Raw genomic sequence first — 57,671 nt, 5'->3', positions numbered from 1 at the left:
CGTCACCGGCACGGTCGACGAGCACCGAGTGGACTGCGCCCACCTGGAGATGACCCGCCCGGAGCCGCTCGCCCACATCGGCGCCGTCGTCGCCCGGGCGCTCGCCGCGACGACGGGCGAGGGGCAGCACACGAAGACAGGCGGCACGACGGGCGAGGGGCAGCACACGACGACGGGCGCGACGGCCTCCGCGCGCCGAGGGAGCACCGGATGAACCCGCACGCCGAACACCGCAGGGGCCGCCTCGTCATCCTCGGGGTGGCCGCCAGCGACGCCCACGCCGTCGCCAACCATCTGATCGCCATGCGTCTGCGCCAGGACGGATTCGTCGTCGTCAACCTCGGAGTCTGCACCCCGCTGGAGGAGTTCGCGGACGCCGTGGACGCCAACCCCGGCGCCGAGGCGGTCATCGTCGGCAGCCTCAACGGTCATGCCTACGAAGACCTGCGAGGCCTGCCCCGACTGCGGGCGGCGGGCCGGATGAACGTCCCCGTGGTGCTCGGCGGCAACCTCTGCGTCGGCGGCGACGACACGGCCGCCGACCGCCAGGCCCTCCTCGATCTGGGCGTCGACCACATCCTCGGCGACCCCGACGCCCTCACCCCGCTCCTGGACGCGCTGCGCCCGGCGCGGCCCGCCCCTGTCGTCGGACCCTTCCATGCTTGACCAGGACACCCTCGGCCTCGACCCCGAGACCGTCGCCGCGCTGCCCGACCGGCAGGAGACCCTGCGCTATCTGACCGGGCTGCCCAAGCGGAGCGCGCTCGACGTGCTGCGCGCGGCGGAGCTCAGCGGGACGCCGGTGATCCAGCCGCGGTGCGGGGTCGGCGGACACGCGCGGATGCTCGCCCTGCTGGGCGAGCTCGAACAGGGCGCCGCACCCGGGATCCTCAGCGTCACCATCGACTCCCACACCCGGCTGTGCCACTTCGACGAGGCGGCCGCCACCCTGCGCGAGCACCCCCACCACCTCAACGGCTATCCGCTGGTCGCCCACGGCTGGCAGCGCGGACGGGAGCTGAACGAGAGCGTCGCCGCCCCGCTCGAGGTACGGCACGGCTCGCCGGACGCCCGTGTGCTGTTCGCCGTGTCGGTGGCGTCGGGGATGACCTCGTTCGAGGGCGGCGGCATCTCGTACAACCTGCCGTACTCCAAGGACGTGCCGCTGGAGCGGTCGCTGCGGGCATGGCGCCAGGTGGACCGGGCGTGCGGGGAGCTGGCCCGGTCCGGGGTCGTGGTGGACCGCGAGCTGTTCGGCACGCTGACGGCCGTCCTCGTGCCCCCGTCGATCAGCCTCGCGATCACCCTCGTCGAGGCGATGGCCGCGGCCGCCGAAGGCGTGCGCTGTCTGTCGATCGCCTATCCGCAGGGCGGGGAGGTCCACCAGGACGTCGCCGCGCTGCGGTCGGTCAGGGAGCTGGCCGCGCGCTATCTGCCGCCGGAGGTCGAGGTCTTCCCCGTGCTCCACGAGTTCATGGGCGTCTTCCCCGAGGAGGCCGACCGGGCGGAGGAGCTGATCTTCTACGGCGCGCTGACCGGCCGCCTCGGCGGCGCCACGAAGATCGTCAGCAAGACCTGCCGGGAGGCGCACGGCATCCCCGACGCCGCGGCGAACGTCCACGGCATGAAGACCTCGGCGCTCGCCCTGTCCGGGCTGCTCGACTTCGTGACGCTGGACGAGAGCCGCGTCGAGGAGGAGGCGTACTGGATCCAGCGCGAGGTGAGCGAGATCGTCGACCCGCTGCTGGGCGGCGGCGATCTGCACCGCGCCGTCGACGCGGCCTTCCGCGCCGGCCGGCTCGACATCCCCTTCAGCGCCAGCGTCCACGCCCGCTCCCAGATCGTCCCCAAACGCGACGCGAGCGGCGCGCTCCGCTACTTCAGCCCCGGCCTGCTCCCCTTCTCCCACGCCTGCGCGGAGCGCAACCGCAGGCTGCTGGGCCGGGACGACGGCGGGACCGGGACGCGGCTGATCGAGGAGATCACCCGCGACATCGACTACTTCGCCGCTCGTGACCACGGTCGTGTACGGCGCCACCTCGGACGGGAGCGGAAATGGACCACCTGACCTACTGGCGAGAGAGCCTCGCGGGACTGCCGGCGCTGCTCGAACTGCCCGTCGACCGCCAGCGGCCGGCCGAGCCCAGCGGCCTGCGCACCCGCCTGTCGCTCGCCGTCGGGGCCCATGGGCGCCGCGCCGTCGACGCGCTCGCCGAGCAGGAGGGCGCCGGCGCCGTCACCGTGGTCCAGGCCGCGCTCGCAGGCCTGCTGACGCGGCTCGGCGCGGGCGACGACATCGCGGTGGGCACGACGGGCCACGGCCACGACGCCTTCCTGCTGCTCCGGATCGACACCTCGGCCGAGCCCAGCCTGCGCGAGCTGACGCGCCGCGTACGGGACGCCGACCGCGCGGCCCGCGCGCACGCCGCCCCCCTCCCGCTGGTCGCAGGCGCCCTGGGGGCGACAGCGGCGCACCCCCGCCACACCGCGTTCCAAGTCCGCTGCGGCGGGCCGCAGGAGCCGGCGGGGACGCCCCTGCCGGCGGCCGAGCTGGACGTCCGCGTGCGCGCCGGCGGGGAATCGGCGGACGGCGGCTTGGAGCTCGCCCTGGACGCGGACGCCGACCTGTTCGGACCCGAGAGCGCGGAGCTCCTCGGCGGCCGGCTCGTCCGGCTGCTGACCGAGGGCGCCTCGGCGCCCGACCGTCCCCTCGGCGCGGTCGAGGTGCTCGCCCCCGCCGAGTACGACCGGCTGCTCAAGGACTTCAACGACACCGCCCGCCCGGTCCCCGTGAGCACCGCGGTCGCGGTGCTTGAGACACAGGCTCGCCGCACTCCGCACGCGCCGGCCGTCACCTCCTGGGACGGCGACCTGACGTACGCCGAACTCCACGCCGCCGCCAACCGTCTGGCCCGCTACCTGGTCGCCCAGGGCGCCGGCCCCGACGAGACCGTCGCCGTGGCGCTGCCCCGCTCGACCGGCCTGGTCGTCGCGCTGCTGGCCGTGCTGAAGGCCGGAGCCTGCTATCTGCCCGTCGACCTCGGCTACCCGGCCGAGCGCATCGCGACCATGGTCGACGACGCCCGGCCCGCCTGCGTGCTCACCACGCGCGACGGCCTGGAGCTGCTGCCGCCCGCCGGCCGCGCCGCCGCCGCGGTGCTGCTCGACGACCCGGCCGTCGCCTCCGCCGTGGCCGCCCTCCCCGACGGCGACCTCGCCGACGACGAGCGCAGCGCGCCGCTCCGCCCGGCGAACGCCGCGTACGTGGTCTACACCTCGGGCTCGACGGGCCGCCCCAAGGGCACGGTGATCGAACACCGCTCCCTGGCGCACTACTTGGCCTGCACCAGCAGCTCGTACGGCAGCGTGCGGGGCACCTCGCTGTGGCATTCGTCGGTCTCCTTCGACCTGAGCGTCACCTCGCTGTTCGTGCCGCTGGCCGCCGGAGGGCGCGTATGGGCGGCGACGCTGGACGCGGAGTCCGCCGAGCACCCGGCCGCGCCCGACGGCTGCGACTTCCTCAAGGCGACCCCCAGCGCCCTGCCGCTGCTGGCCGCGCTGCCCAGCAGCCTGTCGCCCACCGGGGAGCTGATGCTCGGCGGCGAGGCCCTCCAGGGCGAGGTGCTCGACCAGTGGCGCGCGCGCCACCCGGGCGCGAAGGTCCTGCACGTCTACGGCGCCACCGAGACCACCATCAACTGCTCGGAGCACCACATCCCGCCCGGGGCGCCGATACCGGCGGGCGCCCTGCCGCTCGGCCGCCCCATGGACAACGTGCGGATGTACGTCCTGGACGCCCGGCTGCGCCTGACGGCGCCCGGCGTCGCCGGCGAGATCTACGTGGCGGGACCCGGCCTCGCCCGCGGCTACGCGGGCCGGCCCGGCCTCACCTCCGCCCGCTTCGTGGCCGACCCCTTCGGAGCGCTCTTCGGGGCCCCCGGCGACCGGATGTACCGCACCGGCGACCTCGGCCGCTGGACCCCGGAGGGACAGCTGGAGTTCGCCGGGCGCCGCGACCACCAGGTCAAGGTGCGCGGCTACCGCGTCGAGCTCGGCGACGTCGAGCACGCCCTGACCGAGCACGAGGCGGTCGGCCAGGTCAAGGCCGTCGTGGCCGACGACCCGTCGGGCGGCCGCCGCATCGTCGCCTACGCGGTGCCCGCCGCCGGCCGGCGGACGACGGCGAGCGGGCTGCGCGCCTACGCGGCAGGGCGGCTGCCCGACTACATGGTGCCCTCGGCGATCGTCCTGCTCGACGCGATCCCGCTCACCCCCAACGGCAAGGTCGACACCGCCCAACTGCCCGCCCCCGAGCAGCACCAGCCGGACCAGTACGCCGGCGCCGCGCCGGGCACGCCCCGCGAGAGGGCCCTGTGCGCCCTGGCCGCCGAGGTCCTCGGCGTTCCGAGCGTCGGCGCCGACCGGGACTTCTTCGAGCTCGGCGGCCACTCGCTGGCCGCCCTGAGGCTCGTCGAGCGCGTCCGCACGACGCTGGGCCTCCAGGCGTCCATCCGCGACGTCTTCCGGGCCCGCACGGTCAGAGCCCTGGCCGCCCAGCTCGACCAGGCGGCCCCGAGCGGCGCCCCGCAGCCCCTGGCGCGGGCCGGCCGCCGGCCCGAGCGCCTGCCGCTCTCCGCAGGGCAGCGCGCGCTGTGGTTCCTGAACCGGCGCGACGGCGGCGCGGCCTACAACTCCTGCCTGGCGCTGCGGCTCTCCGGCGACCTGGACCTGCCCGCGCTCACCCGGGCGGTACACGATGTCGTGGACCGCCACGAGACGCTTCGGACCGGCTTCCACGAGGACGACGGCGAGCCGTGCCAGCGGATCCTGCCCGCCGACGCGCACCCGGGCCTGGCCTTTGTGCGCCTGCCCGCGGCGCCCGGCCCCGCCGAGGAGCGGCTGGCACAGGCGGCGACCGACGCCCTCCACGAGCCCTTCGCACTGGGCGACGCGCCGGCCTCGCGCTTCACGGTCTTCTCCGCCGGCCCCGCGGAGCACCTGCTCCTCGTGGCGATGCACCACATCGTCACCGACGGCCTGTCGATGGGCCCGCTCCTGCGGGACGTCGCCGAGGCCTACGCGGCCCGCGTGGAGGGGCGCGCCCCCGGCTGGGCGCCGCTGCCCCTCCAGTACGCCGACCACGTCCTGTGGCAGCGGGAGAGGCTCGGCAGCGAGAGCGATCCGCACAGCCTCGCCGCGCGCCTGCTCGGCCACTGGCGAGGCGCCCTGGCCGGCGCGCCCGAGCTCCTCGAACTGCCCGCCGACCGGCCCCGGCCCGCCGCTCTCTCGCACGCCGGCGGATCGGTCGACTTCGAGGTCGGCGGCGAACTGTACGCCAGAGTCCGCGAGCTGGGCCGCAGCACGGGGGCCACCCCGTTCATGGTGCTGCACGCGGTGCTCGCCGCCCTGCTGTCCCGGCTGGGCGCCGGCAGCGACATCCCCGTCGGCACGCCCGTCGGCGGCCGGACCGATCCCCGGCTCGACTCCCTCGTCGGCTACTTCGTCAACACGGTCGTCCTGCGCACCGACGCCTCCGGCGACCCGACGCTGCGCGAACTCCTCGCCCGGGTGCGCGAAGCCGACCTGAGCGCGTACGCCCACCAGGACATGCCGTTCGAGCGGCTGGTGGAGGCGCTGAACCCGGCGCGCTCGCTGTCCCACGCCCCGCTCTTCCAGGTCATGCTGAGCCACGACGAGGCGCTGCCCGACGAACTGCGCGCGCCGGGCCTCACGATCCGGCCGCTGCGCCTGACGACGGGCACCGCGAAGTTCGACCTCGCCGTGAACCTGCGGGACACCGGCGGCGAGGGCCTCGCCGGCGCCGTGGAGTACAGCGCCGACCTGTTCGACCGCAGGACCGCCGAGGGCTTCGCCCAGCGGTTCGTACGGCTCCTCGACGTCCTGTCGGCCGCCCCCGACCGGCCGATCAGCTCGGCCGAGCTGCTGGACGCCGACGAACGGCGGCGCATGCTGGTCGACTGGAACAGCACCGCCCGCGAGCAGCCGGCCGAGCTGCTGCCGCAGCTGTTCGCGTCCCGCGCGGCCGCGACGCCCGACGCCACCGCCGTCGTCTGCGGCGACACGCGGCTGACCTTCGCCGAGCTGGACGCCCGGGCCAACCGACTGGCCCGCCACCTGATCGCGCGCGGCGCCGGGCCCGAGCGGTACGTGGCCGTGGCGCTGCCCCGCTCGGCCGAGCTGATCACGGCGCTGCTGGCGGTCGCCAAGTCCGGCGCGGCGTACGTGCCCGTGGACCCCGCCCACCCGACGGACCGGATCGCGGGCGTCCTGGACGAGGTCCGCCCGGTCGTCGTCCTGACGGACAGGGCGACCGGGCACGTGCTGGGGGAGGGCTGCCCCGGACAGCGGATCGCGATCGACTCCGCCGGGACCCTCGCCGCCCTCGCGGCCGAGCCCGCGACCGACCCCGAAGACCGGGACCGCCTGGCGCCGCTGCTCCCCGGCCACCCGGTGTACGCGATCCACACCTCGGGATCGACGGGCCGCCCCAAGGGAGTGGTGATCGAGCACCGGAGCCTGGCGAACCTCTACCACCACTACTTCCGCGACCTGTACGCCGACGACATCGCCCAGGCCGGCGGCCGCCCCCTCAAGGCGGCGCTGGCGGGAGCGATCTCCTTCGACGCGTCCTGGGCCCCGGTGCTGTGGATGACCGCAGGCCACGAACTGCACGTCGTCGACGACGACACCCGGCGCGACCCCTCGGCGTTCGTCGCCTACACCAGCCGGTTCGGCATCGACTTCATGGACATACCGCCGTCGTTCTTCGACCAGCTGCTGGAGCACGGGCTGCTGGCCGACGCGTCGACCACGCCCCGCGTGCTGGCCCTCGGTGGCGAGGCGGTCACCCAGACCCAGTGGCAGCTGCTGCGGGACACCCCGGGCGTCAGCGGCTACAACACCTACGGCCCCACCGAGTACACCGTCGACACCCTCTGGGCGCGGATGTCCGACAGCTCCCGCCCCCTCATCGGCCGTCCGCTGCCCAACACCCGCGTCCATGTGCTCGACCGCGGCCTGCGCCCGGTCCCCGAAGGCGTCCAGGGCGAGCTGTACGTCGCCGGCGTGGGCCTGGCGCGCGGCTATCTGAGCCGCCCCGGGCTCACCGCGGAACGCTTCGTCGCCGACCCCTTCGGACCGCCCGGCGGCCGGATGTACCGCACCGGAGACCTGGTGCGCTGGACCGCCGACGGGCGCCTGGACTTCGTGGGCCGGACCGACGACCAGGTCAAGCTCCGGGGCTTCCGCATCGAGCTGGGCGAGATCGAGGCGGTGCTGCGGTGCCATCCGGCGGTCGGCCGCGCCGCCGTGACGGTGCACCAGGACGAGCGCGGCACACGGCGGATCGTCGCGTACGTCGTCCCCCCGGAGGGAGCGGCGGACACGCCCGCCCCCGAGCCGGGCGAGCTGCGCTCCCATATGGCCGCTCGTCTGCCGGACTACATGCGGCCGTCGGCGTTCGTGCCGCTGGACGCCCTGCCGCTCACCGGCAACGGCAAACTCGACCGGACCCGGCTGCCGGCCCCCGGCCCCGCCGCGGCAGGCGCCGGCCGCGCACCGCGCACCCCGCGCGAGGAGAGCCTGTGCGCCCTGATGGCCGAGGTGCTGGGCCTGGAGCGGGTGGGCGTCGACGACGACTTCTTCGAGCTTGGCGGCCACTCCCTGCTCGCCACGCGGCTGATCAGCCGCGTCCGCACGGCGCTGGGCGTGGAGCTGCCCATCCGCGCCGTGTTCGAGTCCCCCACCGTCGCCGCGCTCGCCGAGCGCTCGGCGAGCGCCAAGAAGGCCCGGCCGTCGTTGCGTCCGCGCGCTGAGAAGCAGGAGGCCCAGTGAGCCCGCAGATTCCGCTGTCGTACGCCCAGCGCAGGCTGTGGTTCCACTACCAGATGGAGGGTCCGAGCCCGACGTACAACGTCCCCCTCGTCCTGCGGCTCGCCGGCACGCTCGACCGCGCGGCGCTGGCCGACGCCGTCGCGGACGTCGTCGCCCGCCACGAGAGTCTGCGCACGGTGTTCCCCGACGTCGACGGGGCGCCCGTCCAGCGCGTCCTCGACGCCGCCGAGGCCCGCCCCGCCCTCCGTGCCCGCGACGTCGAGCCCGCCGGACTCGCCGCCGCGCTGCGGCAGGAGGCCGCCCACGCCTTCGATCTCGCCGTCGAGCCGCCGATCCGCACCGCACTGCTGCGCACCGGCCCCGACGAGCACGTCCTCCTCGTCCTCGTCCACCACATCGCCACGGACGACTGGTCCACCACCCCGCTCACCCGCCAGCTCTCGCAGGCCTACACGGCCCGCCTCGACGGCGCCCCGCCCGCGTGGGAGCCGCTGCCCGTGCAGTACGCCGACTTCGCGGTGTGGCAGCGGGACGTACTGGGCGAGGAGAGCGACCCGGACAGCGAGATGGCCGAGCATCTCGCCTACTGGAAGCAGGAGTTGACGGGCGCGCCGGAGCTGCTGAGCCTGCCTCTCGACCGACCCAGGCCGCCGGTGGCGTCCGGCCGAGGCCGCCGCGTCCCCTTCGGCTGGGACGCGGGGACCCAGGCGAGCCTGGACGCGCTCGCCCGGGAGACGGGCACGACGGTGTTCATGACCGTGCAGGCGGCGGTCGCCGAGCTGCTGACCCGGCTGGGGGCGGGCACGGACATCCCGCTGGGCGCCGCGTTCTCCGGGCGCACCGACGAGTCCCTCGACGACCTGATCGGGTTCTTCACCAACACCCTGGTGCTGCGGACCGACACCTCGGGCGCCCCGACCTTCCGTCAGCTCGTCCTGCGGACCAGGGAGACGAACCTGTCCGCGCACGCCCACCAGGACTGCCCCTTCGACCGCCTGGTGGACGCCCTCAAGCCGGCCCGCTCCCTGGGCCACCACCCGCTGTTCCAGGTGATGCTGGCCTACCAGAACGCGGGCCGCAACGACCTGTCGCTGCCGGGCCTGAGCGTCGTGGTCGAGGAGATCGACACGGAAGCAGCCAAGTTCGACCTGGCGCTCGTCTTCTCCGAAGGCGGACCGGTCGCCGCGCCCGCCGGTCCGTCCGGTATGACGGGGTCCCTGCACTACGCCGCCGACCTGTTCGACGAGAGCACGGCCAAGACGATGACAGAGCGCCTGGTACGACTCGTCCGCGCCGCGGCCGCCGACCCCGACCGCCCCCTCTCCCGCGTCGACGTCCTCTCCGCGCCGGAGCGAGCCCTGCTGCTGACGGAGTGGAACGACATCGACGGCCAGGTCGAAGCCCTGTGGGCCGCCCACGCCTTCCCCGCCGCGGGCGGCACGAGCGAGCCGTGAGCAGGGGCGGCTCCGGGCGCGGCCGTCAGGCGGCGGCCGGCCGGGAGCGCCGCGACGTCAGGCAGCGCTCCGTCGCGGCGAGAGCCGCCGCCATGATGCTCAGCTGCGGGTTGACCTCGGGACAGCCCGGCAGCACGGACCCGTCGGCGATCAGCACGCCCTCGACGCCGCGGAGCCGGCCCTCCGCGTCGGCGGGGAAGCGCTGCGGGTCCGCTCCCGCGGCGACCGTGCCGGTGGGGTGGAACGCCGACAGATGCAGCTGACGGGCGGTCACCGTGGCCATGAGCGCCTCGAGCTCGGCCAGCGAGCGGGCCCTCGGCGCAGTCGGCACGCCCGTGAGGACCTCCTCGGCGCCGGCCGCGAACAGCAGCCGTCCCATCGCCCGCACCGCCGTCGTCAGACGGCCGGCGTCGCGCGGGTCGAGGTCGTAGCGGATCAGCGTGCGGTCGCGGCCCAGCACCCGGCCCGAGGGGCGGTCGGCGATCATCGCGCCCAGCGTCGCCAGCCGGCCCGCGTCCTCCAGCTCGCCGCGCAGCTCGCGGCCGAGGCCCGGCAGGACGAAGCTGCCCATGCCCGGCGGGGTGGCGGTCGCCTCGATGAGGACGCCCTCGCCGTGCAGCTCCTCCACGCCCACGCCCTGCAGCACGCCCTCCCAGGCGTTGACCTGCCGGCTGAAGCGCCCGGCGACGCTGGTGGCGGGGTGCACGCTGAGGTTGCGGCCCAGGCGCGGATGGCCGCCCAGGCCCGAGCGGCGCAGCAGCGGCGGGGACTGGAGCGCGCCGGCCGCGACGACCACCAGCGGGCTGAGGATCTCCAGTTCGCTCCCGTCGGGCCGCTGGACGCGCACCCCCGCCGCCCTCGGGCCGCCCGGCCGGTCGGCGTCCACCAGGATCCGGCGCACCCGCGCCCCGGTGACGATGCGGGCCCCGGCGGCGCAGGCGGCGGGCAGCACCGACAGCTGCACGCTCTGCTTGGCGCCGGTCGGACAGCCCACGACGCACTGGCAGGAGCCCTTGCAGCCGGGGGCGTTGCGCCGCAGCGGGGCGGCCCGCCAGCCGAGCCGCTCGGCGCCGGCCAGCGCGAGCAGTCCATTGGCGCCCATCACGTCGAGGGGCTGGACGGCGACCTTCAGGCTCCGCTCGGCCTCGTCGAGGCAGGCGTCCAGGTCCTCCGCGAGCGCGAAGCCGAAACCGGCGCGCCAGCGGCGCAGGACGTGGCCCGGGGTGCGGTAGCACGTGCCGGAGTTGACGATCGTGGTGCCTCCCACGGCCCGCCCGGTCGGCAGCAGCAGGGGCGGACGGCCGACGGCGACGGTGGCCCCGCCGTCGCGGTACAGCTCCGCGAACCGCTCCAGCGGCGGGCGGCGGCCGAAGGAGGCGGTGGTGTGGTGCTCGCCCTCCTCCAGCACGACGGTGCGCAGCCCGGCCCGTGCGAGCGTGCGCGCCGCCATCGCCCCGCCGGCGCCGGAGCCGATCACCACGGCGTCGGCCGTGCTGCGCGTGGGGTACTGCTCGGCGGGCGTGCAGTCGAGCGGCGGATCGACGGGCGGCGGATCGGCGGGCGGCGGATCGACGGGCGCGACGGCAGGCACACGGAGTGCGCCCGGCTGGTCCCTGCGCTCCTGGTGGAGCATCCGCTCCGTCCCCGCGGCCAGCAGGACCGGCGCCTTGAGCAGGTCCAGCAGCGGCGCCAGCGCGGGCCGCGCGCCGAGTGCGGCCATCACGCCCTCGCGCTCCTCGGGGCGCAGCGCCGCCAGCCGCCGTCCCGTGCGCGCCAGGGCGTACGCGTCCACCGCCGCCGCCGCGCCCCGCACACCGGCGCGGGCATGCGCGGGCATCGAGTCCAGTACGTCCTCCAGGCGTTGCGGCGCCTTCGCGAGCCAGGCCTCGCCGTCGCCGCCTTCGCCGCCGTCGTCCGCGAGGAGCGCGGCGACCAGCCCTGCGAGCGTCATCGGCCGCCCACCTCCGCGTGCGCCGTGCCGTCCAGCCGCCACTCGGCCTCCGGCCGCCAGCGCCCCCACCACCGCTCCAGCCGGATCACGGCATCGGCCCTCTCGCTGTTGCGGCAGACGGCCGGGGCGCCGTCGGGGTCGGCGTAGTCCAGCGTCAGCGTGCGCTCCTCGGCCTGGGTCACCTCGACGCGGACGCGCCGCAGCCCGGCCCGCCCGGACACCGTCCAGGTCGGCAGTCCCACCTCGGCCCGGAAGCGGCCGAGGCCCGCCCAGCCGACCGCCGCGCGCTCCGGCCGCCGGGGCCAGGTCCGCCCCCGGCGGCGCAGACGCAGGAAGACCAGCGGAGGCAGCCGGCGCAGACCGGGCCGCATGGACACCGCCGCGACGATCTCCAGTACGTCGCCGCCGCCCAGGTCCGCATGGAGCCAGGCCCAGCGGCGGGCGTTGCCGTGGCCGTAGATGCGGGCGGAGGCCCCGGGCGCGTCCTTCAGCGTCAGCGTGCGGTCCCCATAGCTGACCGTGCCGTCGTACGAGGCGCGGGCGGCGGGCAGGATCTGCGCGGCCGGGAGCAGCGGACGCCGCCAGGACCAGCGGGGGAAGGTGAACAGCGGCCCGTCCTCGGGGCGTTCGGTCAGATCCCAGCGGAAGTCGCCGGCCGCGCCCGTGAGGCGGCCGGGGCGGGCGGCGACGCCTCCGGCGACGAACCCGTCGTCCCCGACCTCTCCCTCTGGCTTTGTCGGTGAGCCGCGCCAGGGCTCGGGGCCGAACCGCTCGTGGGCGACCGGGCCGTCCTTGGGGAAGACCGCAGCCCAGCCGTGCGCGAAGGCCGGAGAGCCGTCGGCGGGAGCGGTCAGCTCGTGGTGCAGCCATATCCCGCTGCCGGTGGCCGGGTCGGTCGCTGTGGTGTACCAGACCTCCGTACGGCCCCGCTCGCCCCGCCAGCGCGGCGCCAGCAGCGGGGCGCCGTCCTCGCGGCGGGGGAAGCGGAAGCTCGCGAGGAAGGGCAGCAGGCCGCCCGCCACCGGGAAGCGCAGCACGCCCTCGCCGATCCTGCTCGGCGTCTCGCCGTCTACGTACAGCGTGAACGGCAGCACGGTCATCGACCGCACAGGGCGCAGCGCGGTGACGGACTTCCAGCCGTCCAGGGTCAGCCTGCGGCCGTCCGCGGCGAAGGAGAGCCGGTAGCGGATCCGCCTGCGGGTGAGCGGCGAGATCTCCAACTCGCCTATAGCGTGCGCGTCGTCGGCGAAGCCCGCGATCCGCACCCGCCCCGCCAGCCTGGCCTCGGTCGTTCCGCCCGGCCGCAGCACGGTGTCCGCCGTCGCGCGCAGATCGAGCCGGGCCCGCAGCGTGCGGCCGTCCGCGTCGAGGCGGGCGGCGCCGAGCATGGTCTCCGCGAACCGCGTTCCCCGCGTTCCCCGCGCGCTCATGCGAGCCCCTCCAGCATGATCCGCTCGGTGGCGGTCAGATACGCCTCAGCGGCCGCGTGCGCCGCCGTCTCGTCCCCCGCCGCGACGGCCTCGACCACCGGGGCCAGCCGTGCGCGCGCGGTCTTCGGATCGGCGAAGGGGCCCGCGAGCGCGGACCGTACCGGCAGATAGGCGTTGAAGAGCGAGTTGGTCAGCAGGACGTACACGCGGTTGCCGGTGGCGCGGGCCAGCGCCCGGTGGACCTCGACGTCCGCCAGCTGGACCGCGTCCGCCGACTGCGCGGCGCCCACCGCCGCCAGCAGCTCGCGCAGCTCGGCCGACTGCGTCGCGCTCGCCTTGGCCGCGGCCCGTCGGGCGATCAACGCGCCGATGCCGCGCCGGACCTCGAAGACCTCGGCGATCCAGTCCGGGCTGTGCCGCACCAGCATGGGCAGCAGATCGGCGCCGCCGAGCCGTGCGTAGTCGCGCACCCGGGTGCCCACGCCGTGCCGCGTCTCCAGCAGGCCCGCCTGGACGAGCCGTCCGAAGGCGTGCTTGAGGGTGGTGCGGGTGACGCCGTATCCGTCGGCCAGCTGGCGCTCGGGGGGCAGATAGCTGCCCGCCGGATGACGCCCGGCGAGGATGTCCTCCCGCAGCCGGCCCTCCAGCACGTCGACGATCGTCTCGCGGGGCAGTGTCTCCACGAAGTCCCTCTTCCGAGTCCGCAGTTACCGAGTGGATCAGTGGCTCATCCACTCAACCAGGATAGGTATCAGCCAGTCAAGGGCGCGTACCACAGCGTCACTTCGACCTCTTTTCGAGCGGATTGCGACGCGTCGTCGGCACGGTGGTCAAGGACGTGATCGACGTCGTTCGAAAGGGTCACCAGGTGACTGAAAACGCTGTCGGCTTGCTGCGGGAGGTCGCCCCCTCGCCCATGAACCCCGGACCGGCCGTCATGGTCGACGTGCGCGCACTGCGCAGCGCGGGCTCGCCGCGCAGCGCCGGCGAGGACCTGGACCATGTCAGAACGCTGGCCGAGACGCAGGCCGAACTGCCGCCCGTCATCGTGCACCGAGCGACTATGGCCGTCATCGACGGGCTGCACCGGCTGCGGGCGGCCAAGCTCCGCGGACAGCGGCAGATCGCGGTCCGCTTCTTCGAGGGCGACGAGGCGGACGCCTTCGTCCTCGCCGTACGGGCCAACGTCGCGCACGGCCTGCCGCTGACCGCGGCCGACCGCAAGGCGGCCGCGGTCCGCATCGTCTCGACCCATCCGCAGTGGTCGGACCGGCTCATCGCCTCGGCGACCGGGCTGTCCGCCAGGACCATCGCCGATCTGCGCCGTCAGAGCGCGGGCGCGGCCCCGCAGCCGGTCGCCAGGATCGGCCGGGACGGCCGCGTACGGCCCGTCGACGGCCTGGCGAGGCGCCGCCTCGCGGGCAGCATGCTGCGCGAGGACCCCCAGCTGTCCCTGCGGCAGGTCGCCGCGGCCGTGGGCATCTCGCCGGAGACCGTGCGCGCCGTGCGCACACAGCTGATGAGCGGCGCGGACCCCCGCCCGCCGACGCGGCCCGCCGCGGCGGACCCCGCTGCGGCGCCGGCCGGGACGCGGCGGCAGAGCCAGGAGGGCAGTGCGGGCCGGGAGCGGCGGGAGAGGTCCCTCGCACCGTCCGTGCGGCGACTGCGGGCCGATCCGTCCCTGCGCTTCAGCGAGAGGGGGCGCACTCTGCTCCGGCTGCTGGACGCGCACTGTGTGAGCAACGAGAAGTGGGCCGCCCTCGCCGGCGCCGTGCCGCCCCACCGCCGTGACGCGGTGGCGACCGCCGCCCGCGAGTGCGCCCACGTATGGCGCAGATTCGCCGAGCAGGTGGAGCACATCGACCAGACGGAACGCACAGAGCAGCCAGACCAGACAGCGCAGCCAGACCAGCCGGCGCAGACAGCGCGGCCGGAGCGGGCGGAACAGACGGAGCGGGCGCGGCGGATGGACCAGGGAGCATCAGCTCGAACAGGAGAAAGTGAAGCCAGTGGAGCCATGGACACACCGACAGACCGGGCCGCAGGCACGACCGACCGCCCAGCGCTGGTGAGCCGGCGATGGTGACCGTGGGAATCCCCGCCATCGCACCGTACGCGCTGCCGACCGCCGCCGACCTGCCGGGCAACGTCGCCCGCTGGCGGGGCGACCCCCGGCGCGCCGTGCTGCTCGTCCACGATATGCAGCAGTTCTTTCTGCGGCCCCTCCCGCAGCCGCTGCGCAGCCAGCTGACCCAGAACGCGGTCGTCCTGCGCGACCGGTGCCGCGCGCTCGGCGTGCCCGTCGCGTACACCGTCCAGCCCGGCGGCATGACCGAGGAACAGCGCGGCCTGCTCAAGGACTTCTGGGGGCCCGGGATGCGCGTGGACCCCGCCGACCGCGAGGTGGTGCGCCCGCTGGCCCCGGGGCCCGAGGACTGGGTCTTCACCAAGTGGCGCTACAGCGCCTTCTTCCGCTCCGACCTGCTCGCGCGGATGCGCGAGCAGGGCCGGGACCAGCTCGTCATCTGCGGCGTCTACGCGCATGTGGGCGTCCTGATGAGCGCGGTGGAGGCGTTCACCAACGACATCCAGCCGTTCCTGGTGGCCGACGCGACGGCGGACTTCTCCGCGGACCACCACCGGTGGGCCGTCGACTACGCGGCTCAGCGCTGCGCCGTGGTGACCACGACCGAGGAGGTGCTGACATGACCGACCGGACGAGTCTGCTGGCCCGGGTGCTCGGGCCCGAGCCCCCGCCCTTCGCCGTCGTGCACCGCCCGGACTCCAGCGGCCGGGACTGTCTCGACGTGCTGATCGGCGAGGTGTCCACGCCGGCCGCGCTGGCCGACATCCCCCTGAGCGAAGAGCCGGGGAAGCCGGGCCACGAGGTCCTGGTGATCGTGCCCTACCGGCAGATCGCCGAGCGGGGGTACGTCTGCGTCGACGACGGCGCCCCCATGATCGCGATGCGGGTCACGGAGCAGACCGTGCTGCCGGTGGCCGAGGTGCTGGAGCAGATACCCGTCGTCCCCATCCGGCTGGTGGACGAGCGCTTCGACGTGGACGACGAGGAGTACGCCGACACCGTCCGCCAGATCACCGCGCAGGAGATAGCCGAGGGCACGGGCGCCAACTTCGTGATCAAGCGCTCGTACGTCGCCGGCATCGACTCGTACGCGCTGAACAAGGCGCTGACCTTCTTCCGGCGGCTGTGCGAGGGGGAGTCGGGGGCCTACTGGACCTTCATCGTGCACACCGGCGACCGCACCTTCGTCGGCGCGACTCCCGAGCGGCACGTCAGCCTGCGCGGCGGCGTCGCCGTGATGAACCCGATCAGCGGCACCTACCGGTACCCGCCGACCGGCCCGACGCTGCCCGGGATGATGGACTTCCTGCACGACAGCAAGGAAAGCGACGAGCTGAACATGGTCGTCGACGAAGAGCTCAAGATGATGGCCCGGATCTGCGACGAGGGCGGGCGCGTGAGCGGCCCCTACCTCAAGGAGATGGCCTACCTCGCGCACACCGAGTACCTCATCGAGGGCCGGTCGGCACGCGACCCGCGGGAGATCCTGCGGGAGACGATGTTCGCGCCGACCGTCACCGGCAGCCCGCTGGAGAGCGCCTGCCGGGTGATCAGCCGGTACGAGGGCCGGGGCCGCGGCTACTACAGCGGAGTCATGGCGCTCATCGGCAGGGACTGGCGCGGCGCGCCCGCCATGGACTCCTCCATCCTCATCCGCACCGCCGACATCGACCGTACGGGCCAGATGTCGATCGCCGTCGGGGCCACCCTGGTGCGGCACTCGGTGCCCTCCTCCGAGGTCGCCGAGACCCGGGCGAAGGCCGTCGGGCTGCTGTCCGCGCTCGCCGTCGGCCGACCGCGGCCGTTCAGCGACTACCCCGAGGTGAAGGCGACCTTGGGGGACCGGACCGCGAGCCTGGCCAGGTACTGGCTGCTCGACGACCCGGCGGGGGCCGATCCCGTGCCGTCGCTGACGGGCCACCGGACGCTCGTCGTGGACGCCGAGGACACCTTCACCGCGATGATGGCCCACCAACTGCGCTCGCTCGGCCTGGAGGTGACGGTCCGCCGCTTCGACGAGCCGTACGACACCAGCGCGTACGACCTCGTCGTCATGGGCCCGGGACCCGGCGATCCCCGCGACGTCGAGCACCCCCGCATCGCCCGCCTCTACGCCGCCATTGACGAGCTGCTCGCCGAGCGCCGGCCGTTCCTGGCGGTCTGCCTCAGCCATCAGGTGCTGAGCCTGCGGCTCGGCTTCGACGTGTTCCGCTGCGACACCCCCAACCAGGGCACACAGCGCGAGATCGACCTCTTCGGCGACCGCGAGCTCGTCGGCTTCTACAACAGCTTCGCCGCCCGCACCGGCAACCAGCGGATCGACCGCGCGGGCGTCGGCCCGGTGGAGATCAGCAGGGACCCGGCCAACGGCGAGATCCACGCGCTGCGCGGACCGCACTTCGCCTCGCTTCAGTTCCACGCCGAGTCGGTGCTCACCACGCACGGCCCCCGGCTGTTCGCCACACGGATCAAGGAGGTGCTCGAAGGGTGAAGGCCACGGTCGCCTGGTGGGACCTCGCCGCGTCCGAGCAGACCATCGACTCGCTGCGGAGCTATCTGCGCGACGAGGCGGTGCAGTCCTGGTCCGCGGTCACGGGGCTGCGCCTGAAGTTCTGGATCGCCGACCGGGAGGGCGACCGCTGGGGCGCGGTCATGCTGTGGGAGTCGGCGGAGGACGGCGAGCAGCCGCTGCCGCCGCACCGGGCGGTGGAGCTGATCGGCTATCCGCCCACCGAGCGCGTCCGCTTCGACGTCGAGGCCGTCGTCGAGGGGCTGTTCGGGCAGTCGCGGCTGTCCGGACGCGGCGCGGCCCTGGAGGGCTGAGCGGTGTGACCGTACGGCATGCGGAACGAGGTCCGGCCCCCCGTGGGTCGGACCTCGTTCCGTGGGCCTGGGCCTGGGCGGCGGCGGGCCCGCGCCCGGGTCACACGTACAGCGAGCCGCGCGCGACCACCACCGCGGAGCCCGACACCTCGACCGTGCCGATCTCGCCCTCGTCGCCGGCGACTTCGGCGTACATGTACGAGGGGCGGCCCATCTCCACGCCCTGGAGGATCTCGATCCGGGCGCCGAAGGGGACCAGGCCGTGCCGGGCGAGGTGGATCGCCAGCGGCCCCGCCGCCGACCCCGTCGCCGCGTCCTCGGCCACGCCGTACGCCGGCGAGAACATCCGCATCCGCCAGTGCGTCCCCGAGCCCGCGAAGCAGTTGGCCGCCATGTCGAGATGCTCGGCCAGCGCGCGCTGGTCCGGCCGGACGCGGGAGAGCGCGGCCACGCTCCCCAGCCCGACGTACACATGGCGCGGCCCGTTGCGGTAGATCTCCACCGGGAGGACGGACTCGGCCACGCCGAGCGCGGCCAGCAGCTCGTCGGCCTGCTCGTACGGGCCCCAGGTCGGGACCGGCTGCCGCATCCGGGCGGCGACGACCCGGCCGTCCGCCCGGTGGAGCTCGAACGGGATCGTGCCCATGGCGGTCTCCAGCCGCAGCCGCTCCCGGTCGGCGTCGCCGCCGAGCACGATGGCCGTGCCGAGGGTCGGATGCCCGGCGAACGGCAGCTCGTTGACCGGTGTGAAGATGCGTACGCGGGCGTCGCCGCCGTTCTCGGGCGGCAGCACGAACGTGGTCTCGGACAGATTCATCTCGCGGGCGATTCTCTGCATCTGCTCGGCGGAGAGTTCGCTCGCGTTCAAGAAGACGGCTACCGGGTTGCCCTCCAGGGCCGTTTCTGTGAACACGTCGACAATCGCGTAATCCTGCATTTCTTCACGCTAGCAGCGCCCGCCGGAGCCGTCCGGCGTCCAAGCGGTGATTCCCCGCAGTTGGACGCTGCTCGGGCAGCGCGCGGCCGCGGCCGTCTCTCAGTTGGACATTTGATGGCGCATTGCGCGGGCTGATATCAAATCCGGTATGACCTTCAAGGACGACACCGAGCTCCGCCGCCGGAATCGAGCCGTGGTCGAGGACTACATGAGCCGCCGCGGCGAGACGCGGCTGACCCGCTATCTGCTCTTCGCCGAGGACGGCAGCGCTGGTCTGTACACCGGAGACACCGAGGCGCCGATCGTCTCCAGCGGTCTCGAGAAGCTGAAGGCGCACGGCGCGTGGTCGCTGGAGATCTTCCCCGACTGGGTATGGTTCAACGTCGAGGTCTTCGAAACCCAGGACCCCAATCGATTCTGGGTCGAGTGCGACGGAGAAGGGCAGATCCGCTACCCGGACTATCCGCCCGGGCATTACAAGAACCATTTCCTCCACTCGTTCCTGCTCGCTGACGGAAAGATCGTCACGCAGCGGGAGTTCATGAATCCGTACAACCAGATGCGTGCGCTGGGCGTCGAGATACCGGTGATCAAGCGAAGGGGAATACCGACGTGAAGTCCGATTTGCAGGCCGCTCAGGAAGTGGTCGAGCTGATCACCGGCGGATGGCGGGCGCAGGCCGTGCACACCGCCGTCACATGGGGGATCCCCGACCGCATCGAGGCCGGCCTGACCACCAGCGCCGAACTGGCCGAGGCGACCGGCGCCAAGGAGGAGGGCGTCCACCGGCTGATGCGGCTCCTGGTCGCCATGGGCGTCTTCGAGGGCAGCGAGCGCACCGGCTACCGCAACACCGCGGTGAGCTCCGCCCTGCTGGACCGCCCCGACTCGCTGCGCGACATGTGCCTGCTGTACGGCGAGGAGTTCTACACCGCCTGGGGGCACGCGGCCGAGGCGATCAGCACGGTCGGCGCGGGCTTCGAGATCGCGTACGGCGAGCCGCTCTACACCTACCTCGGCCACCACCAGGACGCCTCCGACCGCTTCCAGCGCGCCATGCGGGCCGGGAACCTCTTCTTCGACTACGTGCCCGACGCCTTCGACTTCTCCGGCAAGCACGTCGTCGACGTCGGCGGCGGCAACGGCCAGCTCCTCGCCACGATCCTCAAGGCCGCGCCGGACGCCCGGGGAACGCTGTTCGACCGCGAGCACGTGATGGCGGCCGCGCGCGAGAACCTCGCGGCGACGGTCGGCCTGGACCGCGCCGCCGTGGCCGGGGGCAGCATGTTCGACGCCGTGCCCGAGGGCGGCGACGTCTACATCCTCTGCCGGGTGCTGGCGGGCTGGGACGACGACCAGCTCGTCCAGGCCTTCGAGAACTGCCGACGCGGGATGGCCGACGCGTCCTCCCGTCTGCTGATCTTCGAGCGCGTCGTGGTCGACGAGGGCTCCCGGGTGCTGCCCGCGCTGTGGGACCTGCATCTGCTGATGACCAACGGCGGCCGGCACCGGACCGTCGAGCACTTCACGGCCCTGCTGGACCGGGCCGGCCTGGACGTCGAGCGGATCGCCGAACTGCCGGTGGAGACCACGGCCCTGGTCGCCGCCCCGCGCGGATAGGAGGCGTGCCATGACCGAGCTCCTGGACGCGGTAGGGCGCACCTCGCTGCTCACCGCGGCGATGCGGGCCGCCGAGAGCCGCAGACCGGACCGGCTGTACGAGGACCCGTACGCCGAGCTGCTCTGCGGCGAGACGGGCCCCGCGCTGCTGGCCGAGGTCTGGGAGGCGACCTTTCCCGGCGTGGCCCCCTCCGCCGCCGCCGCGCAGGGGCAGCGGACGATGCCCGACAGCCTCGACGTCAACGCCGTCCGCACCCGCTTCTTCGACGACTGCCTGCAGCGCGCCGCCGAGGACGTGCCCCAGATCGTGTCGGCCGCGGCCGGCATGGACTCACGGGCGTACCGGCTCGAGTGGCCCGAGGGCCTGAGCTACTACGAGATCGACCGCGCGCCGGTGCTCGCCTACAAGGAGGACCGGCTCGCGGGCGTCCGTCCCCGGGCGGACCGGCACCGCATGGTGGCCGCCGACCTGATCGAGCCCGACTGGGAGGACCGCCTCCAGGCCGCCGGGTACGACCCTGGACTGCCGTCCGCCTGGCTGCTCGAGGGCGTGCTCTACTACCTCCCCGAGGCCGGGGTCCACAGCGTCCTCGACCGCGTCCGCCGTATCACAGCGCCCGGCAGCGTCATCGCGGCCGACGTCGTCAACTCGGCGGGGCTGAGCCACGCCCACGCGCGCGGCCAGCTGGACGTCTTCGCCGGCTGGGGCTGCCCCTGGCAGTTCGGCACGGACGAGCCCGAGGAGCTCTTCGCCCGGCACGGCGTCGCCGCGGAGGCGGTGCAGCCGGGCGAGCCGGCAGCCGACTACGGCCGCTGGTCGGCGCCTGTGCCGCCGCGCGACCAGGACGGCGTCCGCCGGGTCTTCCTCGTCCACGGCCGACGCGGCTGAGGCGGGCGGGGCGCGTGCCTTGTGCCGCACGACCGGCACGTCGCCGCGTTTGCATCGTGCGACGGGCGGCGTCGCTGAGGCAGGCGGTTGGGCTCGCCTGATTGGGCCCGGCCGCCTGCCTTGTGCCGCAGCCCGCACGTCGCCGCGTTGGGACCGCGCGACCGGCGCGGCGCCTTGGACACCGCCACCGACGAGAGGGCCTTCGGCTCTGCTGTACGGGAGCCTGATGGCCCCCAGCGGTGCCTACGGGGCGACCCCGCCCCAGGGCACGTTCAGGTGGGTGCGCCGAGCGGCCGCGCCGGGAGCGTCGCCTGCCCGGGTGCTGCGCGGGGCACCCTGCGCCCGTACGGGGCGACCCCGCGCCAAGGCGCGGTCGTCTGGGCGCGCCGCCACCGGCGAGATCGCTTTCGGCCTCGCCGTACGGGAGCCCGACGGTGCCCTGCGCCCCGGGGCGGCCCGCCCCAGGGCGCGGTCAGCTAGGCGCGCCGCTACCGCACCGGGAGTATCACCCGCGGCGAGGTCCGGCTCCACGTACCAGAGCCCCACGCGCGCCTTGAGCCCCAACGGGGCGACCCCGCCCCAGGGCGCGGCTATTTCGACGAGCCGCTGCCGCACCGGCGGCGGCGCTGTCCGGGTGCTGCGCTGCTCCACCGCCCCGGCCGTCTCAGCGGCCGCGGCGGCGGGCGCGGGCCGCTTGGCGGCGCTCCGCTCGCTCGCGGCCCCTGGCGCCCGCCGGGGCCGCCGCGGTCCCGGGCTCGTCCCCGTTCCCGTCCCCCTCCAGGTGCGCCGCCAGGGCCGTGACCGTGGGGTGCAGGAACAGGTCGACCATGGAGAACCTCCGGCCCAGCGCCGTCTCCAGCAGCCCGTGCACCCGGGCCATCTGGAGCGAGTGGCCGCCCAGATCGAAGAAGTTCTGCCGCGGGCCGACCCGGTCGACCTGGAGGACCTCGCGCCAGACCGACGCGATAAGCCGCTGCGTCTCGCCGGCCGGCCCGGACTCCGCCGTCGCCGCGCCCCCGCCTTCGCCGTCGCCCGCGCGCGACGTGTCGAGCAGCGCCGCCCGGTCCAACGATCCGTCGGCCGTGCGGGGGAGGGCCCCGAGCGCGACCGTCTCCCAGGGAACGGCCACTCCATAGCGGTCCACGAGTCCATGGCGGTCCACGAGCCCCGCGCCCTCCCTCCCGTCCGCCGACTCGCTATAGGCGACCAGCTTCTCCAACGGCCGTACGGGCGCGTCCAGAAGCCCGCGGATCGAGGGCTTGGCGGGGTCGAGGCCGATCAGCACATGGGGGCGGCCCCGGCGCAGCGCGTGGACGAAGGAGCGCAGCCCCTCCGCCCGGCCGATCGGCAGGTAGCCGCGGGCCCGGCTGGGCCCGGCGAGCCCTAGGCCCCGGCTCATCCCGGTCTCGTCCCACAGGCTCCAGGCGAGGCTGTGCGCGCCGCCGCCGGCCGTGCGGTGCCGGTTGCGCGCGACCGCGTCCAGATAGCCGTTGGCCGCCGCGTACGCACTCGCCATAGCGCCGCCCAACGCGCCGTTGACCGAGGAGAAGGCCACGAACAGGGCCCCGGGCGGCGCGTCCTCCAAAGCGCCGAGCAGAGCGCGGGCGCCCGCCGTCTTGGGGGCCAGCACCTCGGCGAGCTCCTCGGGCGTCTGGTCCAGGAAGGGCCGCTGGCGGAAGACCCCCGCCAGGTGCAGCACCCCGGACAGCTCCGCGGACCAGTGCTTGCCGGCCTGCCGCACCGCCTCCCGCACCCGCTCCTCGTCGCACACGTCGACCGCCTCGTACCGCACCTCGCCGCGGCGGGCGCGCAGATCCCGGTAGACCTCCAGCCGGCGGCCGAGCACCCCGCCCTCGGCGATGCGGCTCTCCCACTCGGCCTCCGGCGGGAGCTCGGTGCGGCCGACGACGAGCAGACGCGCGCCGTACGCGTCGAGCAGATGTCCGCAGACCTCCGCGCCGAGCCCGCCCAGTCCGCCTGTGACCGTGTAGAAGCCCCCTTCGCGGAAGGGGTCGGCCGCCCGGCCCCCGGCGGCGGTCGGCAGGGCGGCCAGGCGCGGTACGAGCCGCGCCCCGCCGCGTACCGCCGCCTCCGGCTCGCCGCGCCGGGCGGCGAGCTCGGCCAGCACGAGCGAGGCCTCCTCGCGCGTCGCCGGGGCGTCCTCGAGGTCCAGATGGGAGCAGCGCAGCCAGGGCAGCTCCTGCGCCAGGCTGGCGACCAGGCCGAGGAGCACCGCGCGGTCGGGGTCCAGCACCTCGTCCGGCGAGACCTGCTGGGTGTGGCGGCCCACCACCCGCAGCGTCACCTCGTGCTCGTCCGTGCGCCGGGCGGCGAGCGCCTGGACGAGACGGACCAGCCCCGCCGCGTCGGCCGGCAGCACCCGGTCCGACGGCGCCGGCGGCGCACACGAGGCGAGATGGACGATCTCCCGTACGCTCGCGCCCTCGTCGGCCAGCGCGTCCAGGAGCAGCTCGCAGTCCCGCGCCGACTCGGCGCGCAGCCGGTAGCGGCCGGCGCCGACCTTGGCGAACTCCTCGCCCGGGTCGACGCGGACCGCGTCCCTGCCCCGCGCGGCCAGCTCGGCGACCAGGAGGTCGGCCAGAGCTCCGGAGTCGGCGAACACGAGCACGGGCGCGTCGGCCGGAGCGGGCGCCGCGGGCAGCGCTCGCGCGGGCCGCCAGACGCGCTCATGGAACCAGTTCGGCACCGTGCGCTCGTTGCCGAGCAGCAGATCGACGCGTGCCGTCGCCTCGTCGAAGCCCCCGCTCTCGAAACGCTCCCGGAGCCGGGACCGCTGGATCTTGCCGATCTCCGTCTTGGGAATGTCCTCCCGCTCCACCGGCAGCACATGACGGGGGTTCAGCCCGAGCTTGCGCACCAGCTGCGACCTGACCTCGCGCGCCGCGCCCGCCGGGTCCGTCCCCGGACGGGGGTGGAAGAAGAGCACCAGCCCGTCGGTCATGGCGTGCGCCTCCCGTACCGCGCAGGCCGCGGTCCAGGAGTTCTCCACACAGTCCAGCTCCTCCACCGCCGACTCGATCTCGTGGCAGTAGTGGTTGACGCCGTTGACGATCAGGACGTCCTTGGCGCGGCCGGTGATGGTGAGACTGCCGTCGCGGAGCACCCCGAGGTCGCCGGTCTCGAACCAGCCGTCGCCCATGGCGAACGACTCCCGGTTCTGCTCCTCGTTCTCGTAGTAGCCGGAGGTGACCGTCGGCCCCCGGACCAGCAGCCGTCCGGGCACGCCCTCCGGGACGGTCTCCCCGGCGTCGTCCACGATGCGCAGGGACGTGCCCGGGATGGGCCGCCCCACATCGGTGAAGCCGTCCTCGTCGCTCGTCGACTCCAGCGTGAAGGCGTCCGAGTAGGTGACCGCCGAGCACGTCTCGGACATGCCCCAGGACGGGCGCATCGCCGTGCCGGGCAGACCGAGGGGGCTGAGGGCGGTCAGGAAGCGCCGCGCCACCCGGGGCATGATCGCCTCGCCCGCGTTCTGCACGAACCGCAGACACGACAGGTCCCAGCCGCGTCCCAACGCCTCGGCCGCACGGTCGTTGACCAGGCCGAAGGCGAAGTTGGGCGCCCAGGTCAGCGAGACGCGGAACCGGTGCACGGCCTCCAGCCAGCGCAGCGGGTCCCGCAGTACCCAGGCGGTCGGCGCGTGGACCTGGAGGGCGCCCAGGAACACATCGCGGACATGGAACATCACCACGCCGCCGACGTGGTCCAGCGGCATCCAGTTGAACGTCACGTCGTGCGCGCCGAACCCGTTGGCCGCGCATGTGCCCGCGCAGCGGGCCAGCACATTGCGGTGCCGCTGGACGACGGCCTTGGGCCGGCCGGTGCTGCCCGAGGTGAGCAGCAGCAGCGCCACGTCGTCCGGAGACGCGGGGTGCGGGTCCAGGTCCGGCTCGCCGGTGCGCAGCTCGTCGAGCACGCCCAGGCGCGGGCCCTGCCAGCCCCGCCGGGCGCCGAGCGCGCGCAGCGCCCCGGCCGTCGCGCCGCCGGTCAGCACGATCGGGTCGCCGAGCAGCTCCAGCGCGCCCGCCAGCCGCTCGACATGGGCGTTGTCCTCGGCGTACGTGGGCGCGGGCGCGAGCGGCACGGGCACGAAGCCGCCCAGCACGCACGCCCAGAACGCGACCATGAAGTCATGGTTGTCCGGGCACTGCAGGACGGCCTTGTCGCCCGGTACGAGACCGAGGCGGCGCAGCCCGCCCAGCACCCGGGACGCCTCGTCGGCCAGCGCCCGGTAGCCGACGGCGAGTTCGCCGTCGTCCTCGCGGCCCAGATGCAGCACGCCGCCCTCGTCGCGGGCCGCCGCGCGCAGCAGAGCGTCGGTCAGGGTGCGCACCCCAGGGTCGGGCGCGTCCGGGCCGACGGCCAGCGCGAGCCGTCCGCCGCCGGGCCGCCCGTCCGCGTCGGAGCCGGCGCCTCGGGGCGCCCGCTGCTCCGCGGGGCCCGCCCCGAGGGCGCCGACGTGGACGCGCTCCTCGTGCCGCGGGCCCGGGTCCTCCTCGACGACGACGGCGACCCGCCCCGGTCCATGGGTCTCGGCGAGCTGTCGCTCCCAGCGGCCTGCGAGGTCCTCGTCCAGCACGGGCAGCGCGGTCAGCGCCGCGGTGTGCACCCGGCCGCCCCGGGTGCGCGGCAGCGTCGACACGGCCACGAACGCGTCGGGCACGAGCGCGGCGGGCAGCGTCTGGCCCGCCCGGGCGCGCAGCCGTCCGGCCGAGAACGCCCCGGCCGGCACGGTGTACGCCACGAGCCGCTCCACGCCGTCCGCGTCGGTCCTCGGCGCGACGGCACACGCGCCGACGGAGGCGTCGGCGAGCAGCGCGCTCTCGATGCCGGCGCGGGACGCCTCGTAGCCTCCGAGGCGTACGGGGCCGCTCTCGTCGTCCTCGTCGACGGCGAGGCGTCCGTCCGCCAGCAGACGACCGTGCCAGCTCGTCGGCGCCGGGTCCGTGCCCGGCCGCCCGGCGTGGAGCCGGCCGGGCACGCCGACGGGCAGCGGGTTGCCGCGCTCGTCGCGCACGGCGACGGTCCGGTTGGCGATCCGGCCCGCGGCGAAGTCGGCCAGCTCGGGACGGCAGCGCTGGGCGGTGAGATAGCCGCCCGCCTCGGGCGCGGCACGCAGCAGATGCAGCTCGGCGGCGGGACAGGCCGCGTGGAAGCGGTCCGCGGCCTCCACGCCGAGCCTGCCGCCCTCGACGAGCACCAGACGCGGCCGCGCGGCGAGCAGGCCCGGCGACGCCAGCGCGGCAGGCGGCAGCAGCGCGACGGTGTCGCCGGCCGCGTACTGCCCGGGAGCACAGGGGCGTACCGCCGCGCCCGTCAGCAACGGCCACAGCAGCTCGTGGACGGCGGTGATCAGCTCGGCGGGCGCGGCGTGCGGGACGACGTCGTCCGCGCCGAGCCCGCCGAGCTCCTGCAGCCAGCGGACGCTGTCGCACAGGTCGGCGTGGCGGTACGGGACCGGCCCGCCGGCGGAGCGTACGACGAACGCCGGGTCCTCGCCGCGCGGTCCGCCGTCCTGGCCGGCCGACGGCGACCCGGCGGCCGCCTCGGGCAGGACGGCCGCCTCGGGCAGGGGGAGCGCGATCACCTCGACTCCGGCGGGCGCCGGGCCGGGCGCGTCGGCGAGCAGCGTGCGCACCTCGGCGTCGGCGATCCACTGCCGGGCGACGGCGGCGGGCAGGCGCACGTCCACCGGCACGCACACCGCGCCGAGCGCGAGCACGGCGAGGGCCGCGGCGACGGAGTCGGCGCCCCGCGCGAGGCGCAGCCCGATCCGCTGGCCGGGACGGACGCCCAGCCCGTGCAGTCCGCTCGCCAACACGGATGCTCGATCGGCGAGTTCGCTATAGGCGACGCGCGCGCCGTCGGGCGTCGCGACCGCGGTCGCCTCGGGCGTGCGCAGCGCCTGCGCGGCGAAGGCCGCCGGGACCGTCGCCGTCGGATCGACCGCCGCGGCGGGCGCGTGGGCCGCGGGCTCGGCGGCTTCCTCGGCGTCCAGCAGCGGCAGGTCCGCCACCGGCGTGCCGGGCGAGCGGACGGCCGCGTCGAGCAGGCGGATCAGCCGGCCGGTCATCCGGGTCACGGTCTCCCGGTCGAAGAGGTCGGTGCTGTACGCCACCGCCCCGGTCATCCGCTCCCCGTCCTCCCATAGATGGAACTCCAGGTCGAACCTGGTGGAGGGACGCGGCAGAGCCACCGCGCGCAACTGCGCCCCGGGCAGCGCCAAGTCCAGATCCGCACGGTTCTGGAGTGCGAACATGACCTGGAAGAGCGGATTGCGGCCGGGATCGCGCTCAGGCTGGAGGTCCTCCACCAGCTTGTCCAGCGGGACCTCCTGATGGCCGTACGCGCCGCCGCACATCGCCGCCGTACGGGAGAGCAGCTCCGCGAACGAGGGATCGCCCGACAGATCGGACCGCAGCGGGAGCGTGTTGACGAACAGCCCCATCAGGGGCTCCGTCTCGACCTGGTCGCGGCCGGCCGTGGGGGAGCCGAGCACGATGTCGTCCTGCCCGCTATAGCGGTGCAGCAGCGCGGCCACGCCCGACAGCAGCGTCATGAACAGCGTGGCGCCGTGCCGCCGTCCGCACGCGCGCAGCGCCGCCGTCAGCTCGTCGGGTACGTCGAAGTCGACCCGGCCGCCGCGGAAGGACTGCACTGCCGGACGCGGCCGGTCGGCCGGCATCCGCAGCACGGGCAGGTCGCCGCCCAGCCGCGCACGCCAGTAGGCGAGCTGCCGCTCCAGCTCCTCGCCGCGCAGCCGGTCGAGCTGCCACTCGGCGAAGTCCGCGTACTGGATGTCCAGCGGCGCCAGCTCGGCCGGCTCGCCGGTGACGTGCTCCCGGTAGTAGGCGGCCAGCTCGCGGGCGAGGATGTTGAGCGACCAGCCGTCCGTCACGATGTGGTGCAGACAGAGCAGCAGCAGATGCTCGTCCCCGCCCGGGCCCGGCGTCGCCAGGGCGGCCCGGATCAGCGGTCCCTCGCCCAGGTCGAAGGGCCGGTTCACCCAGTCCAGCGCCCACTGGAGCGCCGGCCCGCTCAGCGCGCCGCCGTCCGCCGGCGCGGGCAGCGGGCCGGCGGCCTCCAGCTCGATCGCCCGGTGCGCGGCGATCCGCTGGAGCGGCTCGCCGTCCGCCTCCGCGAACGTGGTGCGCAGGATCTCGTGCCGGTCCACGACGCTGTTCAGCGCGGCGCCCAGCGCGGCTGGGTCCACCGTTCCGGACAGCCGCAGCACGAGCGGGATGTTGTAGTACGGATTCCCCGGGTCCAGATGGTGGAAGAACCACATGCGCTGCTGCGCGTACGAGGTGGGGAACAGCTCCACGTCCGCGTCGTGCGGTTCCTGATGCTGCGTCGGGGCCGGGGACACGGCTAGTCGGTCCTTCCGTCGTGGGAGTCGTGGGAGTCGCGGGCGGCGCTTCGCGTCCGCCGTGCGCTGCGCTGGATGCGCGGTGTCTGCGCGGGGGCCGCCGCGTCGAGCAGCGGGGCGAGCGCGGCCACGGTCGGGGCGTCGAAGATCCGCTGGAGCGACAGATCCGTGCCGCTCAGCGAGCGCAGCCGCCCCACCAGCTGCATGGCCAGCAGCGACTCGCCGCCGAGGTCGAAGAAGTTGTCGTCGACGCCGATGCCGTCGATGCCGAGGACCTCCTCCCAGATCCCCACGATGCTCTTCTCGCGATCGGTGCCCGGCTCCTTGTACGGAACGGACAGCTCGGGCCGCCTGTTGAACGACCCGCCGCCTGTGCCGACCGGGATGGTCGTCCGCTGGCCCGCCGCGGGGGCGGAGCGGCGGGCCGCCACCAGGGCGTGGTCGGCGGCGTCCTGGGCATCTCCGGCTCGGTCTGCGTTGCCGGCGCCCTCGCGCGGGAAGGTCGTGACGTCGGCGAAGCCCTCGGAGCCGAGCAGCCCCGCCCAGGCGTCCTGGGCGATCAGCGGGGACCCGTCGCGGATGTCGTCGTCGAAGTACCACCAGCCCTCGTACAGACCGGTCGTCATCAGCGACCAGCGCTGCTGCCTGGACGCCTCCAGGACCAGCAGCACGCCGTCCTGCGTCAGCAGCGTGCCGGCGTTGCTGACGGTCTGCCGCAGGTCGGGCGTGGCGTGCAGCACGTTGAAGGCGAGCACGAGGTCGAACGTGCCGGGCTGGTACCCCTGCGCCGCGGGGTCCCGGGTCACGTCGAGGACCCCGAACTCCATGTTCGCGAAGCCCTCCTGGCGCGCCCGGCGCTGGCCGTCCAGGACGAAGGAGCGGCCGAGGTCGGTGAAGTGGTACTCGACGCCGGGGGCGTCCCGCAGCTCCTGGGCGACCTCCCAGGTGAGATAGCCGCGTCCGGCCCCGATCTCCAGAATCCGCACGGTGCGGCCCTTCGCCTCGGCGACCAGCCGGGCCACGGTCTCGGCCATCAGCCGCCGGTAGCGCGGCACGTCGCTGAACGCGAGCCGGCGGTCGATCAGAGCGCGCTGGCGCTCGTCGCTGCCGCCGGGCAGCAGCACCTCCGTGCCCGCCATGGCGCCGCCGAGGACGGCCGGGTAGTGCCGGACGCAGTCGGCGAGCAGCGCGAGGTCCTCGCTCTGGCCCTCGCCGGGGAAGCGGGCGAGGATCTCCTCGGTGAGCGCGGCGGGCTCGGGCACCTCGGCCGCGGCCGGGGTGAAGCGCAGTGTGCCGCCGCGTGAGCCGTCAGGCCCGGCCGACCCGTCTGCGCCGCCCTTGCCCCCGGCTTCCTTTGTTGTGTCGTCGGCGTCGTCGGCGACCAGCACCCCGTCCTCGGCGAGCATCCGCAGCAGCGCGTCGACCAGCTTGCGGTAGGCGGGGACCGTGCCCAGCGAGCGGTCGATCTCGTCGCGGCCATGGCGCGAGCCCGGGCTCGTGTCGACGCCGGCCCCGCGGAGCACGGCGCACACATGGGCCACGGCCAGCCGGTCGATCAGCGCGGTCAGCTCCTTTGGGAGGCGCTGGGCCGCGTACTCCACGCGCAGCCGTTCGTCGGCCAGCGTCATCCGCGGGATCTCGTCGGACAGCTTCACCGGGAACGGCTCGCGCTCGCCGGCGGGGCGCTCCGGCAGCGGCACGGAGGCGCCCGGCTCGCCCGTCGGGCGCACGGCGTCGATCCAGTGCCGCCGACGCTCGAACGGGTAGCCGGGCAGCGGCACGCGCCGGGGCCGGCGACGGCTATGGAGCGCCGCCCAGTCGACCTCGGCTCCGTGCGTCCATAGCTGCCCCACGGTCTCCAACAGGGTCCGCCGGTCCGGCTCCTGGGCCTGCGGATGCCGCATCGCGGCCAGCGCGACGGCGTCCGCGCCGAACCGGGCGCGGGCGAGCGAGGTGAGCACCCTGCCAGGTCCGACCTCCAGCAGGATCGGCCGCCGGTCGCCGTGCAGCCGCTCCAGCGCGTCGCCGAACCGCACGGGCTCCCGGGTGTGGCGGACCCAGTAGCCGGGGTCGGCGGCCTGGGCGGGGGTGATCCAGTCGCCGGTGAGATTGGAGACATAGGGAACCGTCGGCTCGCCGAGCCTCACGGTGCTCAAACGCTCGCCATAGGCGTCGAGAACCGGGTCGAGCAGCGCCGAGTGCGCCGCCGCCCCGAAGCGGATCCTGCGGTGCTCCACGCCGTCGCGCGCGAGCCGCCGCTCGACCGCCTCCAGAGCGGCGAACGGGCCCGCCAGGGTGCAGGACTGCGGGCCGTTGACGGCGGCCAGCGAGATCTCGCCGTCGAGGTACCGGGCGCAGTCGCTCTCGCCGATGGCTGCGCTGAGCATCCCGCCGCCGCCCGCGGCCTGCTGGAACAGCCGCTCGCGGTGGACCACCAGCGGCAGCACGTCGGCCAGGGACAGCACCCCCGACAGACAGGCCGCGGTGTACTCGCCGAGGCTGTGTCCGAGCATCGCGGCCGGGCGGACGCCCCAGTGCAGCAGCAGCTGGGCGAGTGCGTACTGGGTCGCGACCGTCGTGGGGAAGACGTCCCGCCCGGCGGCCAGGCCGTCCTCCTCGTACAGCATCTCGGTCAACTCGCGGCCGAGCACCGGCCGCAGGATGTCCGCGCACGCGTCGATCGCCTGCCGGAAGACGGGCTCGGTGTCGTACAGCCCTCTGCCCATGCCGGGGTGCTGCGAGCCGGCGCCGGGGAAGAGGAACGCCACGGGACAGCCGTCCACGGCCCGTCCGCCGGCGTGCGCGGGGGACGACAGCAGTTGGCGTGCGGCGTCCGCGGTGTCGTGGCAGACCAGCGTCCGACGGTACGGATGCGCCCGACGGCCGCTGTGGAGCGTGTGGGCGACGTCCGCGACCGACAGGCCGGGCCGGTCCGCGAGCCGGCGGCCGAGGCCGGTGGCCAGCTCGACGAGGGCCTCGGGGCGGCGTGCGGAGAGCGTCAGCACGGCGAGGCCGTCGGCCTCGGGCGCCGAGGAGTCCCCAGCGGCCGACGAACCTATAGCGGTCGACGAACCCGTAGCTGTCGACGAACCCATAGAGGTCGCGGAACCCATAGAGGCCGCGGGCACCTCCTCCAGGACGACATGGGCGTTGGTGCCGCCGATGCCGAAGGAGCTGACTCCGGCCCGGCGCGGCCCGGCCGTATCCGTCCAGGGGACGGACTCCGTCGGCACGTAGAAGGGGCTGCTCTCCAGTTCCAGCAGCGGGTTGGGGCTCTCGAAGTGCAGCGTCGGCGGAATGGTCCGGTGCTCCAGGGCGAGGACGGCCTTGATGAGTCCGGCGATTCCGGCCGCCGCGTCGGTGTGCCCGATGTTGCTCTTGACCGATCCGAGCGCGCAGTAGCCGGTGCGGTCCGTGGTCTGTGCGAAGGCCCGGGCGAGGGCGGCGACCTCGATCGGGTCGCCGACCGGCGTGCCGGTGCCGTGGGCCTCCACATAGCCGATGGAATCGGCGTCGACCCCCGCCATCACCTGCGCGGTCACGATGGCCTCGGCCTGCCCGGCGGCGCTCGGCGCGGCGAAGCCGACCTTGCGCCGCCCGTCGTTGTTGACGGCGCTGCCCTTGATGACGGCGTGGACGTGGTCGCCGTCGGCTATGGCGTCCGCGAGCCGCTTGAGGAGCACCGCACCCAGACCCTCGCCGGGCACCATCCCGGTGGCGTCGGCGTCGAACGGGCGGCAGTGCCCGTCCTGGGAGAACGGCCCGTCCTTGACATAGCGGTAGCCGCGCCGCCGCACCGGGTTGAGCGAGACGCCGCCCGCCAGCGCCATGTCGCAGCGGTGGGCGAGCAGATCCTGGCAGGCCATGTGCACGGCGACGAGCGAGGTGGAGCAGGCCGTCTGCACGGCCACGCTCGGGCCGGTGAGCCCGAGTTCGTAGCTGACCCGGGTCGCCAGGGTGCTGTTCACATTGCCGAGCTGGGCGTGGTGCAGGGCCACGCTGTCCTGCCCGTACGCCAGCCGGGGGTAGACGTGGTCGAGGAAGTAGCGGCTCTGCACGGCGCCGGCGTAGACGCCGACGGCGCCCGCGTCGGACGCGGCGCTGCCGGGGCCGTAGCCGGCGTGCTCCAGCGTGTGGTGGGCGCACTGGAGGAAGAGCCGCTGCTGGGGGTCGAGCAGCTCGGCCTCGGAGGGCGGGTAGCCGAAGTGCTCGGCGTCGAACTCGTCGATGCCCTCGATCACCGACTCGGCCTTGACGAGGTAGGGGTCGTCCAACTGGGCCGGATCGCCGCCGGCCGCCAGATACTCGGCATCGCCGAACTCGACGACCGACTCGCGTCCCGCCACCAGGTTGTCCCAGAACTCGTCGAGGTCGCGGGCGCCGGGGAAGCGTCCGGCCATGCCGATGACGGCGATGTCCTCGCCGAGATCGTCGGCTTCGCCGAGGCCGTCGGGTTGGCTGAGATCGCCGAGGTCCCGGGGTTCGCCGGGTTCGCTGAGGTCCCCGGGCGCGCCGAGGTCCCGGGATTCGCCGAGACTGCCGGGCTCGCGGAGGTCCCGCGGCTCGCGGGGCTTGCCAGGTTCGCCGAGGTCCCGGGGCGCGCCGAGGTCCCGGGGCTTGCTGCGATCGTCGAATTGGCCGAGGTCCTGGGGCTCGCCCGGCGTTGCGCTTTCGCCGCCGACTGCTGTGCTCTCGGCACCCCCGCCTGCCGCTGCGCTCTCGCCGGCCGCCGCGCCCTCGCCGCCCGCGCCGTACGCAGCCCCCGCGCCCCCGCCGTACGCCGCCTGCGTGCCATACACCGCCCCCGCGCCATGCGCAGGCACCCCGCCACGCACCGCCCCCGCCCCATACCCCGCGCCCATCTCGTCGTGCTCCATGCCGCCGTTCACGCTCCTCGCGTCCTCTCGCCGGGCTGCTGAGTTCGGCCGGCGCGGGGGCGGACGCGGCGGCCCGCCGTCGCTGCCTGCCGTTGGAGCAGTGCCCGCGCTCGCGCGCCGTCCAGCTCCGCCTCCGCTCCGCTCTTCGCACCGGCCGCCGCGTCCGCGGACAGCCGCTTCGCCAGGGAGGCCACGGTGGGGTGGTCGTACAGCTCGACCAGAGGCAGCTCCCGGCCGAGCCGGGCGCGGTAGAGCGTCTGCGCCCGTGCCAGCAGCAGCGAGTGGCCGCCCAGGTCGAAGAAGTTGTGGTGGACGCCCACGTCGGACCGCCCCAGCAGCTCGCCCCAGACCGCGGCGATCTCGCGCTCCAGCACGTCCCGGGGCTGGACGAACGGCTCGGCCGGCGCCGCGCGTTCGGCGGGCGGACGGGACAGCAGCTCCTTGCGGTCGACCTTGCCCGCGCTGGTGAGCGGGAGCGCGTCCAGCAGCTGGATCTCGCCGGGCACGCAGTAGTGCGGCAGCCTGGCCGCCAGCCAGTCGCGCAGGGCGCCGGGCGTCACGTCCTGCTGGGTCGTGCACCAGGCGGCGAGCTGATCCGACCGGGCCAGGACCACCGCCTGCCGTACGGCGGGGTGCGCCCCGAGCGCCGACTCGACCTCCTCCAGTTCGATGCGGAAGCCCCGCACCTTCACCTGGTTGTCGGCCCGGCCGAGGAACTCGATCTGGCCGTCGGCGCGGTAGCGCCCGAGATCCCCGGTGCGGTACAGCCTGCCGCCCGGCTCGCCGCCGAACGGGTCCGGGACGAACGCCTCGGCCGTGCGCGCCGGATCGTGGAGGTAGCCGCGCGCCAGCGGCATGCCGCCGATGTACAGCTCGCCCGGCGTCCCCACGGCCACCGGCCGCAGCCCCGGGTCGAGCAGATGGAGGCGGGCGTTGGGGTTCGGCCGCCCGATGGAGATCGCGGCGCCCTCGGCCCGTTCGTCGAAGACCCGGCAGCTCACGCCGATGGTCGCCTCGGCGGGGCCGTAGCCGTGGTACATCGTCGCGTCGAGACGGGAGCGGAACCGGCGGTACAGCTCGGGCGTGAGCGCCTCGCCGCCGCACCACAGATGCCTGATCGAGCGCGCGGCGGAGGAGACGTCCTCCCGCTCCAGCATCACGTCCAGCATCGAGGCGACGATGTAGAGGAAGGTGACCTTCTCCCGCTCGATCAGCTCGGTCAGATGCCCGACGTCGCCTTCGGCGCCGGGGTCGGCGAGGACCAGCCGGGCGCCGTTGACGAGCGGCAGGAAGATCTCGTTGACGGAGATGTCGAAGCCCATGGGCGCCTTGTGCAGCACCACGTCGTCGCTCTCCATGCCGAGCAGCGCGGACTGCCACACCAGCCGGTTGGCGATGGCCTGATGACGGATCATCACGCCCTTGGGAGCGCCGGTGGAGCCGGAGGTGTGGATGACGTACGCGACGTTCTCCATGTCCGTCGCCGTCGCCGTCGCCGTCGCCGCGTCCGGCCCGGCTGCGGCGTCGACCCGCTCCTCCTCCGCCGCGGGCACGGCGAGGTCGAGCACGGGCGCGTCCAGCGGCGGCAGCGCGGGAGTGCTTCCCGAGTGGGTGAGCACCAGCGCCGGACGGGCCCCGCGCGCCACCGTCTCCAGCCGCAGCGCGGGCCAGGACGGCTCCAGCGGCATGAACGCGCCGCCCGACTTCAGCACGGCCAGCAGCGCGACGATCAGCTCCGGCGAGCGCGTCAGATGGACGCCCACCACCCGCTCCGGGCCGGCGCCGAGGGCGCGCAGCCGCACGGCGAGCGCGTTGGAGAGCTCGTCGAGCTGCCGGTAGGTCAAGGCGCCGCCCTTGCCGACGACCGCGACGAGATCGGGGGTGCGGGCGGCCTGCTCGGCGACCAGCCGGTGCAGCGGCCGGTCGACCGCCGGCTCGTCGTGGGAACGGCTCCAGTCGGTCAGCGCCAGCCGCTCCTCCTCGGCGCTGAGCACGGGCAGTTCGCTCAGCCGCCGGTCCGGATCGCGCAGCGCGCCGCCGATCAGCGAGGCGAGGTGGCCGAGCATCCGCTCCACCGCGGCGGGGGAGAACAGATCGGCACGGGCGGTGATCCCCAGCACGATGCCGTCGAGGGCGTCCCGCGCCTCGACGACGAGCGCGAAGCGAGCGGTGCCGTTGTGGTGCGGCAGCTCCTCGAAGAGCACGGTCGGCGTCGGCGCCCGTCTCGCCGCGGCGGCGACGAAGGAGAACATCGTGTCGAAGAGCGCCGTCTGACCGCTCGCCCCCGCCGGGCGCAGCGCCTCGGTGACGCGGTCGTACGGAATGTCCTGGTGGGCGAAGGCGTCGGCGCAGGTGTCCCGCACCCGCCGCACGAGCTCCCGGAACGACGGATCGCCGCCGAGGTCCGTGCGGAGCACGACGGTGTTGCCGAAGTTGCCGACGACCTCCTCGAACTCGGCCAGGCTCCGGTTGATCACCGGGGAGCCGACGGCGATGTCCGTCTCCGACGACCAGCGGTGCAGCAGCGTCTGGTACGCGGCGAGCAGCACCGTGAACAGTGTGGCGCCGCAGTCCCGGGCCAGCTGCCGCAGTACGTCGCTGTCCTCGGCGCCGATCCGCAGCTCACGGCGGACCCCGGCGGACGAGGCCTCGTCCGGGCGCGGCAGATCGGTGGGGAGCGTCAGCGCGGGCGGCTGCGGGCGCAGCGCCGAGCGCCAGTAGTCGAGCTGCCCCTCCCAGTCGCCGGCCGCCAGCCGGCGCGCCTCCCAGCGTGCGAAGGCCGCGTACTGCCGAGCCGGGGGCAGGTCCGACGGGCTGGAGCCGTCGACGGCGTGCGTGTAGCGCTGGGCGAGCTCGTCGAGCACGCGCCCCCAGGAGAGGTCGTCGAAGGCGATGTGATGGACGACGAGCACCAGCAGGTGGTCGTCGTCGCCGAGCCGGAACAGCCGGAAGCGGGCGGGCAGTTCGCATGCGAGGGCGAAGGGGCCGCGGCCCTCCCGCTCGATCAGCCGGGCGGCCGCCGCGGCCCGCTCCGCGGCCGGCACGTCGACCGGCTCGGCCGGCGCGAGGACGACCTCGGCCGGCGGCATGACCTTCCGGGTGGGCGAGCCGTCCTCGTCGACCGGGTAGAGGGTGCGCAGGACGTCGTGGGCGCCGGTGAGGGCGGTGAGCGCGGCGCCCAGCGCGGCCGGGTCCAGCGGCCCGGTCAGCCGGACGCCGCCGCAGAGGTTGTACGCCGAGCCGTCGGGGTGGAGCTGCTGGAGGAAGCGCATGCGCTGCTCGGCCGAGGAGAGCGGCGCCGCGTCGACGCCCCCCGGCGCCCCGTCCGCGCCCCCCTCCACGGCCCCGTCCGCGCCCCGCTCCGCCGCTCCGTCCGCGGGCACGGGCTCGGGCTCCAGGGACGTCGTGCGCTGCCCCTCGAGTCCGGCTTCGGCGAGCATCAGCCGCAGGAGTTCCCGGCGCTGCGCATCGAGTTCCACATCCGTCGGTTCGGTGCTCGTCACTGCGTGGTGTCCCCGTTTCCCTCTTCGAGACGGTTCCCAGTGCGGGCACGGATTCCGCGGAATTCACGGCGGAGGAAATCACGGGGCACTGGACTCGGCCGAACGTAACAGCGGGCCGTATGCCCGGTCGTCCAACCGCGGTAGCGATTGCCGTCTCCAACCGTGGTTTCCCTTTACCCGCGGCCGCCTCGCCCGCCTTGCTCCATTCCGCCGGCGAAATGTACGATCGCGTCCCCGGTCAAGTACACTGCAATTCCTGCCAGTTGAAGAGCAAAGAGGAAGCATGGCCGCCGAGACAATGACTTCCCGCGGATGGATACGCCGGCATCCCGGACGCCCAGGGGCCCCGCTTCTGGTCTGCTTCCCGCACGCCGGCGGCGGCGCCAGCTCGTACCAGGGGTGGGCGGCCGCGCTGAAGCCCGAGGCGGAGGTGCTGGTCGCGCAGTACCCCGGGCGCGAGGAGCGTTTCAACGAGCCGCTGGTCGACGACATGGGCGTCCTGGCGGACGCGATCTTCGAGGCGCTGCCCGTCTCGGCGGACCGGCCGCTGGTGCTGTTCGGGCACAGCATGGGCTCGGCCGTGGCCTACGAGGTCGCCCGGCGCATCGAGCGCGCCTGCCCCGGCGCCCTGGCCGGGCTCTGCGTCTCGGGCCGCCCCGCTCCGCACGCGGCGCGCCGCTCCCTGGCCCACACCCTCCCCGACGACGAGCTGATCGCCGAGGTCAAGGCGCTGGCGGGCACGTCGGACGACATCCTCGACAGCGACGAGTTCCAGCAGCTGTTCCTGCCGGTGATCAGGAACGACTACCGGCTGATCGAGACGCTCCGCCCGGCGCCCCCGACCGTGCTGCTCGACGCCCCGGTCTCCGCCTTCTGCGGGACCGAGGACCCGCATGTCGTCCCCGCCGAGATGGAGAGCTGGCGCGAGGTCACCCGGGGCGCGTTCGACTCCACGGCCCTGTCCGGCGGGCATTTCTATCTGACGGATCATCTGGCGGAGATCGTCGCCGCGGTGGCCCGCCATCTGCGGCCCGCGGCCCGATAGAGACCGGATCCGCGGCTCGACAGCTGACAGGATCCGCGGCTCGGCAGAGGACCGGATCTGCGGCCCGATAGCGACAGGATCCGCGGCCCGATGGAGGACCGGCCGGACCGCCCCCGGTCCGGCCGGCCCGTTCTCAGACTGCCGGGCCTCTGCCCGCGAGAGCGCCGACGACCCCGATTTCATAGGCGAGGATCACCGCGTCGACGCGGTTGCGCAGACTCAGCTTGCGGCAGATTCGATTGAAGTGCGATTTCACGGTGGCCTCGGACAGCACCAGCACGTCGGCGATCTGCTGATTCGTCATGCCCTTGGCGACGAGGCGGTATATCTCCAGCTCCCGGGGCGTGAGGAGGTCGAGCTCGTCCGGCGTCCGGCGCGCGGTGGTCTGGCAGTTGCAGCGCAGTCCCGCGAGCGCCTGGACGACGAGGCTCGGCGCGACGGCAACCCCGCCCTCCGTCACCGTCCGCACGCCGGAGACGATCCCGTCGCTGTCCTGCTTGTAGAGGAAGCCGCGCACCCCGGCCCGGATGGCCCCCAGGGCGCGCTCCTGCGTCGGCTCTCCGTCGGCCGCCAGCAGCACCACGTCCGCGCAGTTGCCGGGCTCGACGTCGCAGAGGCTCCGGACCACGTCCAGCACATCGGGCCCGGGCAGGTCCGCGTCCATCAGCACCACGTCGGGGCGGTGCTGGCGGGCGAGCTCCAGCAGGGCGGCACCGTCGGCGGCCTCGCCGACCACCAGGAAGGAGCGGTCGCCCTCGAACAGCGCCCTTAACCCGCGTCTGACCAGCGGCTGTTCGTCCGCCAAGACGATCCGCACCCGCCCGCTGTCGCCGCGGGGCGGCTGCTCGGCGCGCGGCTGCCCCTCGCCGAACACGGGACGCTGGCCCACAGGGATGCGCCGCCCCTGAGGAGGCACCTCGTTCAGCGGGCCCGCGGGCCGGTGAACCGTGGCCACACCGCACTGCCCGCCCTGTCGTCCCCGGGCTGTGCCAGCACTCCCGGATACAGCGCCTGCCCCAGTCACTCTCGTAAACCCCCATTGAATGAGTGCTCGCCTGCACCAGGCGCGCCCTGGAAACCCCGGGCGCGTTGCCCGCCCTGATGGCTCCACCAGCGTAAGCGAGGCTGATCCTCAACCAAGAGTTCGAGTCAATCCGGGGGCGGATTTGGCGCGAACTCTCTCGGCTCCGACGGCGCGGAGAAATCCTGCCGCGGCGACGGGCGAGACTTCAACAGGGATATGTGCATGGCATGGGCATGAAAACGGTTTCCATGTCCGTGGAAAAAGGAAAAGGTTCAGCCATCCGCGCGGATATTCCGACCGCCCTGTGTGCAGTTTGAATCGACTGAAATGGTGCAGTGGGGGCGTGTGTCCGATCCCGCCTCGCCGGACGCCGGCGGCGAGGGTCACGCCCAGTGAATGGTGCGCAACGCATCGCGGTCGACGCTCCCGTCCGCGGCGAACGGCAGGGACTCCAGTACGACGAACCGGCCCGGCATCTCCTGACCGTCGAGCCGCTCGCGCACATGGGCGCGGAGCTTCGCGAGGTTCAGATGCTCGACCCGGCTGAACCAGGGGGCGTTGACGTGCCGGCGCGGCGGCGCGGGCTCGCTCGGAAAGCGAGGCTCCGGCGCGGGCCCGCCGTCGGGGGCCGACCGCACGATCGCGACGTCGTAGCCGCCGTCGGGCTGCGAGCGCGCCCAGCTGAGCCGGACCGCGTACGGGAGCTCGTCGCCGAGTGCGAAGAGGTCCTCCGGGTCCACCGTCCGGCCCACGGCTGCGCGTGCCGCCTTCAGGGCCTCCTCGGCCGTCGCGGGCCCGTCCGGGCGGGCCAGCAGCTCCGCGGCGGCATGGTCGGCGGCCGTACGGGAGTTGGGCACGTCGAGCAGCCCCAGACTCTCAGGACGCTCCTCGACGAGGATCCGCCGCACCTCGGCCGCGTCCGGCCGGCGCTCGGCCCACGGGGTCCACTCGATCGCCGGGGCGGCGCCGCCGGGGATCCTGTCGAGGCGGATCACCACGTCGTAGCGGTAGCGGGTCATCTCGGTGTCGCTGCGCCCCCGCTTGGGCAGCACGGCGACATGGGCCACGCGGGGGAGCGCGGCGGCCAGGTCGGTGAAGTAGCCGGGGTCGACGAGCAGTTCGGTCCCCATGCCGCAGCGGCGCTCGGCCAGCGTCTGCACCTTCTCGGCGGGGGCGCCGCCGGGGGCCCGGGCCAGCTCGATCCCGGCGGCGAACGCGCGGTTGAGCGCCGCGGAGCGCACGTCTCCGACGAAGAGGAACCCGCCGTCGTCCAGCACGTCCACGGCCTGCCGCAGCACGCGGTCGAGGTAGGGCTCGTCCGGCAGGTACTGCGACACGGAGTTGAGGATCACCCCGTCGACGGACCCCGGCGGCACCGGGCTCAGATCGTCGGCGGGCGCCTGGAACAGCTCCACCCCCTCGGGGAGCGTGCCCCCGAACGCGTCCCGGATCCGCGTCATCGCGCCTGCCGTGATGTCGCTCGCCGTGTAGCGCTCCGCGTCCGCGTGCAGCCGGTGCAGCAGCAGCCCGGTCCCGCAGCCGATCTCCAGGAGCCGTCGGCCGCCCAGCGCCTGGATTCGCTCCACCGTGTCGTCGGTCCACGCCCGCATGTCCGCGTCGTCGACCTCCGCGCCGGTGTAACTGGACTGCCAGCCCCTGGTGTCGAACGTGGCGTCCCCGGGGGCGCTCGCGCCGTAGACGTGGTCGAAGACCCCGCGCCACTCCTCCACGTAGCTCTGCTCCAGCGCCGCGCCGTCGTCCGTCACCGCCTCGTTCCGGCGCGGCAGCACGTACGCGGTCCACGAGCGCCGGCCGTCGCTTCTGTGCTCGTCGGCGAGCACGACGGAGCGGTCGACGCCCGGGAAGGAGTCCACGATCCGCGCCAGGTCCGGATTCTCGGCCGGGCTGCCCTGGACGGCCGTCCCCTCCGTCGTCCTCTCCGCCGTCCCCTCGGCCGGACCTTCCGCCGGGCCCTTCGCCTGACCGTCCGTCGGACCTTCGGCCGTGGCCGAGCCGGATATCGCCGGATCGAGAGCAGACATCTCTGCGGTCTCCTTCCACTGGGGAATTCGTCGGATGCGTCGGAGCCGCATGCTACGCACGGCCATTGTCGCGCCGGAAGGCGCGCCGGAGAATTGCTGCCGCCATGCACCGTAGGCTGCACGCCCGAGCGGATTCATCCACTCCTGGTTGCACAGGCCAATGCGTACTCAGGTTGGAAGACCCGCGCCCCGCGGCCCTGGTAGCTTCCTTGCGGCCGATGCTTCAGAGAAAAACTACCGGCGGGGTGAACTGCATTGTCAGAGAACATAATCGGCGAGACCCCGCAATGGGGCACGGTCTGTCTGCAGGAACTGCAGGAGACCCTGCTCTCGGATTCCAGCCCGTTTCCGTGCACTTTCGCGGTGGCCGGGGTGAAGAAGGACACACTGCGCTATGGATTCGTCGAAGACCTCGACGACGAGCGTTCCTGGGAATCCCTCGGCGATGTGCTCACCGAGTATCTGAAGACATATCGCGAACTCGGCCGCGAGACCTCTCTGGTGGTGTTCTTCCGGCCGGAGAGCGAGGTGCGGACGCTTCAGGAGTACCGGGAGCGGTTCTGGGCCGTGCTGCGCTATCTGCACGAGCGGGACACGAGCCCGTGGCCCGCCGAGGTGCCGCGCGACACCGACGATCCCTGGTGGGAGTTCAGCTTCGGCGGCACGCCGATCTTCGTGGTCTGCAACACCCCCGCGCACGAGCTGCGCAGGAGCAGACACAGCCCCGGGTTCTTCATCACCTTCCAGCCGCGCTGGGTCTTCGAGGGGCTGGAGGCGGACACCCCGCCCGGCGCGGCGGCGCGGCGGACCATCCGCAAGCGGCTCGCCCGGTACGACGCCGTGGAGCCGGCGCGCGCCCTCGGCTCGTACGGCGATCCGGACAACCGCGAGTGGCAGCAGTACTTCCTCCCCGACGAGCCGACGCGCGAGAGCGCCGAGGAACAGCGGAAGTGCCCGTTCCAGCACGGCAGCTGGGAGCCGGCCGCGACCGGCTGAGCCACTCGCCACCGCCGCGACCGGCTGAGCCACGCGCCTCTCCCGGCCCGGCCGGCCGCGCACCCCCGCCGGGCCCCGGCCGGCCGCGCGCCCGCCGTCGCCTCTCTGCGCCCTACGGCACGGGCCGCGCGAGCACCAGCTCCTTCACGCCGAAGATCGTCGGAGACTCGTAGGAGACCGGAGGCCGCGCGATCCGCAGCTCGGGGCAGCGCTCCAGCAGCATCGAGAGCGCGATCCTCGTCTCCATCCGCCCCAGCGGCGCCCCGATGCAGAAGTGGATCCCGTGCCCGAACGACAGATGCGGGTTGGGCGAGCGGCGGACGTCGAAGGTCTCCGGGTCGGCGAACTGCGCCTCGTCGTGGTTCGCCGACAGCACCCAGGAGGCCACCATCACATCCGCCGGGATCGGGACCCCGCCCAGCTCCGTGTCGCGGGTGGTGATCCGGTACGTCATCGGCGCGGGCGGGCTGAAGCGCAGCGTCTCCTCCAGCGCGCCCGGCACGAGCGAGGGGTCCTGCCGCACCGCGGCCAGCGCGTCCGGGTTGTCGTCCAGGCAGATCAGCGCGTTGCCCATGAGCAGCGTGGTGCTGATGTGCCCGGCCAGCAGCAGCATCAACGTGGTGGCGAACACCTCGGTCTCGCTCAGCCTCTCGCCGTCGACCTCCGCGGCCACCAGCCGGGAGAGCACATCGTCGGCGGGGCGCCTGCGCCGGTGGTCGGCGTGGTCGAGGATGTACGACTGCATCTCGAGCAGCAGCGTGGCCAGCGTGTCCGGCACGCTCAGCCGTGCGGTGTCGACCGCGGCCGCGTCATGGTTGGCGCTCACCAGCGCGTCCGCCCACGCCCGGAACATGTCCTGGTCCGAGGCCGGCACGCCGAGCAGCTCGGCGATCACCGTCACCGGCAGCGGGTTGAAGAAGGCCGAGACCATCTCCACCTCGTCCTGGCCTGCCACGGCGTCCAGCAGCCCGCGCGTGATGTCGACGATCTTCGACTCGAGCGCGAGCACCGCCCGCGGGGTGAGCGCCTGGCCGACCAGTTTGCGCAGCAGCTGGTGCCGCGGCGGGTCCGTCACGCTCAGATGCCCCTCCAGCAGGTTCGGCACGGGCCGTTCGCCCGGCTTCACGACGACGGAGGTCTCCGGCTTCGGGATCACCCTGCCGAAATCCGATGAGAAAGTCTTCGCGTCCTTCAGCATCCGCTGCGTCTCGGCGAAGCCGAATACCTGGCAGGTCCTCGTGGCCTCGTCCCACTGGACCCTGTTCTTCTTGCGGTTCTCGGCGAGCCAGCCGCGTAATGCGCGACCGCCGTCCGAAGTCCCGGGCGGCGGTGTGAGTTGGGCGTCGGTCATTTCTGCTGCTCCTTATTCTTGCCGACCTGCGGTACGGCGCCTTCGGCCGGCTGCCACCATAACTGCGCATCCTGGTCTTGCCCAGGGCGCTGACCCGGCTCAACTCCGGGTCCAGACAGGGATTACAACCCTGGTTTGACGACGCCCCTCGCGGCCGTTTGTTAGCTTCGGCGCATGAGCCCTGTTTCGCACATCAAGAGCGCGCCCGGCGACCCCAATGCAATAGTCCGGGATTATGCGGCGAACTCGCCGTTCCGAAGCGCGACGGCAGCGGAAATGGTCAACGAAGCCAATCCGTTCCGGCGGCCTGTGCGCCCGCACGACCTCAAATTCCTGGACTACGGCGTGCCGCTGCCGGAGGACGAGGCCCTCAGGCTCAGCGGGCTGCTCGGCCACCGGATGCTGCGCAACATCTACGACGCCGATCTGCTGTTCGTGCCGGGCGGCCCGGCGGGCCACCCGAGCCGCGACGACGCCGACGCGTTCTACAGCCTCGAGAACCGGATCCGCGGCCGGCAGGCCGCCGAGGTCCTGGAGAGCCACCTCTTCTCGTGGCTGCCCGAGGCGCGCCAGCCCCTCGAAGGCGACGGCGTGCAGGGCGCGAAGGCGCATGTGCTCGCCCAGTTCGAGCGGCGGCTCGCAGGACCGGGGCAGGCTCTGGCGATCGCGAACGCCACCAGGCGCCGCAAGGACGCCGCCACGTTCGCGCTCGTCCAGCTCACCGCCGCCCGCCCGGCGATCACCAGCGCCGTGGGCCGCAGTCTGGTCGGCGACTACGACACCGCGCACCCGGCGCTGCGCGGGCTGCTGCTGGAGGACTTCCAGAGCCGGTCCGAGCGAGCCGCGGCGTACCACGAGCTGCTCGGCCAGGCGGAGCTGATCGGCGAGCCGTACGCGTACTGGCAGTTCTTCCTCTCCTCCACGCTCGCCGGCGCCAACCATCTGCACCGGGTCGGCCGCGACCACGAGCGCTTCCTGGAGTTCCTCGGCGCCTGGGTGCACCACCGGATCGACGAGGCCGCCACCGCCCCCGGGTACGGCGACCTGTTCCGCGAGGGATTCGGCATCGAGAGCCCCGCGTACGCCCTCGGCACTCCCGCCGTCACCGCCGACGGCCTCGGCGCGCTCGTCGAGGCGCTGCTCGCCCCGCTCGCCGGGCGGCTGGGCGAGGAGGCGGTCACGACGGCCTTCCACGCCGGATTCGAGGACGCCCGCCTGCTCGCCGCGGTGGCCGACCGAGACCTCGCCGTGCAGCTCGACTGGGCCGACCGGCTCGACGAGTACAAGGCGAAGGCCGAGAAGCTCCACCACCGCATCGAGAGCGAGAACATCGAGGTCGACCTGGAGACCTTCGTCGAGTCGTGGGAGGAGACCTCCACCACGCATGTGCACGACGACCACCGACTGGTGGTGGTCGAGGTCGGCCAGATGTACTTCTGGAACAACGTCGGCCAGCAGATCCCCATGAACGAGGGGGACAAGCTGCTGATCCCCGCCGAGCGGCTGCACGGCTCGATGGTGCGCACCGGCACCTGCACCTACCACCAGCCGGTCATCCCCGAGGACATGCTCCGCTCGGTCTGACCCGCGAGCGCGCGCACAGAGCACACGGTCCACGAGCACGGCCCAGCACACGGGCCGTGCACAAGGCCAACGGCTACACGGCCCACGAACCCCGGCGCCTGCGGAGGCTTGCGGTGAGCGACGAACAAGACGACGACCTGTACCGCGTGGTCGTCAACCACGAGGGCCAGTACTCCCTGTGGCCGCTGGGGCGCGAGAACGCCCCCGGGTGGCTCGACGCCGGCCCCGCCGGGAGCCGCGCCGAGTGCCTGCGGCACATCGAGGAGGTCTGGACCGACATGCGCCCCCTCTCGCTGCGGCAGCGCATGAGCGCACAGACGGAGGGCCGATGACCGCGCCGCCCGGGCGGGGGCAGAGCTCGCCGGCCGCCGGCGAGCGCACGGCCGCGGACGCCGACGGCGGCGAGATAGCCGTCGTCGGCCTCGCCGGCCGCTTCCCCGGCGCCTCCTCCCTCGACGCCTTCTGGCAGCTTCTGCGCGAGGGCCGGGAGGCGCACACCACGCTCACCGACGAGCAGCTGCTGGCAGCCGGCGTGCCCGCGTCGCTCCTCGACGACCCGCGCCTGGTGCGCCGCCGCCCGGTCGTCGAGGACGCCGGGCTCTTCGACGCCGCGTTCTTCGGCTACACGCCCCGCGAGGCCGAGCTGATGGACCCTCAGCAGCGGCTCTTCCTGGAGTGCGCCTGGGAGGCGCTGGAGTCGGCGGGCTACGACAGCGAGCGCGTCGACGGCGCGGTCGGCGTCTTCGGGGGCGGCGGCCCCACCTCGTACTGGCAGAGCCACCTTTCCGCCGACCCCGGCTATCTGCGCGAAGTGGGGGAGTTCCAGGCGCTGCTCGGCAACGAGAAGGACTTCCTGGCGCCCCGGGTGTCGTACAAGCTCGATCTGCGCGGGCCCAGCGTCAGCGTGCTCAGCGGCTGCTCCTCCTCGCTGGTCGCCGTCCACATGGCCGTGCAGAGCCTGCTCAGCGGCGAGTGCGACCTCGCCCTGGCCGGCGGCGCGACCGTCTACTTCCCGCAGCACGCCGGATATCTGCACCAGCAGGGCGGCGTCAACTCGCCGGACGGGCGCTGCCGCGCGTTCGGCGCGAAGGCCGACGGCACGGTGCCCGGCGACGGCGCCGGCGTCGTCCTGCTCAAGCGGCTCGACGACGCGCTCGCCGACGGCGACCAGGTGCTCGGCGTGCTGCTGGGCACCGCGGTCAACAACGACGGCGCGCACAAGGTCGGCTTCACCGCGCCCAGCATGCAGGGCCAGGCCGATGTGATCGCCGAGGCGCTGGCCGTCGCCGGCGCGGAGGCGGAGTCCATCTCCTACGTCGAGGCGCACGGCACCGGCACGGAGCTCGGGGACCGCATCGAGATCGCCGCGCTGACCCAGGCGTACGCCACGGACGCACGCGGCTTCTGCACCATCGGCTCCCTCAAGCCCAACATCGGCCACACCGACACCGCGGCCGGCGTGCTCGGGCTGATCAAGGTCCTGCTCGCGCTGCGCCACGAGGAGCTGCCGCCGAGCATCAACTGCGAGGAGCCGCACCCCGAGATCGACTTCCCCAGCACGCCCTTCCGCGTCGGGACCGAGGCGACGCCGTGGCCGAGGGGCGAGCGGCCCCGCCGGGCCGGAGTCAGCTCGTTCAGCGTCGGCGGCACCAACGCGCACATCGTGGTCGAGGAGCCGCCCGTCCTCGCGGCGGCCCCGGCCGCCGCGCGCCCCGCGCAGCTGCTGGTCCTCTCCGCCCGCACGGACTCCGCGCTCCAGCAGACGGGCGCCGCGCTCGCCGACGCGCTGCGCGCCCGCCCGGACGGGGAGCTCGCGGACGTCGCCCACACCCTGCAACGGGGCCGCCGCGCCTTCGCGCACCGGATGGCCCTCGTCTGCCGGAGCGCCGCCGAGGCGGCCGCCGCGCTCGACGGCGCCGGCGTCACCCCGGTCGCCGTCGGCCACGCCGACTCCGCCGAGGCAGCCCCGCAGACCGCCTTCCTCTTCCCCGGCCAGGGCAGCCAGCGCGTCGGCATGGGCCGCGGGCTGTACACGACGGAACCGGCCTACCGGGCCCTGGTCGACGAGTGCGCCGAGATTCTGCTGCCCGTCCTCGGCGAGGACCTCAGGGCCGTGCTCCACCCCGCGCCCGCCGACGCCGAGGACGCCGCCCGGCGGCTCGACGAGACCCGGCTGACCCAGCCCGCCCTGTTCGTCACGGAGTACGCGCTCGCCCGGCTGCTCGCCGACTGGGGGATCGCCCCCGCCGCCATGGCCGGCCACAGCGTCGGCGAGTACGTCGCCGCCTGTCTGTCCGGGGTGCTCTCGCTGCCCGACGCGCTGCGAGCCGTCGCCCTGCGCGGCGAGCTGGTCCAGCGCTGCGAGCCCGGCTCCATGGCGGCCGTGCCGCTGGAGCACGGGCAGGTCGCCGAACTGCTGGCGGACGGCGGCGAGCTGTCGATCGCCGCGGTCAACAGCCCACACCAGACCGTCGTCTCAGGACCCGCCCACGCCGTCGCCGAGCTGACCGCGCGCCTTGCCGCCGACGGAGTGGACGTCCGCCCGCTGAAGACCTCGCACGCCTTCCACTCGGCGATGCTCGACCCGGTCGTCGAGGAGTTCACCGCGGCCATGGCCGCGATCCGGCTGCACGCGCCGTCGATCCCGTACGTCTCCGGCGTCACCGGCGCCTGGATCACCGACGCCCAGGCGACCGACCCCGCCTACTGGGGCCGCCAGCTCCGCGAGCCCGTGCGGTTCGCCGACGCGCTGGCCGTCCTGCGCGAGGCCCCCGGCAGGCTGCTGCTGGAGGTCGGCCCCGGCGACGCGCTGCGCGGACTCGTCTCCGCGCAGTCGCCCCGCGGCGCCGCCCCTGCCCTGTCCACCCTCGGCCGCGACCACGGGGCCCGGGACGGCGGAGCAGTCCTCGACGCCGTGGGACAGCTGTGGACCAGGGGCGTGGCGGTGGACTGGGAGGCCGTCGGGGCGGGGGAGCGCCGCCGCAGGGTCGCGCTGCCCACCTATCCCTTCGAACGGCGACGGTACTTCCGCGACCTGCCGCCGAGCGCCGAGGCCCCCGCCGTGCCGCCGAGCACCGAGGCCCCCGCGGCCTCGGCGGACCGGGAGCTCGCCCCCGCGGCGGCGGCCGAACCGGAGCGGCCCGCCGCCCTCACCGCGTACGGACGCCCCGACCTGCCGACCGCCTACACAGCCCCCCGCACCCCCCTGGAGGAGACCCTCGCCCAGGTGTGGGAGGAGGTCATGGGCCTGTCCCCGGTCGGCGCGCACGACAACTTCTTCGACCTCGGCGGGCATTCGCTGCTCGCCGCCCAGATGGTGGCCCGCCTCCAGGGGATGCTCCCGGTCACGCTCAGCGTGGCCGACCTGCTCTCCCAGACGCAGACCGTCGCCGGGATGGCCGAGGCAGTGGAGCGCCGTCTGCACGAGAAGCTCGCCGGCATGTCGGACGACGATGCCGCCCAACTGCTCGCCGAATAGCGGAGGTCACAGCTCGATGGTCCCACCCGGTCCGCTCGCCGACGACTCCACGGCACTGTCCGCGACCAAGCAGCGACTGATGGAGAAGTGGCTGGCCGGCACGACGGCGGTCCGGCGTCCCACCGTCCCGCGCCGCCCGCACCACGACACCGCCCAGCTCTCCTTCGCACAGGAGCGGCTCTGGTTCCTGGCCCAGCTGACGCCGGACAGCCCGCACCTCAACATGGTCGAGGCGATCCGGCTCGCCGGCCGCCTCGACCCGGACGCCCTGCGCGAGGCGCTGACGGAGATCACGGAGCGCCATGAGGCGCTGCGCACGGTCTTCCGCGTCCACGAAGGGGAGCCGCGCCAGGTCGTCCTCAGCGCGCGGGAGCAGCCGCCGGCCTTCGCCGTCGACGCCGAGACCCTCTCCGAGGAGGCGGCCGTCGAGCGGCTGCGGACCGAGTCCCAGCGGCCGTTCGAGCTCACCCGGGGCCCGCTGATCCGCTATCTGCTCACCCCGCTCGGCCCGGACGACCACGTGCTGACCGTGACGATGCACCATCTCGTCGGCGACGGCATCTCCGTCGGCATCCTCTTCCGCGAGCTGTTCGCGCTGTACGCGGCCCGCACCGGCGGCCAGGCGGCGAAGCCGGCCGAACTGCCCGTCCAGTACACCGACTTCGCCGAGTGGCAGCGCGACCGGCTGCGCGGCGAGGAGCTGGAGAGGCGGCTCGCCCACTGGCGGCAGACCCTGCGCGAGCCGCTGCCCGACCTGAGGGGCCTGGTGGACCGGCAGCGGACCGCTGCCCCCACCCTGCGGGCGGTCAGCAGGCGCTTCACCCTCTCCGCCGAGGTCTCCCAGGGGCTGCGCGAGCTGGGCCGCAGCCGCGAGGCGACCCTCTTCATGGTGCTGCTCGCCGGGTTCCAGACGGTGATGGCGCGGCGCACCGGCCACCCCGACGTGGTGACCGGCTCGGCCGTGCACGGGCGGGACCTGCCCGAGACGGAGAACCTGATCGGGTTCTTCGCCAACACCCTCGCCCTGCGCACCGACCTCTCCGGCGACCCCGCCTTCACCGAGGCGCTCGACCGGGTGCGGCGGACCTGCCTGGACGCGTACGCCCACCAGGACACCCCCATCGAGGTGCTGGCCGCCGAGCTGCGGCCGGGCCGCAACGGCGGGCACAACCCGCTCTTCCAGTCCGCGCTGGTCGGCGAGAGCCCGGCCGGGGCGGACGCCATGGGCGAACTGGAGGTCTCCGCCTTCGACTTCGGGCTCGACACCTCCGAGTTCGACCTCGTGCTGCACTACTGGGAGACCGACGGCCGTATCGAGGGCGGGCTGCGCGCCGCCGAGGACCTGTTCCTGCCCGAGTCCGTGGACCGGCTGGGCGGCGAGCTGGAGCGGCTGTTCGCCGCGGTCGTCGAGGACCCCGCACGGCCTCTCTCCGCCCTGCTGCCGGACGCCGCGTCCGCACCGGTCCCCTCCGCCGAGCCTGCGGCGGCGACCGGGCCCGAGCCGGCCGCCGACAGCGCCGCGCTCACGCGTACCGAGCAGATCGTCGCCGGCGTCTGGCGCGAGGTGCTGGGGGTGCGCGACGTCGAGCCGGACGAGGACTTCTTCGACGTCGGCGGGCACTCGCTGCGCGCCGTGCGCGTCCTGCTGCGGCTGCGCGACCGCGTCGGCGTCGACCTGCCCGTCCAGGCGTTCTTCGACGCCCCCACCATCAGCGGCCTGGCCCAGACGCTGGACCGGGCGCGCGGGCAGAGCGCGGCGCCCGCGCCAGCCGACCAGGCGCACGACGGCCACGACGGCCACGACGGGCAGGAGGGGGACGCGGCGGACGGCGCGCGCGTCGCCGAGTTGCTGCGCGCCGACGCCGTGCTGGACGCCGAGATCTCCGCCGAGGGCGCCGCGCCCGCCGACCCGGCCCGGCTCGCGGCCCCCGAGCACATCCTGCTCACGGGCGCGACGAGCTTCCTCGGGGCGCACCTGCTGGCGCAACTGCTCGCCCGTACCGGCGCCCGGGTGCACTGCCTGGTCGACGCGGAGAGCCCCGGCGAGGCGGACCGCGCGCTGGCCGAGGCGCTGGAGCGGTACGGCGTGGCAGCGAAGACGCCGTTGGACCGGGTGACGGTCCTGCCCGGCAGCCTGCGCGAGCCGCTGCTCGGCCTCGGCCCGATCGCCTTCGCGCGGCTCGCCGGCACGGTGGACGTCATCCACCACGTCGGCGTGGACGCCCATCTCGCCCTGCCGTACGAGCGGCTGAAGGCGGCCAACGCGGACAGCGTCACCGAAGTCCTGCGGCTGGCCGTCCGGGAGCGCGTCAAGCCGGTGCACCACGTCTCGTCGGCGGGCGTCCTCTTCCGCCGCGGCGAGGCGCCCGGACCGCTGGCCGAGGACGGCCGGATCCCCGCCGAGTCGCTTCTCCCCTCCGGCTATGTACGCAGCCGATGGGTCGCCGAGGAGCGCCTGCGGGCCGCCAGGGAGCGCGGCGTCCCCGTCAGCGTCTACCGGCCAGGAAGGCTCGCGGGCAGCGCCGCCACGGGCGCGGGCGACCCCGACTCCCCCTTCTGGCAGTTCGTCGGGGCGTGCGTGAGAGTGGGCGCCTACCCCGACTTCGGCCCCGGCGCCGACTTCGACCTGGTGCCGGTCGACTACGCGGCGCGGGCGCTGGCCGAGCTGTCGCTGCGACCGGACAGCGGCCTCGGCGGGTACTACCACCTGGCCCACCCGGACCGTACGTCCTTCGCCGCCCTCGTCGAGCGGCTGCGCGCCCGCGGCCACCGGCTCGCCGCGACCGACCAGGAGGAGTGGTCCCAACTGGTCGCCGCCGACGCGCTCGACGGCGCCGACGGCGAGTCGGCGACCGCGTCGGTCGCCGCGCTGGCGGGGACCTCGCGGGGCATGCCGGGCTTCGGCAGTCTGCGCCTGGAGGTCGCCGGCACGCTCGCCGCGCTCGCCGCCACCGATGTGCGCTGCCCCCCGGTCGACGGCCCGCTCCTCGACCGCTATCTGGACCACCTCGTCACCGCCGGCCTGCTCACACCGCCTTCCGGCGCCCCCCATTCGCGATCGGAGAACACCCATGAGTGCCGCTGACACGGTGGACCCGGCGGAGCAGGGCCCCCGGCTGCCCTTCAGGCGCGGCGGGTCGCCGGACGGCAGCCGGCTGCGCCGCCAGTCGCGGCTGGACGCGGCCGTCTGGCAGCGCATAGCCGACCGGGCGCGCCGGGAAGGGCTCGACCCGGCGGCCGTCCTGGGCACGGCCTTCACCGAGGCGCTCGGCCTATGGGCGAGTCGATCGCGGTTCGCCATAGGCGTCGTGACCGGTGGACAGGGCGCCGTGCTGCCCCTGTCCGTCGACGCCGCCCCGCGCGGCGGCTTCCTCGACCGGGCGGCCCGCTTCGCCCCCGGCTACGCGGCGGCCGGGCAGCCCGCCGCCCCCGACGTCGTCTTCGTGGACGCGCTCGGCGAGGCGGCGCGGCCCGCGACCGCCGAGGGCGCCGCGGCGACCGCTATAGCCGCCGCCCAGCTGAGCCTGACGGTCAGCGTGAACGACGGCGCGCTGCACGGCACATGGGAGGCCGCGGCCTGTGCCGCCCTGCCCGACGGCCTCGTCGAGGACCTCGCCGAGTCCTGGCTCGACCTCCTCGCCGTCCTCGCCGAGGACCCGGGGGCATGGAGCGCGCCCGGCTCTCCCGTACGCCTGCCCGCCCACCAGGCCCGCACCCGCGCCGAGGTCAACGACACCGCGGCGCCCGCGCCCGAGGGCCTGCTGCACGAGGCCGTCGCCCGGGCCGCCGCCCTGCATCCCGCCCGCCCCGCCGTCATCTCCCGCGACCGCACGCTCGACTACACGGAGCTGACGAGCCGGGCCCGCCGCATCGGCCGCCGGCTGCGCGAACTCGGCGCGGAGCCCGACGCGTTGGTCGCGCTCTGCATGGAGAAGGGCTGGGAGCAGCCCGTCGGCGTGCTGGGCGTCCTGGAGTCGGGCGCGGCCTGGGTCCCGATCGACCCGGCGCTGCCCGCCGAGCGGCGCGCGTATCTGCTCGGTGCCTCCGGCGCGCGGATCGTGCTCGCCCAGCGCTCGACCGCCGGCCAGCAGGAGTGGCCGGAGGGGACCACCGTGCTCTGCGTGGACGACGACGCGCAGTGGAGCGGCTGCGACGACGCCCCGCTGGCGCCCGCGCAGACCGCGGACGACCTCGCGTACGTGATCTTCACCTCGGGCTCCACCGGCCTGCCCAAGGGCGCGATGATCCCGCACCGCAGCGCGCTCAACACCCTGGCCGAGGTGGTCGCCCGGTACGAGGTGACCTGCGAGGACCGCTTCGTCGCCCTGTCGTCGACGAGCTTCGACCTGAGCGTCGCCGAGATCTTCGGCGCGCTGACCACGGGCGCGGCGCTGGTCGTGCCCGAGCCGGGGAACGAGCGGAACCCCGCGCACTGGCTGGAGACCGTCCGCCGCGAGCGCGTCACCGTGTGGGCGACCGCGCCGGCCCTCTTCGAGATGTTCTGCGAGCACGTCGAGCGAGCCCCCGAGCCCTGGGCGCCCTCGCTGCGGCTGATGATCCTCGGCGGCGACTGGATCCCGCTCTCGCTGCCCGGGCGGGCCCGGGCCATCGCCCCCGGGTCGCGGTTCGTCAGCGTCGGCGGCAACACCGAGGCGTCGATCTTCTCCGGCGTGTACGAAGTGCCGGCGGACGGCGAGGTGGCACTGGTGGATGGCCAGCCTGCGACCGGCGAGGCGGGGGACCGCACCAGCATCCCGTACGGCACACCCGTGGCCAACCAGACCCTGCATGTGCTGGACGCCGAGCTGCGGCCCCGCCCGGTCTGGGTCCCCGGCGACCTGTACATCGGCGGCGCGGGCGTCGGCCGCGGCTACTGGGGAGACCCCGCCCGCACCGAGGCGGCCTTCCTCAGCCACCCCGAGACCGGCGAGCCGCTCTACCGCACCGGCGACCTGGCCCGCTTCCTGCCGGACGGCAACGTCGAGTTCCTCGGCCGGGAGGACTTCCAGGTCAAGGTCGGCGGCCACCGCATCGAGCTCGGCGAGATCGAGGCGGCCCTGCGCTCCCACCCCGGCGTGGACGCCGCCGTCGCGATCGCGCTGCCCCGCCAGGACGGCGCTCCCGGCAACCAGGGCCTGGCCGGCTACGTCTCGCCGGCCTCCGGCGCCTGGCCGAGCGCCGCCGAGCTGCGCGCGCACCTGGAGGCCCGGATCCCGTCGTACACGATCCCGCCGCATCTGATCACGCTGGAGACCCTGCCGCTGACCGTCAACGGCAAGGTGGACCGGCGCGCGCTGCCCCGCCCCGGCGAACAGCAGTGGGCGGACGAGGAGTTCACCGCGCCGCGCACGGCGCTCGAGGAGCAGATCGCCGATCTGTGGTCGGAGGTCCTGGGCGCCGAGCGGGTGGGCGTGCACGACACGTTCTTCGAGCTCGGCGGCAACTCCCTGCTCGGCATCAGGGTGATGAACCGGCTCCGCGACCGGCTCCGCCTCCAGCTCGATCTGCACAGCATCTTCCAGTCCAACACGGTCGCCGCGCTCGCCCTGGCCGTCGAGCGCGAGCGGGCGAGCGGCGGGTCGGGCGGCTCGCTCGGCGACGAGCTGGCCGTCGCCGCCGACCCCGCGGCGGCGCACGAGCCGTTCCCGCTGACCGAGCTCCAGCAGGCGTACTGCATGGGCCGGACCGGCGCCTTCTCCTCCGGCAACGTCTCGGCCCATATGTATCTGGAGTACGAGGGGGAGGGGCTGGACACCGCCCGCTTCCAGCGGGCCTGGCAGCGGGTCGTCGACCGCCACCCCATGCTCCGCGCCGTCATGGTCCCCGAGACCATGTCGCAGCGGGTGCTGCCGTCCGTGCCGCCGTACGAGATGCGGGTGGTCGATCTGCGCGGCGCCGACGAGGCCGCGGTCGAGGCCGGCCTCGCGGCCGTGCGCGCCCAGCACTCCCACGAGGTCCGGCCGATGGACCAGTGGCCGCTGTTCGAGGTGGTGGTGGCCGAGCTGGACGAGGACCGCAGCCGGGTCTACTTCAGCGTCGACTCGCTCTGCTCCGACTTCGCCAGCCTGCGCATCCTCTTCGACGACCTGGCGCTCTTCTACGCGGACCCCGAGGCCGCGCCCGAGCCGCCCGCGCTGGACTACCGGGACTACATCCTGACCACCGCGCGCCTCGGCGAGAGCGAGCAGTACCGGCGCTCGCTCGCCTACTGGGAGGAGCGGCTGCCCACCCTGCCGCCCGCTCCCCAGCTGCCCATGCTCCGCAACCCCGAGTCGGTCGCCGAGCCCCGCTTCGTACGGCGCTCCGCACGGATTCCCGCCGATCGCTGGAAGCGCCTGAGCGAGCTGGCCGGCCGGGCGGGCCTCACCCCGGCGGGTCTGCTGCTGTCCGTGTACGCCGAGGCGCTGACGCCCTGGAACCAGAGCCCCCGCTTCACTCTCAACGTCACCAACCTCAACCGGCTGCCCATCCACCCCGAAGTCGGCTCGGTCGTCGGCGAGTTCGCCTCCTTCTCGCTGCTCGAAGTGGACAACACCCGCCCCGAGCCGTTCGCGGACCGCGCCCGGCGCATCCAGGAACAGCTGTGGAGCGACCTCAGCCATTGGTACGTGAGCGGCGTGCAGCTGCTGCGGGAGCTGATGCGCATCCGCGGCGGCTACGACGGGGCGATGATGCCCGTCGTCTTCACCAGCGCCGTTCCGCTGGGCAGCGGCCCGACCACGCTGCTCGACGGACTGCTGCACCCGGTCGACGGCATCACCCAGACCCCCCAGGTCTGGATGGACCTGATGACCGAGGAGCAGGACGGCGATCTGCTGGTCAACTGGGATGTGAACGAGGCGCTGTTCGCCCCGGAGCTGCTCGACGAGATCTTCGCCGCGATGCGGGCGCTGCTGGCCCGGCTGACCGACGACGAGAGCGCCTGGTCGCGGGTGGAGCCGCAGCCGCTGCCGCCCCGGCTGACCACGGCCGGCGAGGACTTCGGCGACGGCGGCCGACGCGAGCTGCCGGACCGGCTGGTGCACGACTTCTTCCTCGACCAGGTCGCCCAGCGGCCCGAGCAGCCCGCGGTGATCGCCTCCGGCCGTACGCTCAGCTATGCGCAGCTGCACCACGAGGCGTGCCGGCTCGCCCACCGGCTGAGGTCGCTGGGCGCCGGCCCCGACCGGCCCGTCGGCATCGTGCTCGCCAAGGGCTGGGAGCAGGTCGTCGCCGCGTACGCCGTGCTGTACGCGGGAGCGCCGTACCTGCCGATCGACCCCGAGGCCCCCGACGGCCGGGTGCGCGAGCTGCTCGCCCGCTGCGGCGTCGAACTCGTGCTCACCCGGCCGGAGCTGGCGGCCAAGGCGGCCGGCTGCCGGCTGCTGTACGTGGCGCCGGACGACGGCGCCGAGGACCGCGCGCCGGAGCCCGCCGAGCCCCCGGCGCCGGCGGCGAAGCCGTCCGACCTCGCGTACGTCCTGTTCACCTCCGGCTCCTCCGGCACGCCCAAGGGCGCGATGATCGAGCACCGCTCGGTCGTCAACTCCCTGCGCGAGACGATCGAGACCTTCGCGATCGCCCCCGGCGACCGCTGCCTCGCGCTCACCGCGCTCCACCACGACATGTCCGTGTTCGACCTCTTCGGGGTGCTCGGCGCGGGCGGCGTCCTCGTGGTGCCGGACGCCGCCGAGCGCCGGGAGGCCGCCCACTGGGCCCGGCTGATGGCCGCCCACGAGGTGACCGTCTGGAACTCCGTGCCCGCCATGATGGAGATGCTCCTGGAGCACCTGGGCGAGGACAGCGGCCCGCTCGACGCGCTGCGCCTGGCCTTCCTCGGCGGCGACTGGATCCCGCTGCCCGTCGCGCGCAGGCTCTGCGAGCGGGAGGACGTCGAGCTGGTCAGCGTCGGCGGCCCCACCGAGACCACCCTGTGGAACATCTGGCACCGGGTGACCCGCCTCGACCCGGCGCGGCGCAGCGTCCCGTACGGCAGGCCCATCGCCAACACCCGCTACTTCGTCCTCGACGAGCGGATGCGGGACCGCCCGGTCTGGGCGACGGGCGAGATGTACTGCTCCGGCGTCGGCCTCGCCCGCGGCTACTGGGGCGACCCGGAGCGCACCGAGGCCGCCTTCGCCGTGCATCCGCGCACCGGCGAGCGCCTCTACCGCACCGGCGACCTGGGGCGCTTCCTTCCCGACGGCACGATCGAGTTCGTGGGGCGGGCCGACTTCCAGCTGAAGGTGCACGGCCAGCGCATCGAGCCGGGCGAGGTGGAGGCCGCGCTGACGGCCCATCCGGCGGTGGCCGCGGCCGTGGTCGCCGGGCAGCGCCGCGCGGGCCGGATGGGCCATCGCGCGCTCACCGGCTATGTCGTCCCGGCCCGCGGCCGCGCGAGCACGGACGGGGACACGGGCAGGAGCACGGACGGAGACGAGGACACAGGCCGGCTCCGCGACGCGCTGCGCGCGCATCTGCGGGACCTGCTGCCTGCCTATATGGTCCCCACCGCCCTCGTCTTCCTCGACGCCCTGCCGCTGAACGCCAACGGCAAGGTCGACCGGCTCGCCCTGCCCGCCCCCCAGCCCGGCCCCGAGGAGAGCGCCGGACCCTCGCCCGCGCCGCTGACGCCGGTGGAGGAGATCGTCGCCGGCGTCTGGGCCGAGGTGCTGGAGTCCGACGCGGTCGGGGCGCACGACAACTTCTTCGCCCTCGGCGGCGACTCCGTGCTCGCCACCCGCATCGTGACCCGGCTGCGCCGGATCCTCGACTCGGAGGCGGTCTCGCTGCGCACCCTCTTCCTCTCGCCGACGGTCGCCGAGCTCGCCGCGTCGATGATCGCGGCCGAGAGCGTCCCGGGGCGCACGGCGGCGGTGGCCGACATCCATCTGAAGATCGCGCGGATGGACGCGGGCGACGTGGCCCGCGAGCTGTCGGCCCGCCGGCGGGCCGCGGACGAGGACGGGGTCCCGGCATGAGCGAGATCGCGAACGGCTCCGGGGAGCGCGCCCTGCCGCCCCTGCGGATCCATGAACTGGTCGCACGGCAGGCGCTGTCGACCCCCGACGCCGAGGCCGTCGTCGGGGGACGGGAGCGGCTGACCTACCGCGAGCTCGACGAGAGCGCCGAACTGCTCGCCGGGCATCTGCGCGCCCACGGCGCGGGGCCCGAGACCCTGGTCGGCGTCTGCCTGAGCCGCACCCCGTGGATGGTCGTGGCGATGCTCGCCGTGCTGAAGGCGGAGGCCGCCTATGTGCCGCTCGATCCGGCCTTTCCGGCGGAGCGCATGGAGTTCATGCTCGACGACTCCGGCGCGCGGCTGATCCTCACCGAGGAGGCGTTCCGCAAGAAGTTC

General features: G+C 74.3%; 30 protein-coding genes (2 of these 30 cut by a window edge). 20 read left to right on the top strand and 10 right to left on the bottom strand.

Annotated features, from left to right (window positions below; translation table 11 throughout):
• The 5 genes in view from AB0M39_RS10060 to AB0M39_RS10040 are tightly spaced (each overlapping or abutting the next) and all read left to right on the top strand, a layout consistent with a single transcriptional unit that may run on beyond the window.
• Positions 1-214, top strand: the final stretch of a protein-coding gene (locus AB0M39_RS10060) for an amino acid adenylation domain-containing protein (RefSeq protein ID WP_365362189.1). It extends 5,639 nt beyond the left edge of the window; the window shows 214 of its 5,853 coding nt (coding positions 5,640-5,853); the start codon falls outside the window, past its left edge; the stop codon is at positions 212-214.
• On the top strand, positions 211-666 hold the full coding sequence (locus AB0M39_RS10055) for a cobalamin-dependent protein (RefSeq protein ID WP_365362187.1): 456 nt from the start codon (positions 211-213) through the stop codon (positions 664-666). Before AB0M39_RS10060 ends, AB0M39_RS10055 begins: the two co-directional genes overlap by 4 nt.
• Complete coding sequence (locus AB0M39_RS10050; RefSeq protein WP_365362185.1) at positions 659-2,068, top strand: methylaspartate mutase; 1,410 nt, start codon at positions 659-661, stop codon at positions 2,066-2,068. Before AB0M39_RS10055 ends, AB0M39_RS10050 begins: the two co-directional genes overlap by 8 nt.
• Complete coding sequence (locus AB0M39_RS10045; RefSeq protein ID WP_365362183.1) at positions 2,056-7,854, top strand: amino acid adenylation domain-containing protein; 5,799 nt, start codon at positions 2,056-2,058, stop codon at positions 7,852-7,854. Before AB0M39_RS10050 ends, AB0M39_RS10045 begins: the two co-directional genes overlap by 13 nt.
• Complete coding sequence (locus tag AB0M39_RS10040; protein ID WP_365362181.1) at positions 7,851-9,308, top strand: condensation domain-containing protein; 1,458 nt, start codon at positions 7,851-7,853, stop codon at positions 9,306-9,308. Before AB0M39_RS10045 ends, AB0M39_RS10040 begins: the two co-directional genes overlap by 4 nt.
• Before the next feature lie 25 nt (positions 9,309-9,333).
• Here the strand turns inward: AB0M39_RS10040 and AB0M39_RS10035 are convergent, their stop codons facing one another.
• From AB0M39_RS10035 to AB0M39_RS10025, 3 genes are read right to left on the bottom strand one after another with little or no spacing between them, the layout of a single operon-like run.
• Entirely contained in the window at positions 9,334-11,259 is a 1,926-nt protein-coding gene (locus AB0M39_RS10035; protein ID WP_365362179.1) for a GMC family oxidoreductase, read from the bottom strand.
• Complete coding sequence (locus AB0M39_RS10030; protein ID WP_365362177.1) at positions 11,256-12,689, bottom strand: hypothetical protein; 1,434 nt, start codon at positions 12,687-12,689, stop codon at positions 11,256-11,258. Before AB0M39_RS10030 ends, AB0M39_RS10035 begins: the two co-directional genes overlap by 4 nt.
• Positions 12,686-13,372, bottom strand: coding sequence for a GntR family transcriptional regulator (locus AB0M39_RS10025; protein WP_365362175.1), 687 nt, complete (start codon positions 13,370-13,372; stop codon positions 12,686-12,688). The genes AB0M39_RS10030 and AB0M39_RS10025 overlap by 4 nt, the downstream gene beginning before the upstream one ends.
• Before the next feature lie 185 nt (positions 13,373-13,557).
• Here AB0M39_RS10025 and AB0M39_RS10020 point away from each other — a divergent pair, with 185 nt between their 5' ends.
• From AB0M39_RS10020 to AB0M39_RS10005, 4 genes are read left to right on the top strand one after another with little or no spacing between them, the layout of a single operon-like run.
• Complete coding sequence (locus tag AB0M39_RS10020) at positions 13,558-14,775, top strand: ParB/RepB/Spo0J family partition protein (RefSeq protein WP_365362173.1); 1,218 nt, start codon at positions 13,558-13,560, stop codon at positions 14,773-14,775.
• The gene (locus AB0M39_RS10015; RefSeq protein ID WP_365362171.1) at positions 14,769-15,398 is read left to right on the top strand and encodes an isochorismatase family protein; all 630 of its coding nucleotides are present in this window, start codon (positions 14,769-14,771) and stop codon (positions 15,396-15,398) included. Before AB0M39_RS10020 ends, AB0M39_RS10015 begins: the two co-directional genes overlap by 7 nt.
• Positions 15,395-17,266: an anthranilate synthase family protein gene (locus AB0M39_RS10010; RefSeq protein ID WP_365362169.1), complete on the top strand. Its 1,872-nt coding sequence runs from the start codon at positions 15,395-15,397 to the stop codon at positions 17,264-17,266. The genes AB0M39_RS10015 and AB0M39_RS10010 overlap by 4 nt, the downstream gene beginning before the upstream one ends.
• Positions 17,263-17,598, top strand: coding sequence for a hypothetical protein (locus tag AB0M39_RS10005; protein WP_365362168.1), 336 nt, complete (start codon positions 17,263-17,265; stop codon positions 17,596-17,598). The genes AB0M39_RS10010 and AB0M39_RS10005 overlap by 4 nt, the downstream gene beginning before the upstream one ends.
• A gap of 100 nt (positions 17,599-17,698) precedes the next feature.
• Here AB0M39_RS10005 and AB0M39_RS10000 read toward each other — a convergent pair whose 3' ends face one another.
• Positions 17,699-18,535, bottom strand: coding sequence for a PhzF family phenazine biosynthesis protein (locus tag AB0M39_RS10000; RefSeq protein ID WP_365362166.1), 837 nt, complete (start codon positions 18,533-18,535; stop codon positions 17,699-17,701).
• A gap of 148 nt (positions 18,536-18,683) precedes the next feature.
• Between AB0M39_RS10000 and AB0M39_RS09995 the strand changes: the two genes are divergently transcribed.
• From AB0M39_RS09995 to AB0M39_RS09985, 3 genes are read left to right on the top strand one after another with little or no spacing between them, the layout of a single operon-like run.
• A complete protein-coding gene (locus AB0M39_RS09995; protein ID WP_365362164.1) occupies positions 18,684-19,151 on the top strand; it encodes a PhzA/PhzB family protein in 468 nt (155 codons plus the stop codon).
• Positions 19,148-20,155, top strand: coding sequence for a methyltransferase (locus tag AB0M39_RS09990; RefSeq protein WP_365362162.1), 1,008 nt, complete (start codon positions 19,148-19,150; stop codon positions 20,153-20,155). The genes AB0M39_RS09995 and AB0M39_RS09990 overlap by 4 nt, the downstream gene beginning before the upstream one ends.
• A 10-nt stretch (positions 20,156-20,165) precedes the next feature.
• The gene (locus AB0M39_RS09985) at positions 20,166-21,044 is read left to right on the top strand and encodes an SAM-dependent methyltransferase (protein WP_365362160.1); all 879 of its coding nucleotides are present in this window, start codon (positions 20,166-20,168) and stop codon (positions 21,042-21,044) included.
• Positions 21,045-21,708: 664 nt separating this feature from the next.
• Here the strand turns inward: AB0M39_RS09985 and AB0M39_RS09980 are convergent.
• From AB0M39_RS09980 to AB0M39_RS09970, 3 genes are read right to left on the bottom strand one after another with little or no spacing between them, the layout of a single operon-like run.
• Positions 21,709-28,434 carry an SDR family NAD(P)-dependent oxidoreductase gene (locus AB0M39_RS09980; protein ID WP_365362158.1) on the bottom strand — a complete coding sequence of 2,242 codons (6,726 nt, stop codon included), beginning with the start codon at positions 28,432-28,434 and terminating at the stop codon, positions 21,709-21,711.
• Between the two features lie 2 nt (positions 28,435-28,436).
• Complete coding sequence (locus AB0M39_RS09975; protein WP_365362156.1) at positions 28,437-33,323, bottom strand: beta-ketoacyl synthase N-terminal-like domain-containing protein; 4,887 nt, start codon at positions 33,321-33,323, stop codon at positions 28,437-28,439.
• Positions 33,320-36,814 (bottom strand): amino acid adenylation domain-containing protein, encoded by a 3,495-nt coding sequence (locus AB0M39_RS09970; protein ID WP_365362154.1) that lies wholly within the window; start codon positions 36,812-36,814, stop codon positions 33,320-33,322. The genes AB0M39_RS09975 and AB0M39_RS09970 overlap by 4 nt, the downstream gene beginning before the upstream one ends.
• Positions 36,815-37,097: 283 nt before the next feature.
• Between AB0M39_RS09970 and AB0M39_RS09965 the strand changes: the two genes are divergently transcribed.
• A complete protein-coding gene (locus AB0M39_RS09965) occupies positions 37,098-37,859 on the top strand; it encodes an alpha/beta fold hydrolase (RefSeq protein WP_365362152.1) in 762 nt (253 codons plus the stop codon).
• A 133-nt stretch (positions 37,860-37,992) separates the two neighbouring features.
• On the opposite strand, the gene AB0M39_RS09960 is transcribed toward AB0M39_RS09965, so the two are convergent.
• The gene (locus AB0M39_RS09960) at positions 37,993-38,748 is read right to left on the bottom strand and encodes a response regulator transcription factor (RefSeq protein WP_365362150.1); all 756 of its coding nucleotides are present in this window, start codon (positions 38,746-38,748) and stop codon (positions 37,993-37,995) included.
• A gap of 518 nt (positions 38,749-39,266) precedes the next feature.
• Complete coding sequence (locus tag AB0M39_RS09955; RefSeq protein ID WP_365362148.1) at positions 39,267-40,925, bottom strand: methyltransferase; 1,659 nt, start codon at positions 40,923-40,925, stop codon at positions 39,267-39,269.
• A 255-nt stretch (positions 40,926-41,180) separates the two neighbouring features.
• Between AB0M39_RS09955 and AB0M39_RS09950 the strand changes: the two genes are divergently transcribed.
• Entirely contained in the window at positions 41,181-41,921 is a 741-nt protein-coding gene (locus tag AB0M39_RS09950; protein ID WP_365362146.1) for a YqcI/YcgG family protein, read from the top strand.
• Between the two features lie 112 nt (positions 41,922-42,033).
• On the opposite strand, the gene AB0M39_RS09945 is transcribed toward AB0M39_RS09950, so the two are convergent.
• Positions 42,034-43,272 carry a cytochrome P450 gene (locus AB0M39_RS09945; RefSeq protein ID WP_365362144.1) on the bottom strand — a complete coding sequence of 413 codons (1,239 nt, stop codon included), beginning with the start codon at positions 43,270-43,272 and terminating at the stop codon, positions 42,034-42,036.
• Between the two features lie 276 nt (positions 43,273-43,548).
• Between AB0M39_RS09945 and AB0M39_RS09940 the strand changes: the two genes are divergently transcribed.
• From AB0M39_RS09940 to AB0M39_RS09915, 6 genes are all read left to right on the top strand, one after another.
• Positions 43,549-44,856 (top strand): hypothetical protein, encoded by a 1,308-nt coding sequence (locus AB0M39_RS09940; RefSeq protein WP_365362142.1) that lies wholly within the window; start codon positions 43,549-43,551, stop codon positions 44,854-44,856.
• 113 nt (positions 44,857-44,969) lie between these two features.
• Positions 44,970-45,188, top strand: coding sequence for an MbtH family NRPS accessory protein (locus AB0M39_RS09935; RefSeq protein WP_365362140.1), 219 nt, complete (start codon positions 44,970-44,972; stop codon positions 45,186-45,188).
• Positions 45,185-48,334 carry a beta-ketoacyl synthase N-terminal-like domain-containing protein gene (locus AB0M39_RS09930; protein WP_365362138.1) on the top strand — a complete coding sequence of 1,050 codons (3,150 nt, stop codon included), beginning with the start codon at positions 45,185-45,187 and terminating at the stop codon, positions 48,332-48,334. Before AB0M39_RS09935 ends, AB0M39_RS09930 begins: the two co-directional genes overlap by 4 nt.
• Before the next feature lie 16 nt (positions 48,335-48,350).
• The gene (locus tag AB0M39_RS09925) at positions 48,351-51,419 is read left to right on the top strand and encodes a thioester reductase domain-containing protein (RefSeq protein WP_365362136.1); all 3,069 of its coding nucleotides are present in this window, start codon (positions 48,351-48,353) and stop codon (positions 51,417-51,419) included.
• Positions 51,406-57,294 carry an amino acid adenylation domain-containing protein gene (locus AB0M39_RS09920; protein ID WP_365362134.1) on the top strand — a complete coding sequence of 1,963 codons (5,889 nt, stop codon included), beginning with the start codon at positions 51,406-51,408 and terminating at the stop codon, positions 57,292-57,294. The genes AB0M39_RS09925 and AB0M39_RS09920 overlap by 14 nt, the downstream gene beginning before the upstream one ends.
• Positions 57,291-57,671, top strand: partial view of an amino acid adenylation domain-containing protein gene (locus tag AB0M39_RS09915; RefSeq protein WP_365362132.1) — the start only. 1,185 nt of this gene lie beyond the right edge of the window; 381 of the gene's 1,566 nt are visible here — the first part of the coding sequence; it begins with the start codon at positions 57,291-57,293; its stop codon lies beyond the right edge, outside the window. The genes AB0M39_RS09920 and AB0M39_RS09915 overlap by 4 nt, the downstream gene beginning before the upstream one ends.

It is taken from the genome of Streptomyces sp. NPDC051907 (genome assembly GCF_040681075.1).
Classification (GTDB): Bacteria; Actinomycetota; Actinomycetes; order Streptomycetales; family Streptomycetaceae; genus Streptomyces.
The sequence above is the reverse complement of the archived record's forward strand: the minus strand, read 5'-3'. Positions and strand labels throughout refer to the sequence as shown.

What these genes read in the sequence shown, in the direction of transcription:
- AB0M39_RS09955 (WP_365362148.1), bottom strand. Translation starts at nt 40,925, where the DNA reads ATGTCTGCTCTCGATCCGGCGATATCCGGCTCGGCCACGGCCGAAGGT.
- AB0M39_RS09925 (WP_365362136.1), top strand. Translation starts at nt 48,351, where the DNA reads ATGGTCCCACCCGGTCCGCTCGCCGACGACTCCACGGCACTGTCCGCG.
- AB0M39_RS09920 (WP_365362134.1), top strand. Translation starts at nt 51,406, where the DNA reads ATGAGTGCCGCTGACACGGTGGACCCGGCGGAGCAGGGCCCCCGGCTG.
- AB0M39_RS10000 (WP_365362166.1), bottom strand. Translation starts at nt 18,535, where the DNA reads ATGCAGGATTACGCGATTGTCGACGTGTTCACAGAAACGGCCCTGGAG.
- AB0M39_RS09985 (WP_365362160.1), top strand. Translation starts at nt 20,166, where the DNA reads ATGACCGAGCTCCTGGACGCGGTAGGGCGCACCTCGCTGCTCACCGCG.
- AB0M39_RS09930 (WP_365362138.1), top strand. Translation starts at nt 45,185, where the DNA reads ATGACCGCGCCGCCCGGGCGGGGGCAGAGCTCGCCGGCCGCCGGCGAG.
- AB0M39_RS10035 (WP_365362179.1), bottom strand. Translation starts at nt 11,259, where the DNA reads ATGACGCTCGCAGGGCTGGTCGCCGCGCTCCTCGCGGACGACGGCGGC.
- AB0M39_RS10055 (WP_365362187.1), top strand. Translation starts at nt 211, where the DNA reads ATGAACCCGCACGCCGAACACCGCAGGGGCCGCCTCGTCATCCTCGGG.
- AB0M39_RS10030 (WP_365362177.1), bottom strand. Translation starts at nt 12,689, where the DNA reads ATGAGCGCGCGGGGAACGCGGGGAACGCGGTTCGCGGAGACCATGCTC.
- AB0M39_RS10045 (WP_365362183.1), top strand. Translation starts at nt 2,056, where the DNA reads ATGGACCACCTGACCTACTGGCGAGAGAGCCTCGCGGGACTGCCGGCG.
- AB0M39_RS09940 (WP_365362142.1), top strand. Translation starts at nt 43,549, where the DNA reads ATGGTCAACGAAGCCAATCCGTTCCGGCGGCCTGTGCGCCCGCACGAC.
- AB0M39_RS09965 (WP_365362152.1), top strand. Translation starts at nt 37,098, where the DNA reads ATGGCCGCCGAGACAATGACTTCCCGCGGATGGATACGCCGGCATCCC.
- AB0M39_RS10050 (WP_365362185.1), top strand. Translation starts at nt 659, where the DNA reads ATGCTTGACCAGGACACCCTCGGCCTCGACCCCGAGACCGTCGCCGCG.
- AB0M39_RS10010 (WP_365362169.1), top strand. Translation starts at nt 15,395, where the DNA reads ATGACCGACCGGACGAGTCTGCTGGCCCGGGTGCTCGGGCCCGAGCCC.
- AB0M39_RS09995 (WP_365362164.1), top strand. Translation starts at nt 18,684, where the DNA reads ATGACCTTCAAGGACGACACCGAGCTCCGCCGCCGGAATCGAGCCGTG.
- AB0M39_RS09945 (WP_365362144.1), bottom strand. Translation starts at nt 43,272, where the DNA reads ATGACCGACGCCCAACTCACACCGCCGCCCGGGACTTCGGACGGCGGT.
- AB0M39_RS10015 (WP_365362171.1), top strand. Translation starts at nt 14,769, where the DNA reads ATGGTGACCGTGGGAATCCCCGCCATCGCACCGTACGCGCTGCCGACC.